The sequence below is a fragment of the Mucilaginibacter sp. Mucisp73 genome (assembly GCF_059491465.1).
In genome coordinates this window covers 3921659-3979196 of record NZ_CP168507.1, presented here as the reverse complement: position 1 = coordinate 3979196, position 57538 = coordinate 3921659, and the positions used below count along the sequence as shown (strand labels likewise).

The following is a 57538-nucleotide window of genomic DNA, read 5'->3' as shown; positions in this document are numbered from 1 at the left end:
CACCAGGCCGTAATTTGCAGTGGCTGGTGTCCGTATTTTGTAATTTCATTGCGCCGAGCGCGAAACTTCATCCCAGGCTTCCCAGGTGGCAATGCGCTCCGTATAGGCAGCTTTCAGGCCGGTGAGGTTATGGCTACCAAGGTTAAAACGTAGCGGCGGGTTTTCAGAGTCCACCACTTTGAACAGCGCCTGCGAGGTAGCGGCCGGGTTGCCTCTCTCCATGCCTTTTAGTCCCTCCATGAATTTCGCTTTAAAATCGTGGTAGACCGGATTTCCTTCGAAAACCTTCGGGATCTGATCGCTACCAAATTCTGTTGCATATGCGCCCGGTTCAATGATGGTGACTTTGATACCGAACTGCGCCACTTCCAGGGCCAGGCTTTCATGGATCGCTTCAAACGCCCATTTAGACGAGCAGTAATAGCCCAGGATCGGCATGGCCAGATGCCCCAGGTTACTGGAAGTACCCAGGATATGTCCGTAACCTTGCCCACGCAGCAGCGGCAAAGCCGCCTGGATAACACTAACAGGGCCTATCACGTTGGTTTCGTAAAGGGCACGGATATCGCCGGCACTGCCGTCCTCGATCGTCCCGATCAGTGGGTACCCCGCGTTATTCAACACGATGTCCAACCGGCCAAAATGCTCATGCGCTTTATTTACGACTTCTTTAACCTGAGCAGGGTTAGTCACGTCGAGTTCCAGTGTCAATATCCGATCGCCATATTGTTCTTTTAATGCAGCGATGCTGCTCAGTTCGCGGGCCGTCGCGGCCACCTGATCCCCGCGCTCCAATGCCGCTTCTGTCCATATACGTCCCAGACCGCGCGAAGCGCCAGTGATGAACCATATTTTATTCGTTTGCTTTGTCATACTATATTTTATTTGATGAAAGCAAAGTTCAGGGAACAAGCCTTTTGCTTTGTAGCCTAATTACGGTTCTTTGTAGGCTGATCTCTGTATTTGTTCAGGTAATCCGGGACGTAGCCAGAGGTATCTCAAAAAAGCGCCGGGACATCTTTATTTTACCCATAAATTATTATTATATAATTTCTATAGAATTAGTAGTATTTATCAAATCTTTTTTTACATTTGCCTCAGAAAATTAATAACAACAAATTAAAATCTTTAAAAGCACCCACCATGCAACCCGAACTTTTACCTAAATACGGCCTTGCTAATTATCAGTTAACCGCTGTTGCTTTTACTTCCTGTTGTTATTCTTGTTGTTGCTGCTAATCAGTACAAGGGGTAATCCCTCCTCCATAATCGTGCGTTGATCGCACGGTACTCAATTTTTCAATTCATTACATTATTTACCAGGCATTGCTGCTTTATGCGGATTGCTATGCAACGCCTGCATTGTTAATCACTTAATATAAGTTCATTATGACCATTAACGACGTTTCCCTGATTGGGAAAAAGGTGTTGGTAGGCGTTATAGTAACCCTCATACCTTTTGTTATCATTTTTGGCGGGCTGTGGCTTGGCCGTAAGCTATTGGAAAAAGGCTCTGCAACTAAAACAGCGCAAATTGTTCAACCTCAAAACAGTACACCCTCATGAAACTGGATCAATCAACCAAAAAGCAGATTATCAAAAACGCTTCATTGAGCCTGCTGCTTTATATCCTGCCTATCGCGCTCATGTTTGGCACTTTCGCCATCACCGGTCAGCGCCCATGGGAAAAGAAGCAACATCAGCATAAACAGGAAAACACCATAAAAACTAAAACATCAAACTCGCCAGACAATGATTGATCAGATAAAGCAAATAATAGAAAACCTTAACGGCTATGGCTTTTCCGTTTTGGTATTGGTACTCGGTGTATTGGAATTTTCGTTCGGCCTTTATAAAAAGCGCTGGAACAAAAATGAAAAATGGGTTGATATTGCCTGCTTTACCATCCCTAAACTGGTGGTAAAACCATTGGTGGCCTATTACGGATTAAAAGTGCTGCCGGCTGTATTACCAGGATTAAAGAACACCTTTGATTGGGTTCCGTTTTTCTGGGGATTTATCATCATCGCGGTAGCCGATGATCTTACCCAATACTGGTATCACCGTTTGCACCACCAGGTGCCATGGCTATGGCGTTTTCACCGCACACACCACTCGGCATCGTACATGGGTATGGCAATGGCCAGCAGGCAAAATATCATTTATACCATCTTTTTTTCACAGACCTATTTAACCACAGCTTTGGTTTACCTTGGTTTGGGGATCCCTGCGGTAGTTGTAAAAGGTATTAAAGGTACCATTACCACACTGGCGCATTCAAGCATTCCATGGGATAAACCATTTTATCAGTATAAAATACTACACCCCCTGGCCTGGATCCTTGAGCGTACCATTTCAACCCCGGCAACGCATCATGCGCACCACGCAGCTACTACCGATGACGGGGTAGGCTATTATAAAGGTAATTTTGGTAATATGTTCTTTTGGTGGGACATTATTTTCGGTACGGCTCATATCTCGCGCCAGTATCCTAAAGCTTATGGTATTTCGCATTATGAAGGCGACCAATGGTACGCACAGCTGGCCTGGCCTTTATTTAAATCAAAGATACCCGGAAGTGAACTTGCAGCCGGTGGCCCGATGATTAGAGAAGATGTGCCTTTGCAGCCTCATCACTTATACCGACCCGATGTTGCAGTGCAGCCCGAAGCTGAACAGGTTGACACAGCATTTCAGTTACAGCCTGTAAAAGCGTAATGAAAAAGATTGTACTTATACTTTTTAGTACCGTATGGTTAGCATCATGTAAACAACCGGCGAAACCAGTGGCGAGTATTGCGGTTGCCACGGTTCCCGGTGCTAAAAAGAAACTTTGCTGCGAATCAAATATCCCCAACAGGTTTAAAGCAGCGGGGTTAAGCGGTGCGGCGCTTGCTCTGCCCGATACGGGTAATACCCAAACCAGCCATGCGGGGATGGTTTGGGTACCGGCCGGAACTTTCAGAATGGGAGCCGATAACCAGCAGGCTGAACCTGATGAATACCCCAAACACGACGTAACTGTCGATGGTTTTTGGATAGATAAAACCGAGGTAACAAATGCCCAGTTTGAAAAGTTTGTAAAAGCTACAGGCTATATCACCACAGCCGAGCGCAAGCCCGACTGGAACGAGCTAAAAAAACAAATGCCGCCAGGCACCGAAAAACCTGCCGATAGTTTGCTGGTTGCGGCATCATTAGTATTTGTACCGGCAAGTAAACCGGTTAATCTGAACGATTACAACCAGTGGTGGGCATGGAAAACCGGTGCTAACTGGAAACACCCGCACGGGCCGGGGAGTGATATCAAGGGTAAAGATAATTATCCGGTAGTACAGGTTTCATGGTACGATGCTGTGGCCTACAGCAAATGGGCAGGCAAACGTTTACCAACCGAAGCAGAATGGGAGCGGGCGGCGAGGGGCGGTCTTGAAGATAAGATCTATCCCTGGGGAAATGAAAAAGTGAACGAAGGGCAGCCCAAGGCAAATACCTGGGAGGGAAGTTTCCCCTATAAAAACACTCAGCGCGATCATTACTATTATTTGGCGCCGGTTAGTTCATTTGCGCCCAATGGTTACGGTTTGTATGATATGGCCGGTAATGTATGGGAGTGGTGTGCCGATTTGTACAATAACAACTACTACAAAACAGTAAGCAGCCCGGCGGGAGTTAAAAACCCCAAAGGCGCTTCAAAATCATATGACCCGGATGAGCCTTATGCCATTAAAAGGGTAGTGCGCGGTGGCTCATTTTTGTGTAACGACAGCTACTGCTCCGGTTACCGCGTATCGCGCCGGATGAAAACTACCGAAGACAGTGGTATGGAGCACCTTGGTTTCCGTTGTGTCAGCAATTAAATATTACCCCTAAAATAAATGATTGATCGGTCTGATTTTAACAGGCATAAGCAGAAAGGAACATGAAAAAGTAAACAATTACATTCTTCAAATAAGGGAAAAGCAAAGCCTTTCCCTCAGTCATTAAAACAACGAAACAGGGATCGATTGGCGTTGAGGCTGTTTCAATGGTGTCATTTTAATATTCAAATCTATGCAAAATATTGCAAATGTAGGGATTGGCTATGCGTTGCCTTTTCCGCTGCACGCAGCTGCTTTTACGCTGCAAATAATTGAGGATGCTTTTCATCCGCAGCAATTATACAGGCCGTTTAATGCGGTTATTGATCAGTCGTCCGGTTTTTCATCTTTTAAAAACCTGTCGACATGAAAAAACTGCTATTAATCCCATTCCTGTTGTTTATTGCTTTTCCGTTGTTAACCATCGCGCAGCAAACCCAGCCTACCATCAATTCGCACCTGATTGGCCGTGTAATTGACAGTACAACCCGCGAACCATTGCCGGGTGCTGTGGTTAAGATTCAGGGTACCACGCACGTGGTGTCAACAGATATTGAAGGCAAATTCAGCTTTATAACCGGCCAGAAATTTCCATACAAACTCATTATCACCTTCACCGGCTACGAAAAGAAAGAGTTTATTGCCGATGGCAGCCCGGTTGAAATTAAACTTAAAGATGCCCAGACACAACTAAACCAGGTGGTTGTAGTGGGTTACGGCTCCCAAAAACGTAAGGATATTACCGGTTCGGTTGCATCCGTGCCCGCGCTTGCTTTAAAACAGCCAGTTCCCTCGCTCGACAGGGCTTTGCAGGGCTCTGTTTCGGGCATCCAGGTTACTCAGGCTACCGGGCAGCCGGGAGCGGGCGTAACTGTACAGGTTCGTGGTGTAAACTCTATCAATGCCGTTGCTGAGCCGCTGTATATCATTGATGGTTTCCCTACTTCAAACAGCAACTCACTTACCGATGCAGGTGTAACCAATGGCCCAAAGATCAATCCGCTGGCATCTATCAATACATCGGACATTGAAAGCATTGAGGTTTTGAAAGATGCTTCGGCCACAGCTATTTACGGTACTCGCGGCGCCAATGGTGTAATTATCATCACCACTAAAAAAGGTAAAGCCGGCGTATCATCTATTAATTATGACGGCAGCTATGGCAAGCAGGAGGTAATTAAAACTTTGTCGTTGCTTAACACCCCTCAATGGGAAGCTTTGCGTAATGATGCTTTGGTAAACACCGGAAAAACCGCCCAAACAGAAGCGCAGCTAAACCCATATAATGCCAATACCGACTGGCAAGGTGCGGCTTTCCGAAAGGGAACTTCGCAAAATCATAGTCTTTCGATATTTTCAGGTACCGAGCGTACAAGACTTGCCTTTTCCGGCAATTACTTTAAACAGGACGGGATCTTGCAAAATACCAACTTTGAGCGTTACGCAGGCAGGGTAAATGTAGAGCACGATTATAACGATAAGTTCAAGATCTCTTCATTCATTACCGGTAGCCGTACCACCGCGCAAATTGCGCCCCAGGGTGTTGTTCCTGCCATTTTGCTAATGACGCCAACCACCCCGGTTTACAATAGCGATGGTTCATTCTTTATCAAAAACGTATTTGAGGGCACCTACGGAAACCCGATCAATACGCTATATAACCAAACCAATACAACTACCACAAGCCGCATTTTAGGCAATATCGCAGGTGATTATAAGATCACCGAAAACCTTACCGCAAGAGTATTGGCTGGTGTGGATATCATCGACAATAAACAAAACCGCTATTTGCCTTCTACCGTTTACGAGGGATCAGGTTATTCGGGGCTTGGCGAGGTGGGTACGCTTAACTCATTTAACTGGCTAAACGAAAATACGCTTACCTACAACAAAAAATTTGGCAAACACTCTTTAAATGTTTTAGCTGGTTTTACCCAACAGCAGTTTAAGGCCGAAGGCGCCATAACCGGTTCATCGGGTTTTGTGAGCGATTATGATACCTTTAATAACCTTGGTTCGGGCAGTGTTACTTCGGTATCGGGCAGTGGTTTTGCAATCGCACCATCATCATCGTCAAATACCTGGGCTTTAAAATCATATCTGGGCAGGATCAATTATGGTTTTAACAGCAAATACCTGTTAACCTTAACCTTGCGTGCCGATGGTTCATCGAAATTTGCGCCTGGCCATCAATGGGCGTCATTCCCTTCTGCTGCTGTAGCATGGAATGCATCCAGTGAAGATTTTCTGAAAAATGTAACAGCCATCAGCCAGTTAAAACTGAGGTTGAGTGCGGGCCAAACCGGTAACAGCGATATCCCGGCTTACCAGTCGTACTCGCAGTTAGGTTACTACCGCTACAATTTTGGTAACTCAACAGTTGCAGGTTTCGCGCCGAATAGTTTATACAATCCCAACCTAACCTGGGAAAAAACCAGCCAGTATGATTTTGGCTTCGACCTGGGCTTGTTTAAAGACAGGGTTACCGTAACCGCCGATGTTTATTATAAGAAAACCACCAACCTGCTGCTTTACCTGCCCTTACCGGCAACAAGCGGTTTAACTATCATTACCAACACAGCTATTACCAATCCGCAGCAGTATGAAAACGTAGGCTCGGTACAGAATAAAGGTTTTGAATTGGGTATTAACTCGCGCAACATTGTTGGCAGTTTTGTATGGAGTACCAACCTGGTATTTGCAGTTAACCGTAATAAAGTGCTGAGCCTTGGCGGTAACGGCGTTAACCAGTTCATCCCAGATTCGTCGCTACCATCCATCATTAAAGTTGGCGAACCTATAGGTTCATTTATCGGTTACAAAACCAATGGCCTTATCCAGGCCGGCGGGCCGGTACTTACCCCGGCGGCTAATACTTCACCGGGCGGTCAAAACTACCAGGATATTAATGGAGATGGTAAAATAACACAAGCTGGTGACAGGGTGATCCTTGGCAATGCGCAACCTAAGTTTACCGGAGGCATTACCAACACATTCGCCTATAAGGGTTTTGATCTGAGTGTGTTTTTACAGGGATCATATGGCAACAAAATCTACAACCAGCAAAGAGGTGTTTTGGAATTAGGAACAGGTTATACCAATGCCACCACAACCTTATTAAACCGCTGGACACCAGCCAACACCAATACTGATGTGCATAGTGCATACCAGGATCCGGCGGCAACTATATCTGATAGGTTTGTTGAAAACGGTTCATACCTGCGCCTTAAAAGCCTTGGCTTTGGTTACACCTTCCCGCAATCGGTACTTTCCAGGTCGCCTATCAAAAAGGTCAGGATCTACCTGAGTGCCCAGAACCTGGCAACCTGGACTAAATACACCGGTTATGATCCTGAAGTGAGCAGCAATGAGCAATCGGCCATTACCTCCGGAGTTGATAATGGTGCTTACCCGAACAATAAATCTGTAATAGTTGGTATAGGGGTAACTCTGTAACGACTAAACCTTGATTTTTTAAGATATGAAGACGAAAAATATTAAATACCTTATTATACTGGTTGCATTTGCTACCGCTTCATGCGCCAAGCTCAATGAAGACCCGCGGTCGTTCATCCCGGCAAGTCAGTTTTATAAAACCCAGGCAGACGCCGTGGCAGCAGTCACAGCTGCTTATTCGTTATTGAACGCCGGGGCAAATAGTGTTCAAACACCTTATAATACCCTTTTTAACACGGGGATGAATTTTATGGGTGATGACGAAGGTCCCGGCCCCGGCGCTACCAATGCCGACGTACGCTCACAGTCTGTATTAGGCCATTCAGCTTCCGGCCTAAGGATCCTGCAGATCTGGCAGCAGCATTATGCGGCTATTAAAAAGGCCAACATCGCTATCGATACTATCCCTGATATCAAATTTGATGCTACGCTAAATAAAAGGCTTGTTGCCGAGGCGAAGTTTTTGAGGGCATTGTATTATTTTAATTTAGTGCGTTTGTATGGCGATGTGCCTCTGGTATTGCACGATCAAACATCAATTAATCTATCTGATCTGCAAATTCCGAGAACAGCTGCGGCTACAGTTTACGCCCAAATAGAAACCGATTTAACTAATGCAGCTGCCGATTTGCCAAATAACTATACCGGTCCGGATGTAGGCAGGGCTACAGCGGGGGCAGCCTACTCCTTACTGGCTAAGGTTTATTTGACCGAACGTAAATGGGATAAGGCTGTGGCGCAGGCCGAAGCTGTAATTAATGGCCCATACGGCTATGACCTGTTTGCCAACTATGCCGATGTGTTTTTGCCTGCAAGTAAAAACGGAAAAGAGCATATTTTTTCGGCACAGTTTAAATCAAACTCACAGGGGCAGGGCAATAACCAGGCGCCGCGATCAATATTGAACGGTATCCCGGGGATGGTGGGCAGCTATGCCGATCAGGTGGTGTTTTATTCGGTGCCCGATGCTACCAAACCCGGTGGTGTGGATAAGTTTTTCAGTATTTATAAGTTGTATCCGGCTAATGACAAGCGTAAACGGGTAAGCTTTGTAACACGCTTTCAAAGCCCTACTACCAACCTTTGGTATGGTAAGCTCAATGATGCTACTATTCCCAACGATTCGATCCCCTTCTTTAATAAATATTACGATCCAAGTGTGGCATCTAACGAAGCGGAGTCAGGCGCTAATGTATCTATCATCCGCTTTTCGGATGTATTGCTGATCCATGCCGAAGCTGAGAATGAATTGAACGGGCCAACAGCCAAAGCATATGCATCCATCAACAGGGTAAGGAAACGTGCCGGGCTGGATGACCTTGCCGGACTTGATCAGGCTTCATTCCGTAACGCGGTTTATTTAGAGCGCAGGTTGGAATTTGTATTTGAATACCAGCGCTGGTTCGATCTGATCCGTGAAAGGGATGCATCGGGTAAAGGCATTCTTGAGGCAAGTCTGCTGAAAGTTGGCAAAACCAATGTAAGCAAGGGTGCGGCTGGCAAATTTTATTTGTTCCCAATACCTCAGCAGGAAATTGACAATAGCAATGGTAAGCTAACGCAAAATCCAGGGTGGCAATAAAACTGATGAACTGAGCGATGCGGGCGATGGCCAACGCGATTCCCCTTTTGAGAGGGGGTGGAGGGGTGTGTTACTCTGTAGGCGACTTATCGCTCATACAACACACCCCTCCCAAGGCTCTGTCCTTCGCGCCCCCTCTCAAGAGGGGAGTAAGAATTTTAAAGCAATACCTATGAAAAAGATAACAATGTTCCTGCTGATCATCGCCGGCCTCACCGGCCGGGTATCGGCACAAAGCCCTGTAATTGAAAGCGGCTTGCATGGCATCGATCCAAGGGTTAGCGCTGCCGTGCTGCAGGTACTTGACGAGTATATGGCCACTTTTAATGTTAAAGACCTGAAAGGATGGGAAGACACCTACCAGTTTCCGCATTACCGGCTGGCCGGCGGTAAAATGTCGGTACTGGAAAAGGCCGGTCTACGCGATTCGGCAAAAGTATTTGGCGAGTTGCAAAAAGCAGGCTGGGACCATAGCCAGTGGGACCACCGTAACATTGTTCAGGCATCAGCAGATAAGGTACATGTAGATACCCGCTTTTCACGCTTCAGGGCAGATGGTAGCCTGATAGGGCATTATGAATCATTATACATATTAACCAAAGAAAACGGCCGCTGGGGCGTAAAGTTTCGCTCCAGCTATGCCGAATAAACTTTTTATCAATGAAAACAAGAAAAATAACATTGTTCCTTTCGCTTGGCTTGCTTGCAGCATTTACAGCCAAAGCACAAAACGGACAAACGCCGGTATTTGGCGGTACGGTGGGCAAAACGCTCGATGAGTCGAAGGAGTGGTGGCCGGAGCCTCATAAAGCGCCCACCGGCGCGCCAAACGTATTGTGGATTATTTTAGATGATGTTGGCTTTGGTGCTACAAGCACCTTTGGCGGCATCATCAAAACTCCCAATTTTGATACGCTTGCCAATAATGGCCTGCGTTATACTAATTTTCATACAGCGGGGATCTGCGCGCCAACGCGATCGGCCTTGTTAACTGGACGTAACCATCATTATGTTCATGAAGGTGGTTTTTCGCATGTAACTTTGTCGGCCGGTTTTCCGGGTTATGATGGGCGGATCCCATCAGATAAAGGGACTATAGCAGAGATCTTGCGCGAGAATGGTTATAACACGTTCGCAGTAGGTAAATATGGCTTAACACCCGACGAGGACGCTACCGATGCCGGCCCGTTTGACCGCTGGCCTACGGGTAAAGGTTTTGATCATTTCTTCGGATTTTTAGGGTCAGCTACAGATCAGTATAAACCCGATTTGGTTGAGGACAATGCCCACGTAACCCCGGATGGTCGCCACCTTACCGATCAGATCACCGATAAGGCCATTTTCTACCTTACACGCCAGCATAAAGTGGCTCCTGATAAGCCATTCTTTTTATATTATGCTCCGGGGGCAACCCATTCGCCGCACCAGGTGGCTACCGAATGGAGCGACTTATATAAAGGCCAGTTTGATAGCGGCTGGGACGATTTTAGGGAGAAAGTTATCGCAAGGCAAAAGCAACTGGGCATTATCCCGGCATATGCCAAACTACCTGAGCGTAACACACGGATCCCGGCCTGGAAATCATTACCTGATGCCGAGAAGAAACTATATGCCCGTTTCATGGAAGTTTATGCCGGATATTTGACCTATACCGATCATGAAGTTGGCAGGCTCATCAATCACCTGAAACAAAGCGGTCAGCTGGATAACACGCTGGTATTTGTGATTATTGGCGATAACGGAGCAAGTAAAGAAGGGACGGTTCACGGTGTTATCAACCCTAAAAAGAACTCAGCCAAATTGGTTGCAGAAGACGCGTACCTAAAAACCAATATTGAAGACATTGACGATATCGGTACACCACAGGCCAGCACTAACTACCCGTTAGGCTGGGCACAGGCGGCCAATACGCCATTTAAATATTGGAAACAGGATGCCAACTCCGAAGGTGGTACCCGTAACCCACTGATAGTTTACTATCCAAAAGGCATTAAAGACAAAGGCACTATCCGCAACCAATACGGGCATGTGATTGATGTATTACCTACTACACTGGAGTATACCGGTATTAAACTGCCCGAATATATCCGCGGCATTAAGCAGGATACCTTGCAAGGCACTTCTTTGGTGTATTCTTTCGATCATCCTGAAGCAAAATCAAAACATGTTTTGCAGCACTATTACATTTTTGGTTCAAGGTCGATTTATAGCGATGGCTGGAAGGCCGAAGCTGCACACCACCCGGATAACGTAGAACTGGGTGACTTTAAAGTTGGACAAAATGTGCCCGATAAGAGCTTTGATGAGGATACCTGGGAGTTATATAACCTGAATGAGGATTTTAACGAGCGGGTTGACCTCGCCAAAAAATATCCCGAAAAACTGAAAGAGTTGAAGGCTGTATTTGAAGCACAAGCTCAAAAAAATAACCTGTATCCGTTTATCGACTGGTATGACGTTTACCACCAGCGCATTCACAAAAACTATAAAAAGTAACTAATAACATGAAAGCTAAAAGCGGAAGGCAGAAAGCCCAAAGCTAATAGCTTGATCGGATTAATTAAAAAACTTATATAACCATTTACAATTATGAAATCCGTTTATCAACGAATTGCCGCCATGGCGGCAATGGCTGTTGTGTTCAGCGCGCCTGTTTTTGCGCAACTGCCGCAGGTAAAGGTAACGCCGGCCAACATAGCCCCAATTGATCCCGCCAATTATAAAGGCGTGGAAGGCAAAACACTTGCCGAATCAAAAGAGTGGTGGAATAAACCACTCAAAGCGCCAAAAGGCGCGCCAAACATCGTTTGGATTTTACTGGATGACGTAGGCTTCGGCGCATCAGGAACCTTTGGTGGTTTAATCAGTACGCCAAATTTTGATACGCTGGCCAACAACGGCTTACGCTATGTTAACTTCCATACGGCAGGTATTTGCGCACCCACACGTTCGTCGCTGCTTACCGGGCGTAACCATCATTATGTGCACATGGGCAATTTCGCTCATGCTTCAACAGCTGCAGGCTTCCCAGGCTATGATGGCCGCATCCCGCCGGATAAAGGCACCATTGCCGAGGCGCTTCGTGCTAATGGCTACAGCACTTTCGCGGTAGGTAAGTGGGGGGTAACGCCTGATGAGGATACCACCGCTGTCGGTCCGTTTGACCGCTGGCCTACCGGTAAAGGTTTTGACCATCACTTCGGTTTCCTGGAATCGGCTACCGACCAGTATAATCCGCCGCATTTGGTGGAGGATAATTTCCACATTAAACCAGATGGCCGTAACCTGAACGAGCAGATCACGGATAAGGCCATAGCTTACATCGATGCCGCTCATAAGGCCGCTCCCGATCAGCCTTTCTTTTTATACTATGCACCGGGAGCTACCCATGCGCCACACCAGGTGAACCATGAATGGAGCGACCTGTATAAAGGTAAGTTTTACGAGGGATGGGATGTTTATCGCCAAAAGGTTTTTGACAATCAGAAAAAGGCCGGCTATATCCCGGTTTATGCTAAACTCCCCGAGCGTAATGAACGGATCCAGGCATGGAACAGCCTGCCTGCAGATCAGAAGAAATTGTACGCCCGGTTCATGGAAGTTTATGCGGGCTATTTAACCTACATCGACCACCAGGTTGGCCGGGTGATCAGCTACCTGAAAGCTTCGGGCCAGTTTGATAATACTTTGGTTTTTGTGATGATAGGGGATAACGGTGCCAGTAAGGAGGGAACTGTACATGGCGTTATCGATCCTAAAAACTCGGCTGCAACCACACCTGAGGCCGATTATATCAAAAAGAATGAAAGCGATTACGAAACCATCGGTACTCCGGAGGCTTCAACCAATTATCCGTTAGGCTGGGCTCAGGCTGCCAATACGCCTTTCAAATACTGGAAATCTGACGCTGACGCTGAAGGTGGTACCCATAACCCGCTGATAGTTTATTATCCAAAACTAATCAACGAAAAAGGCGGCATCCGTACACAATACAGCCATGTATCTGATGTATTCCCGACCACTATTGAAGCTGCCGGTTTAAAACTGCCGGAGTACGTTAAGGGCATTAAGCAGGATACGTTGCAGGGCAAGTCATTTTTTAGCTCGTTTAACAACGCACAGGCAAAAACATTGCATACGCAGCAGTACTATTACATTTTCACTTCCCGCTCTATCTACAAAGATGGCTGGAAGGCCGAAGCTGCACACCGCCCGGATAATGTGGATTTGCTAAACTTTCCGAAAGAGAAAACCATCCCAGAGCGTAATTACGATAAGGATGTTTGGAAGCTTTATAACCTGAACGAAGATTTTAACGAGCGCGTTGATCTCGCCAAAAAATATCCTGAAAAATTAAAGGAGCTGAAAGACCTGTTTGACGCGGAAGCCAAAAAGAACCACATCTATCCATTTATCGATCGGGATGATATCAACAACAAACGGATCCATAAACTCGAAAACAATAATTAATCATGAAAAACCTAAAAATTGCTCTACTGGCCCTGCTGGTAATTTTTACCGGCGAAATAAAAGCCCAATCACCTGCTTTATTATCGCTTGAAGCATTTACGGCCAAACTAAAACAGGCAAAAGAACCGCAGATCTTAGATGCCCGTTCGGCAGAAGAGTTTGCGCAAAATCATATCAAAGGTGCAGTAAATGTTGACGCAAAAGCGGCAGACTATCAGCAAAAATTGGATGGTTTGGATAAAGGAAAACCAACGTTTGTATACTCGATAGCTAATGGCCGTAGCACCGTACTTTCGCGCGAGCTGAGGGCTAAAGGATTTAAGGAGGTAGAGGAATTGCCCGGTGGTTTAGCCAATTGGATAGGTTCGGGTTATCCTATCATTTCTACAACCAAAAAAGGCGTTTCATTATCAAAGGCCCAATTTGATGAGCTGGCGGCTTCATCACAATTAGTGTTGGTTGATTTTGGGTCGAAGTATTGCGGGGCCTGCAAAAAGCTGGTGCCTGTATTGGATTCGCTCAAAGCAAATTCGGCTTTTACGCCTAAAGTGATCAGTATTGAAGTTTACGATAATACCAATCTGGCCAAAGAGCTAAAAGTAAATGTATTGCCAACGCTGGTACTGTATAAAAATGGCAAGGAAGTTTGGAAAAAACAGGGCTTTTCATCAACTGCCCAGGTCATCGCAACAACCGAACTGGCCAAAAACGGATTGGCCGCCAATAATAAATAAAACCGGAACATGATTAAATACATTGGCTACCTACTGGTAGCTATATTTTGCACGGGGCCTGTATTTGGGCAGGCCCCTAAGCAAAAGCCCAATATCGTTGTCATTTTGGCCGACGATATGGGCTTTTCTGATATAGGCTGCTTTGGTTCGGAGATCAGCACACCTAATATTGACAGGCTTGCCCGGGAAGGGCTGAAAATGACCCAGTTTTATAACGCTGGCAGATGTTGCCCATCACGCGCAGCATTGCTTACCGGGTTATATCCGCATCAGGCAGGCGTTGGCGACATGGTGAAATACAAAGGTTCGCCGGCATACCAGGGTTACCTGAATGAGCATAGCGCTACCATTGCTGAGTTGCTGAAAGATGAGGCTGGTTATAATACCATTGTATCCGGTAAATGGCATGTGGGACTGCAAAAATCTGCTTTGGCCTATAACCGCGGGTTTGATCAATCATTTACCATGCTGAACAACGGGAGCAGTTATTTTAACTCGGCACCGCTGTATAATGATGGCAGCAAAATCACCTTTATGCTCAATGATAAAGAGATCTCGCGCAGCGATACTTCAAAATATTTGACACAAGCCATCACTGATTTTGCAATTAAATCATTGGATGAGATCAAAGACCAGCAGAAACCGTTTTTTATGTACGTGGCTTACAACGCCCCGCACTGGCCTATCCAGGCCCTGCCTGAGGATATTGCAAGGCTTAAAGGTCAATACCTTAAAGGCTGGGATGTGTTGCGGAAACAGCGCTATGAAAAACAGCTGGCAACGGGTATCATCAAAAAACAATGGCAGCTATCGGCAAGGGATAAACGTGCCCCTGCATGGGATTCCCTATCTCCCGAAGAAAAAGATAAATGGGATACCCGGATGGCTATTTATGCCGCCATGGTTTACCGCATGGATGCCTGCATAGGTGAGATCATGACCAAATTGAAGCAACTGGGAAAAGACAAAAATACCATCGTCCTTTTTGCATCAGACAATGGCGGCAGTGCTGATGAGGTTAAAAGCCTGGCAACAGTAATACAAAAGAACGGCCCCCCCGGCTCCGTAAATTCGATCGACAGTTATGAGATACCCTGGGCAAACCTGAGCAATACACCATTTAAGTTGTTTAAACGCAACACACATGAAGGTGGTATAGCCACTCCGTTGATTGCCTGGTATCCGGGACATATCAAAGCCGGGACTACCAACAGCAGTACTGGCCACTTGATCGATCTGATGCCTACCTGTTTGGAACTGGCCGGGGTAACTTACCCGGCTCTGTTTAAAAACAGGCGCCTTACAACATTGGCTGGTACCAGTTTGCTTAATGTTTTTAAAGGCAACGCTGCGTCAGGTAATGAAACTTTATTTTGGGAGCATGAAGGTAGCAGGGCCATAAGAAAAGGCCAATGGAAGCTGGTAGCCGAACCGAAGCAACCATGGGAGTTATATGATCTGGAAGCAGACAGATCTGAAACGAAGGACCTGGCTACGAAATATCGCGCAAAGGTTATTAAACTGGAAAAGGAATACCTGGCCTGGGCAAATAAAGTTGGCGTGGTTGACTGGGAAACGATAAAGAAATTGTAACTCAACTGTCAGATTAAACAGTGCCTATCTCACGTTAATTGATATAAGTTTTTTGTTTTACATAATTTTCAAATGATATAGGCATGTTTTCTTTATAATGTCTTTAATAAAGGCTACAAAATGCAAAAAAAAGCCCTTAGCAATACGTGGCCGTTGCGCAACAGGGCTTAAAATGGCTGAATAATTAATTTGCAGAGCAAATGGTTATTCGGCCATTTGCTTTTATCGCCATCCCTAAAGCGTTTAATGAGTGCTCTGTTATTGAGATACAGGCCGAAAAAGTATTAATAAAAGCATCAGAATGGTTCCCGGGTATTTTTCTTATTCTTCTTCTGACCTTTGTTGAAACGCCATTGACAAGTTTTTTAAGGTTATAGGCAACGGCGGCCATGATCATACATTTATTGGCCAATTCGAGCCCTTTTGTGTTTACCTGTTTCATGCCTGTAAAATTGATCAGGGTGCCCAGTACCGGTTCTACCGTACTTTGTCTTACTTTCCTGGCCTTGCTCCCTTGTCGGGTTTGCATGCGTTCATGCATTTCTATATAAAGGTCTTTAGCTACGGAATCCTTAAACACTTTAAAGCCTTGCAGATTAGCGCAGGTGCTTTTAAGCGGACAGTCCCTGCAATCTTTAACACTGGTACGATATATCTTATGGGTATTATCGTTCTCTGCTTTTTTGAAGTTGTGAAAAGTAAGGTATTTGCCTTCAGGACAAACATACCGGTCTTGCTCCCCGTCATAACTGAAGCCCTGCCGGCTTTCCCTGCTTTGACATCCTGACCTGTTAGGTATGAAGCCTTTAATATGATTATCAGCTAAAAACAGAAGCGCCGCTTCACCGCTATAACCTGTATCGGCAAGCACATCTTCTATTTCCATGCCATTATCTTTAAGGTTTCCGGCGACATGGGTAAGGATATCAGGCAGACATGGTGCATCTCCTCTATCTGCATGAAAGGCCTGGATGTGTGTAATAACGTGGTTTTGTGTATCTACGCTTACATGAGCCGAATAGTTCAGCCGCGTTGTTTTTCCGGGTTTCACCGATAACCGGGCATCAGGGTCTGATGGGCTGTAACGCTTGCTGTTCGCTTTCTTATCAACTTTAGCGTTCTTTCTCGGCTTAGGCTTGGTGTTTTCATCCGGTATGTCCCCAGCCGGGGCTTCATCATTATGATCGTCCAATTGCTTGCCATAAGTTGATGCATCATTCATGATCTCGCGTTCGACCAAACTTGACATAGCTGCATTGGCTTTGACAAATGCGCTATCGATAGCCTGTCTTTTACCTGCTACCAAACCTGCATCAATACACTTTTTCAGAACCTGTTTAAACACAGCTGTAAACTCATCTTCTCCATAAAGCTGGCGTGTGCGGCTTAATGTCGAATGCCAGGGAAGTTCTTCATCCAGATCATATCCTATAAAATAGAGGATATCCATGCGCATACGTGAGGTAGCAATAATGCGCCTATCGCTATTCAGGTTCTCTAAATAACCAACAAGCATTAGTTTGAAAAACACAACCGGGTCAATGCTCTTTTGACCCTCTGTACCATAATATTTGGCCGTTGTATCATAAACAAAGTGGAGATCAAGTATGTCTTTCAAACGCCTGTAGAAGTTATCAGCCGGAACATAGTCTGAAAGCTGAAACCTGATGAAGAGCTTTTCCTGATAATCTTTTTTGCCTTGCATGTCCTTAATATACAAAATAAATCTCTGACTACCAAATAGTTAATCAAAGAAAAAGACCCGATCAAAACTTTATTCGATCGAGTCTTTTCTCAGTTGCGCAACGGCCACAATACGCCAAGGGCCTCCAAAACAAGTTTTCCTACAAGGGCTCGAACCTCAATCTTCAGAGCCAGAATCTGACGTGCTACCATTACACCATAGGAAAATAAACAGAACATCTGCCACTTAAAGTGATGGCATTTTGTTTCGTGCAAATATACGAAATATGCAAACCGGTGTAAACCCCGTTTTAAAAAAAGCCACATCCGGATTGTCCCTGATATGGCTTTTTTACAGTAGGATTATGTGCGGGTTAGTCCTCGTTCACGAATGAACGCAGCATCCAGGTGTTTTTTTCGTTGAATTGCATGAAGCGGTTGATCATGTCGTTAGTGCCATCGTCTCTGGCATCGGCGGTGATGGTCAATATCTCGCGTTCCATTTTTATCAGCGCAGCCAAATCGTCAATAATAGTTTTCACCATCAGGGTGTCCTTTAAGCCGATGGTCTGGATCTCTTTGATGCTTGATGTTTCAATATAATCTTTAAACGTGCTGATAGGAGGTTTGCCAAGGCTCAGGATCCTTTCGGCAAGCTCATCAATAGTAACCAGCGCGGCGGTGTACAGCTCTTCAAATTTCAGGTGCAGTGTAAAAAAGCTTGTGCCTTTAACGTTCCAGTGGCAGCCGCGCAGTTTTTGGTAGTGGATATGGTAATTAGCCAACAGATCGTTCAGGTGGTCAACTACCGGTTTTACTTTAACTTCTTCGAGGCTTATTTCTTTAGCATTCATAAATAAAAAGTGATGTTTTAAGTGTAACATGCCTTTGCGGGGCAATGTTTGGCAAAGGTAAACAGTTTTAATTTTAATGAGCATATTTGCATTCTCTATGACTTCGCTTTTACCCTTCATCAGTAAAACTTACCAGTCCCCGGTTTGGCGTATGGAAATTGACGAAAGCAGCCAAACGCTGTTCCTCGAGATCAGGGACCATGCCGATAAGCAGGTTAGTTTTTCGGCCCTGAACCTGCAAAACGGTGAGGTTTATTTTGAAGGCTTAACTACCCCCGAGCGCTGGCTTACCGGTATTGAAGCTGCTTATGGTGGCGTATTACTACTCCATAATTACCAATCGGCCACAGGGCCGGTACATAAGGGCTTGACAGCTATTGAAGCTACAACAGGCAAGGCATTATGGAGCAATTTTACTTTGGCTTTTGATCATCTGTCGGTAAATGGCCCTGTAGTTTACAATGCCCAGCTACAACCAAAGAAATTATTTTTACTTGATGTTAAAACCGGCAATGTGCTAAGAGGATATGAGCCGGTGCCAGATCAACCGCTGAATAATCAGGTCATTAACCCTGAACTGTTGCCCTCAGCGGAAGTAAATAGTTTATATTTACCGCTCAGCGTATATGCAAATGCGGTTCATTATATCAGCTACAATAGATTCAGAATTGTATCTTTGCACACGCTTTTGCAGGAGCATCTTGAACAGCACTTGTTTGTATTTAACGAGGAGGGTACCCTTTTGTATCACGATTTGTTACATAACGCTATACAAAAAATGCAGCCCGAGGCGTTTGTACTACATAATAATCAGCTCATCTATTTAAAAAACAGATCGGGCTTAATAGTGTTGAACTTGTAAATTACTGTATTATAATTTATTATGAAATTTAAGATTTTATTATTGGTCGCTCCCTTACTCACACTCTCCATATCGCTTTTTGCAAACCCTGTTGTTGATTCAATTGGTGTTGAAAACCTGAACGGCAAAAAAGTGATCGTTCACAAGCTTGATCCCAAAGATAATTACTACTCTATAGGCCGTCGCTACAACGTCAGCCCTAAAGCTATTATACAGTTTAATAATAACGCCCCGCTTAAAATTGGCGGCATTGTTAAAGTACCTACCGAATTACCTTTTGCAGGTGAAGCTGCTGCACAGCCTGCCGTAACTGCGCCTGCAAAACAGGTAGCAACTACTCCTGCGCCTGTACAACAAAAGCCGGTTACCCAGGCCCCTGTTCAGCAAAACAAACCACAGGTACAAGCTCCGGTTAGCTCACCTGCGCCTGTAGCCCAAGCTACAGTAAATAAAACACAGCAAGCAGCTACAGATACCGTTAAAAAAGTAAGCATGCTTAACGTGCAGCAATACAAAGTATCGGCGGGCGAAACCTTGTTTTCTATCGCCAAGCGTTTCAATACTTCTGTTGAGGATATCAAAGCACTTAATAAATTAAGCTCTGATTCATTAGCTCCTAACCAGGTTATTAATGTGCGCAGCGGTTTACCTCCCGAAGAGGTTAAACAGCCTGTAATGCAGCGCGATTCAACCTCGGTGGCTGCACAGCAGGACACCACCGGCGATCATGGCAAAGCTAACCGTTTTGGCCTGTACGAGAAAGTTGAAAAAGGTGTAGCTACCTGGATGGATGACGCCGGTTTAGATCCTAAAAAGGAATTGGTACTGCACCGTACAGCACCAATAGGCACCATCATTAAAATTACCAACCCTATGAACAATCATACCACCTTTGCAAAGGTTGTTGGCCGTTTTACCGATAACGAAACAAACAAAAATGTTTTGATCATCATGACCAAGAACACTGCCGATGCTTTAGGTGCTTTAGATAAACGTTTCCAGGTAAATATCAGCTACGGCAGCCCGAATGAATAAACCTTATATTATTGGAATTGCCGGCGGAAGCGGCTCAGGCAAAACCTTTTTTTTAAAATGCTTTTTAGAACATTTTACTGCCGACGAGGTGAGCCTCGTATCGCAGGATGATTATTACATCCCGGTAGCACATAACATGACCAAGGAGGAGAACAAAGAATATAACTTTGATCTTCCTTCAACTATTGATCATGAACATTTTCAGCAGGATATCAGCAAGCTTTTAAATAAGGAAGCTATCCTGAAACAAGAATACACTTTCAATAACCCCGATGCTATCCCCAAAATGATAGAGATCAAGCCTGCACCTATTTTGATAGTGGAGGGCTTGTTTATCCTGCATTTTAAAGATATATCGGAGCTGCTTGATTTGAAAGTGTTTATTGATGCTGATGAAGACATCGCCCTGCAGCGCCGCCTTAAACGCGACCTGATAGAACGCGGCTATTCGCACGATGACGTGATGTACAAATGGATCAACCACGTGGTGCCGGCCTACAAAGAATACCTGCTGCCCTACAAAGATGAATGCGACCGTGTGATCACCAATAACACCCACGTTGCTGAGGACATTATGGTGATAACGGAAGAGATTTCGGCTGATTTGAGGGGACGTTTATTTTAAGACAGATCGCCTAAAATCTCTTTCAGTGCTTTGTCGTAATCGGCTTTGGTAATAACCCCGGCATCAAATTGTTTGTATAGTTCATGCAGCTTCAGCGCTTTTTCGGTGGTATAACCCGGATAACCCGATTTATAATAATCTAAAGGCGCTTTTTCCTTTTCAAACGACCAGATAAGCGCCCAAATCCAGCCGATAATAGTCCAGCCCAGAAACAGGTTTAACAGAAAGATTAATTTAAAGTCGGCTTTTTCGCGGGCAATTATAGCGGGTATAAAATACAGCAGTGCGCCAATTGTCATGCCCATCATTCCAGCAATGCCAAAGATGAAATTCATGTTTTAAAGATAGGAGTTTCTTTGAGGGATGCTATAGCGTTTTACTAAATCGTCATTGCGAGGAACGAAGCAATCGCGAGCTATACAGAGCGGACTTGCTTATTGGGGATTATTAATGATTGTAATTTGATTTTTATAGGTATTAATGAGCTCCCTACGGTCGGTTGTCTTCGTGCCTTATGATGACGTTATCGTAAATAATTGATTATCAAGTTGGTTTTTGGGGCCTGTTTTGTGATATGGGCGTTGCCTGTGGCCCGCGCTATACGCTCATACTGCACGGGCATTAGCCACAAGGCCGGTATCCGCTGCTATCGCTAACGCGCCCGGCGCACCATCGCTAAGATATATTTTATACGTCATCGCGGTGTTTTTCAGGATTTCCTTGATGGTTACTCAATGACGTGACTACAGAATTATTTCCGGCACGTCGCCTTCAATAATAAGCTTCCCTGCCGTAGCCTGTTTAATTTCTTCAACACTTACTCCCGGAGCCCTTTCAATAAGCCTGAAACCACCTTCGGGCAAAACGTCAAATACACCCAGCTCCGTCACGATTTTTTTAACGCAGTGTACACCGGTGAGGGGAAGGGTACATTGGGGCAGCAACTTTGATTCGCCCGCTTTGTTTACGTGCTGCATGGCTACAATGATATTTTCGGCCGATGCTACAAGGTCCATAGCGCCACCCATACCCTTAACCATTTTACCGGGGATTTTCCAGTTGGCAATGTCGCCGTTTTCGGATACTTCCATAGCGCCTAAAATAGTTAGGTTCACTTTCTTAGCCCTGATCATCCCGAAGCTCATCGCCGAATCAAATATGGCCGAGCCGGGTAGCATAGTAATGGTTTGTTTGCCTGCGTTAATGGTATCCGGGTCTTCCTCACCCTCAAAAGGGAAGGGGCCCATCCCTAACAAACCATTTTCGGATTGGAGTACTACATCCATTGTATCCGGAATATAGTTGGCTACCAGCGTGGGGATGCCAATGCCAAGGTTAACATAGTAACCATCTTTTATTTCTTTCGCAATTCGCTTTGCGATGCCTTGTTTATCTAACATTATCTTCTTTGTTGAAATCAAGTCATTGCGAGGAACGAAGCGATCGCATGCTATACAGGGCGGCTATGCCTCTGTGCGATTGCCACGCTACGCTCGCAATGACATGTTGCGTTTTATTAATTATGTCATTGAGGAACGAGGCAATCGCTTGCTATACAGAGAGACTTGTACAGTCGTTCTGCCAATCGGGGATTGCTTCGTGCCTCGCAATGATGTGGTGTTTGATATTTATTGTTTACTTCTCACCGTTGCATGCTCTATGCGCTTTTCATAGTTACTTCCTTTAAAAATCCTGTGCACATAAATACCCGGTGTATGGATATGATCCGGATCAAGTTCGCCGGGTTGTACCAGTTCTTCCACTTCGGCAATGGTTACCTTACCGGCCATAGCCATTACCGGGTTAAAATTGCGGGCGGTTGACCGGTATACCAGGTTGCCCATAGTATCGCCCTTCCAGGCTTTTACAATGGCAAAGTCGGCATTAAAGGCCATTTCCATTAAATAATCTTTGCCGTTAAAGTTGCGCACTTCCTTGCCTTCGGCCACTTCGGTGCCAATACCTGCGGGAGTGAATATGGCGGGCATGCCGTAACCGGCGGCCATACAGCGGGTGGCCAGTGTACCTTGTGGTATCAGTTCCACTTCAAGCTCGCCGCTTAGTAACTGGCGTTCAAATTCGGCGTTTTCGCCCACGTACGATGAGATCATTTTTTTTACCTGGCGCTGCTTCAGCATCAGGCCAATGCCAAAATCGTCAACCCCGGCATTATTGGAGATACAGGTGAGCTGCTTAACCCCCTTTTTTACCAGGGCGGCAATACAATTTTCGGGCAATCCGCATAATCCGAATCCGCCGAGCATAAGGGTCATGCCGTCGGTAATATCGCGGATGGCCTCATCAGCACCACTAACTACTTTATTCATATATTATAATTGGTTGCTATAAATTTAAGTAAAATAAGCTTAATGCTTATTGTTATGTAGATAACTTCCTACCGCACGACTGTGTTTTTATAAATGATGTTTTATAGGTTTTGTAAAACAATTAGAAATTAATTTTATTAATAATTAATACATCAAATATCAAAACCTATGGAATTACGAGATGACGAGTTCAGGAGCGATGAGCTTAAACGCCCCGAACATGAAGGAAATAAACCCAATGCTTACCGGGTAGATGACGACAATAATGAGGATGAAAAAGACCTGAAACGAAGTTATTTGTTTGGCAGCTCAGAAATGAAAAGCCCAAATGACCCGGGTATGGAAGGAAACGGTATGGGAGGCCAAAACTTTGGCCAAAACAATATCACCCCGGCGGGTAATGATAAAGACAACCCCTCGCAAATGGCGGGCAATAATAACGAATACTTTAACCGCACCCAGCCTGCCGAGGAACATCCCGAAAACAGCAATTTTAAAGATCCTAACCAGGCAGGTAACGCCAACTACGGCAATGTGATCAACGTATCACAAAACGGCCGTTCGGATGAAGACAGCGGACAAACGGAAACCAGTAATAGCAAGCCCAACCCGCAGCAGCAATACCAGGAAGGAACTGCCGACGCTGACGGAGATGCCAGCAAAAAGCAACAAATCAATATTCCAGGACCTAATGAGTTGCCTGATCAGCAGAGGGTGGGGGAGTAAGTTTTAATAAATGTCATTGCGAGGAGCGAGTGAGAATGAGCCTTGGAGCGACGTGGCAATCTCGTCGTTTTGCAATCCAAAAAGCATATTTGCCCTGTATTGTTTCTTGCGCTCGTTTGCAACGAGCGCTTAATGTGGTTGGGCGATTGCATCGCCAGTCGCGTTATAAACGCTAACCCAGGTTAAGCGCTCGTTGCAAACGAGCGCAAGTAAAAGATGAACGCCAGGGATGTGCTGCGCTGCTGCTCAATAACATATTTTACCACTTAACCGTCTTCTCCATAAAAGCGATCAAATCATCGGCCATCGCTTGCTGCTCTTTCAGGCTCGGATGCCCCGGCGTATTTTTATAAGGAATAAAGTGCGTGTAAATGCCTTTATCGTTTAAAGCAGCAACGGCCTTTTCGATATAACCAGGCCATGGCGATCCTGCTTTGGTTGCATCCATGCTGCCCAGCGCGCAAATGATCTGTGCTTTAGGATATACCTTGCGGATACTTTTTACAAACTCTTTATAAGCTTTAATGATCTGTTCCGGCTCGGGGGCTTTACTGCCAAAGCGCTCTTTAAACTGTGGATTGTTGGGTTGGTTTACAATCCACGAATCATTTTGAAACAGGTTGATCACTACTACGTCGGGCGTATATTTTTTGAAATTCCAGGTGCTTGTTGGGTCTGTTGGATCAAGGCGGTTATACATTTCAGGCATAATGAGCGGGAACCAGCTCACCGTAATACCGATACCGCTTTTAGAGGTGCAAACATACTGTGCATCAAAGTGACGGGCGGTAAGGGCAGCATAGCTAAGGTAGCCGTTTTCGTAAGGGGCGCTGCCGCGGTCTTGCCCGGTGGTGTCCTCATCGGCATAGCCGCAGGTAATGGAGTTGCCGAAAAATTCGATCTTACGTTTTTGGGCCTCCGGAGGAGGAAGGGCAGTGGCGTCTTTAGCTAAGGTAAACTGATAAAAAAAGGTTTTGCCTTTGTCCCATTCAGTTCGTTTAAACAGCTCGAGGGTGTGCTTGCCCGCAGGCAGATTTTCGGCAAGGGTATAAGCCTGTTTGGTATTATCAAGGTGAATGGTATTTACAACCTTGTCATCAACAATGATGGTAAAATAGTTTTCGCCCCGTTCATCCTGCATCACAGCCGATGCGCCTGTTCCGTCAAAACTAATTTTTAATGATGAGCCCGTCCAGTACAGTTCGGCAGCTTCATCAGTTTGATTGATCCGCCCGGTGTAGCGGATGCGCTGATCTTTGCTCTTTAAAATAATATTTTGAGCAAGACAGCTTGTTATTGAACCGGTAAATGCAATGAAAAGTACAAGAAAATATAATCTGCGCATCTTTATTAGGGTTTGGCCGCCCTAAAAATAGGAAACTTATGCAAAAAGCGGATAAGTCATTGGCCTATCCGCAAATATTTGTTAGGAAACTATCATTCAATCGGCATCCCAAACTGCAGCAGGTAGCCATTATAGTCAAAAACGCCGAACTCGCGCATGCCGTAATTAAAATCTTCAATGGGGTAGCAAATCACCGCCCTGTCTTTCAGTTCGCTCCATAATAGATCAACCTTATCCGTGCGGATATAAAATGAGCCGGTAAATTTAGGTACAGTGAACGATGCATTATCAACAGGCAAAGCTAACATGATCTCGATATCATCACGGCTTACCGTGGCCCAGCCCCAGTCCTCATCATAGCCAATACAGGTAAAACCAAGGTTATTAATGTAAAAATCAACACTTTCCCGTACCTGCCGGGTGTATAACATAGGAGCAATAGATTTTAAAGACATAGTTTATTTGAAATAAGTTAAGGTTGAATCGGTAAATTAATGCTAACAAATCATGAACCGTCATTGCGAGGTACGAAGCAATCCCCGATTGGCAGAGCGAATATGCAAATCCGCTTTGCATAGTTTGGGATTATTAATACTTATAATTTGTTTTTTATAGGTATTAATGAGCTCCCTCCGGTCGGTTGTCTTCGTACCTCGCAATGACGTTCCTTGTTATTTGGTTATTTATTTTAACCTTGCGTTTACTTCAAATATACATAAGTTATTCCATCTCCGCCACGGTCGGCATGTTCATCTTCCATCCGGTCAACCTGCTCATATTTTTTAAGATATTGCCTGATCATTTTACGCAAAATCCCATCGCCTTTGCCATGAATGATCTTGAGGTTGTTAAAGCCCATCATCAGTGCGCGGTCAAACAGTTTTTCAATGGCGTGAAGCGCATCTTCGGTACGCTGGCCACGTACGTCAATCTCCGGACTAAAACTGGCCATATCATTGGTATGCGAACTAAAATTACGCCTGATCTCTTTAGGTACCGATGATTTGGAAACCTTGATCACGCGTTTCTTTTTAGCAACCGTACGCAAATCGCCTATAGCAATCACCACATTTTCTTTAATGATCTCTATCACCTGGCCTGTAGTTTCCGAATCGATGAGTTTCACCCAGTCGCCGGGTTTTAATTCTTCATCGGCAGGGGCAGCAGGTTTTGGCGCCTCAGTTTTAACGGTGTTCTTTTTAAGTTCAACGTTCAGGTTTTCGCGCAGCTGCTTTGTCTTTTCTTTATCGGCATTGCTGCTCTTTATTTCGGAAATGGTGTTTTCAACCAGCTTGTTGGCGTTCAGGATAATGTTCTTGGCCTGATCCTTGGCTTCCTTAATCAGTGTGCGTTTATTTTCTTCGAGATAGCTTTTTAACTTCTCGTTTTCTGCAAGCAGCTCATTAACCTTGCGTTGTTGTTTATCCAGTTTTTGTTTGGTTTCAAAAATAGAACGCTTTTCACGCTCCAAGTCAACCAGCAGGGTATCAACCTTTTTTTGCCCTTCGCTTATTTTGTTTTTGGCGAGGTTAAGCACGTTGGCCGGTAATCCTATTTTTTGGGCAATTTCAAAAGCATATGAGCTGCCGGGCTTGCCAATCTCCAATTGGTACAAAGGCCTCATCTCAATATTATTGAACAGCATAGATGCATTTTCAATGCCCTCGGTATTGCTGGCAAATATTTTAAGGTTGGAGTAGTGCGTAGTTACCATTCCCTTAACTTTTTTTTGATTGAGTGATTCCAACACAGCTTCGGCAATCGGCCCGCCAAATTGCGGATCGGTACCGGTGCCAAACTCGTCTATCAGGATCAGGGTTTTGCCGTTGGCCTGCTCCACAAAGTTTTTCATTTTGGACAGGTGGGCGCTGTACGTACTCAAATCACTTTCTATCGACTGGTCATCGCCTATATCGACAAAAAGCTGCTTGAATACACCTACTATACTGGCTTCATCCGCGGGGATGAGTAAGCCGGCCTGTACCATCATTTGCAATAAACCAACGGTTTTCATACAAACAGATTTACCGCCGGCGTTGGGGCCCGATACCACGATGATGCGGGTACCTTCGTCTATCTGCATATTGAGTGGGACAACCGTTTTTTTCTCTGCCTTAAAATTCAGGAACAATAGCGGGTGACGGGCATTGTATAATTTAACCCTGGCCTCGTTTATCACCTGCGGCATTTCGGCCTCAATATCAATGGCAAACAGAGCTTTGGCGCGCACAAAATCAAGCTTGGTTAGCAAACCATGATAGGAGAGTAGCAAAGGCACGTAAGGCCTTAATTCGGTAGTTAAGGCGGTCAGAATTTTTACTATCTCCCGGCGGCGTTCAAACTCCAGGTCGCGGATGCGGTTGTTGAGTACAAACACCTCTTCGGGCTCAATATAAACTGTTTGGCCCGATGCTGATTCGTCATGCACAAAACCTTTCAGTTTGCGTTTGTTTTCGGCCAGCAGCGGGATCACCAGCCTGCCATCGCGTACGGTTAACGAACCATCGGCAGCCCAGCCGTTTGATGTGGCATTTTTAAAAACCATATCAATTTTTTTGCGGGCTTCCTGCTCGGCTTTGGCAATGCCTGTGGTAATTTCCATCAGCTCGCGCGAAGCATTGGGCCTGATCTTGCCTTTCTGATCAATCACGGCATCTATCTTTTTAAGGATCGCCTTTTCAATAGGCAGATGCTCAAAAAGGGCCTCAAGGTTAGGGTACAGGCCTTCACGCTCGTTAAAATAAGCAATTACGGCAAATACCGTGGTTAACGAAGCCTGAACCTGGTAAAACTCTTCTTCGCTTAAAAAAACGCCCTCTATACGGGCTTTATTGGCAAGGGACTTTATATCGAAAAAATGCTGGATGGGCAGGGCCTCATCATTAACCAGGATATTCTTAAACTCGTTTGCCTGGCTCAGGAATTTATGGATCTGGTCGTAATTGCTCATCACCTGGATCTTGTCAACCATTTGTTGACCCATTTCGCTCAGGCAATGTGCTTTTATCAGTTCTTTTATCTCGGTAAAACCCAGCTTATCTACACTGTTTTGGGGGTAAAGCATCAGGTTATGACTTTAAGTTTTTTAACGAATCGGCTTTGTGGGCTTTCTTGCTTTTGCGGGGATGGAATCTCCTTGCCGAGTCGGTTTTTAGTTTAGTTTTTAAATTTTTCAATGAGTCGGCTTTGCGGGCTTCCGTGTTTTCATGCGGATGCGTTTTCCTTGCCGAATCTATTTTAGTTTTAATATTTAAGTTTTTTAACGAATCGAGCTTACGCGTAGCCTTGCTCTGTTCTGTTTGCACTTTGGCAAGCGAATCGGTTTTACTTTTAATTTTTATATCCACCTGGTCATAAATGGCCAACAGTTTATCGGGCTGCATGGCGTAGTACCGCATGCTGCGGTTAAAATGCGCGGTATCGGTATGCAGGCGCTGAAACATGGCAATGTATTTACCCGCGCCGTATTTATACAAACTATCGGGTATCTGCGTAGTATTATACAGGCTGCCGTCGATGATGTGCATTTCGGTTAACACCGCTGCCATAGCGTCGGGTTTGAGGACGTCGTTGGGAATACTTTTGCCATTGCAGGCACATAAAAAAAGTGCTGCAGAAAAAAACAAGGTTATATATTTATGCATTCAGTAATTTAGCGGCTGATTAATTAAGCAAATTTACGGATAAATGAGCATTGCAGATAACATCAGAAGCTTAAAAAAGGAAACGGAAGCAGATAAGGTAATATTATTGGCCGTATCAAAAACAAAACCTGTTGCAGATGTACAGGAAGCCTATGATGCCGGACAGCGCCTTTTTGGCGAAAATATAGTGCAGGAAATGGTTGAGAAGTACGAGCAACTGCCTAAAGATATCGAATGGCATTTGATTGGTCACCTGCAAACCAATAAGGTAAAGTATATAGCGCCTTTTGTAAGTATGATCCAGTCTGTTGATAGCCTGAAGCTTTTGCACGAGATCAACAAACATGCTGAAAAAGCCGGGAGGGTAATTGATTGTCTTTTGCAAATTTATATAGCCGACGAAGAAACGAAATACGGACTGGGCTTTGATGAAGCAATAGAATTGCTGCGCTCTGAAGAGTTTGCTGCGATGAAAAATATTCGCATCCGCGGATTGATGGGCATTGCTACCAATACCGATAACGAAAAGCAGATTAAAGAAGAATATTACGAACTGAACACCTTTTTCGAGGGCATCAAACAAAGCTATTTCCGGAAGGAAGAGAGTTTTGATATTTTGTCGATGGGTATGTCGTCTGATTATAAACTGGCCATTGAGCAGGGCAGCAATATGGTGCGTTTAGGCAGTACTATATTTGGCGGCAGGGTAATTAAGCATTGGAAAAATAATTGACTGGAATTTGTCTGAACCGGAATTTATCGAATTAAAGAATTGACAGAATGAGACTACCATTCAAATAATTCGTTCTGCCCGTTGTTGGTGTTGTTACCAACAACATGTTTTTGAAATGAAATTTAAGTGTTCAATTTTTTAGAAACGGGTGTTCAACTTATAAAACCGTGTAAAGTTAAGTAATTGACTATCAGTTATTATGTGTTCATTTTGTTTGAATGGGTAATATGCGTTAAAATTAAATAGTTGATTATCAGTTGTTTTTTTGGGAAGGATATCTGTAAGTGTTCACACCTAAAAAAGTTGAACACCTGTTAAAATAAATAGAAAGTTGTTGGTGACAACACCAACAACGGCGAGTGACAATCAACAATGGGTAAAAAAATAAAATGAATAACACAGAAAATAAAATTGAAAGTCAGCACCCCCTTCAGGGGGCGGGGGAGGTTAATATTCGCTACGCAGTTCAATCCGATTGTCCCCGTTTAATGGAGCTGGTACACGAATTGGCGTTATATGAAAAAGCCCCGGAAGAGGTTACAGTAACCCTGCAGCATTTTGAAGAAACCGGGTTTGGCCCTAACCCTGTCTGGAAAGCTTTTGTGGCCGAAGTTGACAGTGTTGTGGTTGGTTTTGCCTTATACTATATCCGCTACTCCACCTGGAAAGGCTCCCGCATGTACCTGGAAGATCTGATTGTAACCGAAGAGATGCGCGGCAAGAAGATCGGCAAACTGCTTTTCGACAGGCTGCTCCGGGAAGCTAAGGAGTGTGGTTTCAGCGGTATGGTTTGGCAGGTGCTCGACTGGAATGAACCGGCTATTAACTTTTACAATAAGTACGGCGCGAATATTGAGGCGGGCTGGTTAAATGCTTCGCTTTCAAAAGAGCAGTTGTTAAACTACTAATACTATACCTATGAAAAATCTGTGCCTTGCGTTTTTTATGGCGATGGGATTATCATCGTGTCAGTGGGGCGTTCCTAATAAAATTCCCGAGAAGTCATTTGATACCCTGCGTTATGCTTATAAAGTCATCAAAGCACGGGCGGCAGATTGTGGTGCTAAGGCCGATAGCGCCTGTACGGTAGTGAAAATTAACTATCCTGTTTTTGACAGCGCCAAAACTTTAAATGATACCATAACCCGTAAGCTTACATTGATGTTTGCTACGGATGGAAGGTCCGACACCAGCCTGGAGCTGATGACCAAAAAGTTCCTGAAATCATATGATGATTTCAGGAAGACTAACGCGCGGTCGGGAATGTTTTTTACGCTGGGTGATTCCGTTAAAGTGATCCACCAGGATTCAAGTTTAACTACGCTCGAAGTGCGGGGTTATTCATATACCGGCGGCGCTCATGGCAGCACATCTGTCGGCTTTATAAACTGGGATACAAAAGCAAGTAAAAACCTCAAACTTGATGATGTTCTGGTTGACGGGTATCATGATAAATTAAATGCCGTTGCCGAGAAAATCTTCAGAAAGAATGAAAAATTAAGTGATACCGCATCTCTCGCCACCAATTATTTTTTTAAGGATAACAAATTCGCGCTCAATGCCAATTTTTCCATTACGCCACTTGGGATTAAATTTTTGTATAATCAGTATGACATTAAACCATACGCGGCCGGTATTACCGAATTGTTTATTCCATACGCACAGATCAAATCATTAGTACAGCCGGGTTCGGTTGTAAGTCAATTCATTAAATAAATGCTTGTTTTTAAATTCGGAGGGGCATCAGTTAAAGATGCCGCGGGTGTTACCAACCTTGCTAATGTTGTAAAACAATATACTGATCAACAATTGCTCATCGTGGTATCGGCCATGGGCAAAACTACTAACGCGCTTGAGAAGCTTACCAAAGCCTACATGGAGCAAACCGATGATATGCACGGGATCTTTAACGAAATTAAAGAATATCATTACAACATCCTGAGCGGATTATTTGAACCGGGCCACCCTGTATTTGATGAAGTTGCCAATACCTTTGTGGAGATTGACTGGGCCATTGAAGATGAACCACACGATAGCTATGATTTTGTTTATGACCAAATCGTATCCATTGGCGAACTGGTATCAACCCGGATAGTTAACGCCTACCTGAACCAGGTTGGGCTCAAAAGTAAATGGCTTGATGTACGCGGATATGTGCATACCGATAATACTTACAGAGAAGGTATAGTAGATTGGGATAAAACTAAAGCAAGTATCAGCAAGGATCTTCCAACCTTACTTGAAAAAAGTATTGTTGTAACCCAGGGCTTTTTGGGCGGCACCTCCGAAAATTTTACCACCACACTTGGTCGCGAAGGGTCTGATTACACAGCATCTATATTTGCAGCTTGCTTGGGTGCCGAATCGGTTACTGCCTGGAAAGATGTTCCGGGCATCCTGAACGCCGATCCGAGATTTTTTGCTGATACGGTTAAATTTGATGAGCTCTCCTATACGGAAGCCATCGAAATGACTTATTACGGGGCCAGTGTCATCCATCCAAAAACCATCAAACCCTTACAAAATGCTAAAATACCACTGCTGGTAAAGTCGTTTACAGACCCATCTGCGCCCGGTACAGTAATTAAAGAAGATGGACATAATCAGTTTACCAAGCCGGTGATCATCCTGAAACAAAACCAGGTATTACTGTCAGTATCAGGTAAGGATTACTCTTTTATAACGGAAGATCACCTGAGCGATGTATTTCGCCTGTTTGCCCAAAACAATGTTAAGGTAAATGTGATGCAAACATCGGCATTGAGTTTTTCGGTTTGCTTTGATTTGAACGAAGAGCGTTTTGAAAAGCTGCTGAACGGCCTAAAACAAGATTTTAAAGTGAAATATAACGATGGGTTAACGCTCATTACTGTACGCCATGACGGGGCGAATACCATTAAGGAATTAACCAAAGGCAAAACTATTTTGCTTGAACAAATTAGCAGGAATACGATACAGGTGGTGGTGAGGTAAAAGTCAAAAATCTCACTTTATCAACATTCGTCAGTGTTCAAATACCTGCTTTTAGCGCCAAAAAGCTATATTTGGGCATGAAGGCAATCAACACGATCAGGGATTCAGCAAATATCGGACTCGGGATTTTATCGGCAGCTTTTGGTCTTAAGGGGTTTTTATTATCGAGCCACTTTATCGACGGAGGTGCTACCGGGGTATCCATGCTGATATCTGATATAACCTCCATCCCCATATCTGTTTTGATCTTTGTTATCAACGTGCCTTTTTTGTGGATCGGTTACCGGAAGCTTGGGCTTTGGTTTGCTATTAAAAGTACCGCCGCCATTGCTTTGCTTTCATTATGCCTTGCTGTTGTTCAGTTTCCGGATGTTACTCATGATAAATTGCTTACCGCGGTATTTGGCGGCGTGTTTATTGGTACCGGCAGCGGCCTGGCCATGCGTGGTGGAGCGGTGCTTGATGGTACTGAAATAGCCGCTGTACTGGTAAGTAAAAAGACTCAACTGCTAAAGGTAAGCGATTTTATTTTGCTGCTTAACGTTTTGATATTTGGGGTAGCGGCGTCGGTATTGGGTGTTGAACCGGCCATGTATTCAATATTAACCTATATGGCTGCCGCCAAAATGATCGATTTTTTGCTGAACGGTATCGAGCAATATTCGGGTATTACCGTGATCTCGACCAAAAGCGATGCAATACGGAGGGCGATAACGGTTACCCTTGGCAGGGGTGTTACAATTTACCAGGGGAAAAGCGGTTACGGAAAAGACGGTCATGTCAATGATCCCCGCGATATTGTGTTCACTGTCGCCACCCGTTTGGAAATTCCATCATTAAAACAAACTATTTTACGGATAGACCCCAAAGCCTTTATTGTACAGCAAAGTATTGACGACACAACAGGTGGGTTGTTGAAGCGCAAGAAACTACATTAAGAAGCTAAAAAAGAGCTTAGAGCATAAGGCTGAAAGCTCAAAGCAGTTTTGTATACGGGAAAATCGGGCTTTAGGCCTTAGGCTTTCCGCTTTAAGCTTACAAAACGCTTACCGGGTGCTTATGATCATCAATGGCAACAAAGGTAAAAGTGCCGGTGATGGCTTTTTCGCGCACAAAGGAGTACATTTCTTCAATATAGATTTCAACCAAGACTTTTAGGCTGGTATTGCCGATATGGGATATACGGCCAACAAGCTCAATAATGGTACCTGCCGGTATAGGACGGTTAAAGTCGATCCTGTCGGATGATACGGTAACCATTTTTTTACGGGTAAAGCGGGTGGCCGTAATGAAAGCTACTTCGTCCATCATGGCCATTGCCGAACCTCCGAAAAGCGTGTCGTAGTGATTGGTGTCGCTCGGGAACACGGTTTTGAATATCCGTGATTCGGCTTCTTTAATTCGTTCTTCAGTAGTCATTGAGTTGAATTTTAACTCCCTCTCTTTTGGAGAGGGTTGGGCTGAGGTTGCTTATCTCAATTTACCCCATTTTAAATAAGTTGCGCCCCATGAAAACCCAGCGCCAAATGCTGTCAGGATTATGTTATCGTTCTCTTTAAAATCTTCTTTATAATCCCATAACGCCAGTGGGATAGTGGCAGCTGTGGTGTTACCATAACGGTCGATGTTAATCTTAACACGGCTTTCAGGCAGGCCCAAAGCATCACCTACGGCGTGGATAATGCGGTAATTGGCTTGGTGGGGGATTAGCCAGTTGATATCATCTATGGTAAGGTTGTTACGCTGCAGCACAGATGTGCAGCTTTCGGTCATGCCTTTAATGGCCGCTTTAAAAACTACGCGACCATCCTGACGTATATAGTGCAGTTTACCATCGAGGGTTTCTTCTGATGCCGGGTTCATAGAACCGCCGCCGGGTACATATAAATGCTCCCTGCCGTGCCCATCAGTTTTAAATACACTGTCAATAACGCCCAGATCTTCAGAAGATGGTTCAAGCAATACCGCACCGGCGCCATCGCCAAAAAGGATACAGGTGTTACGGTCGGCATAGTTTACAATGGCGCTGTTTTGATCAGCACCGATAACTATTACTTTTTTATAACGGTTGCTTTCAACCAGGCTCGAGCCAAGGGTAAAGGCATAAAGGAAACCACTGCAGGCCGCATTAACGTCAGACGCCCAGGCATTGCTTAAACCACATTTATCACAAACGATGCTGGCGGTAGAGATAAGCAGATAATCGGGTGTTGAAGTAGCTACGATAACACAGTCAATTTCAGAAGGATCAACTTTGGCATTTTCAAGTAGATTTTTTACCGCAAAGGCAGCCATATCTGAAGTAGCGAGCGATCTGTCGGCGAGGATCCTTCTTTCTTTGATCCCTGTACGCGAAATTATCCAGTCGCTGTTAGTTTCAACCATTTTTTCTAAATCACTATTAGTTAAAATGTTGTCGGGAACATATCCACCTACACCGGTAATCACCGCACTGCTTTTTAATGCCATAAATATTATATACTCTCAAAAAAACATGCAAAGATAGAGAAATTTGACGGTTTAAAGCTGTCATGCAACTGTATGTTTATACAATCTCATCTTTTCGCACACCGATAATTTGCTGTTTATCGACACAAAAAGGCAGCTAACCGACACATGTTTCAACACTTACTGTACTGCTTTTACTTTTGAATCAACGAATTAGTTTAAACTTAAAAGGAAAATATACAATGGAAAGAAAGAACTTTTTAAAAAGCCTGGTAATTGGCGCAGTGTCATCGTCGGTATTGGTTGAGGCCTGCAAAAAAGATGCTGATACCGCCACAACTACTACCACTTCATCTTCCGGCAGTACCTCGGGTTCAACCGACACAGGCAGTTGCAGTGTTGCACCTACCGAAACCGAAGGCCCCTATCCAACACATTCACCTGCATCTTATGTAAGAAGCGATATTACTGATGGTCGTACCGGGTATAAACTTACCGTGAAAATTACAATCAATAATAGTAATAATAGCTGCAGCGCGCTTTCCGGAGCGTTGGTTGATATCTGGCATTGCGATGCGGAAGGCAATTATTCTGAATATGGCGGCAGTGGTACGCAATCAACAAATTATACATCAGTTCATTTTTTACGCGGCAGGCAAACTACCGATTCAAATGGCCTGGTAACTTTTACCTCTATATTTCCAGGTTGGTATACGGGCAGGGCTACGCATATTCACGTTCATGTGTATAACTCATCGGGTACATCATTAAAAGTAACACAGATTGCTTTTCCGGAAGGTACCGGCACGGCCCTGGCGGCTGTTAACGGTTATGCTAAAGGCATGAGCGGATATACGTATAACGCCAGTGATAATGTGTTTAGCGATGGGTATACGCTTGAAACTGCTACTGTTACCGGTAGCACCACCGCCAGTTTTGTATTGGCTATCAGCTTAAGTGTACCTGCTTAAAAAACCATTTTGTTTTTTGAACCATCATATGCAAAAGCGCGTCATCATTTTATGTTATCGTAAAATCATCGATATCCGGTCGGCCAAGCAATGGGATAAGCTGGTTTTTGAAAGTACCTACCTGGAATTTAAAATGCAGGCCCAGAATTTTAGCTAGGGAACAGCCTATACTTCCTACGCCGAATTGTTAAGGAATGTGCCCAATGCCCAGCGTTTAACCGGTATGGTTACTCCATCGGTTACCGGTTACATTCAGCAGCTTGGCAGCATTATGCCCGATATTTTAAACAATGTTGGCAGGCGGTTCCTTTCATTCAGCAGGTTTCAGCTGGAGATCATCAATTCGGATATTAATGACAAGGATAAACACCAGGTCGCGGTTAATTTTTATTCCGAACCGTTGTTTTGGCATGATACCATAGATAATTACCTGCTCATATCCGCTCAACAGGCCGAAAATCAGTTAAATGTCGAAAATAATTGCATATCTACCAACCTTATGCAACTGCAGCCGTATATAAATATAACTTCACTGCAATATCACAATTAACATGGAAAAGATCTCACCGGGACAAATACATTTGGCCGACCAAAGAGGTTTCACGAAAACCCACACCTTGAGGCGTTACAGCAGTTTTAACTATGGTAACTACTTTAATGAGCATCGTAAACCCTTTGGCCGGTTGGAGGTATGGAATGATGAAATGCTGGCGGGCGGCAGTTCGATTGATGTCGCCGTCGAAAACTCCGGCTGGTTTGTTTTGATGCCGGTTACAGGTGAAGTGCTACTAAAAAGGGTAAACGGAGATATCCGCCTGATTGATGTTGGAGAGCTGTTTGTAGGTTATGCTGTTGCCGGTGAGCGTCTTGAATTAACTAATCTTTATAAAAGCGATTGGATCAATTACATTTATTTTCAGTTAAAAGATGATGAGGTTATAGATCTACCGCAGGACGCCGTTTTTAAATTTGATATTACCAACAGACAAAATGAACTGATCGACCTGGTCCCCACCAGCGGAATGCATCCGTTTCGATTGCATGCGGGGGTATTTGGCGGGAGGGCTGATGCGCTTTATCAACTTCAAAACAATAGATCGTTGTTTTACGCATTTGTGCTTGCCGGGGCTTTTGAGCTGCAGGGCCGCCTGATGCATGAGCGTGACGGATTGGCGTTATGGCAGTTGGAAGAAGCTGACATGGAAGCATTAAGCAATAACGCGGTGATTGCGATATTGGAAATATTAAAATAAATCGCCTGTTGTAGAGACGCATTATTGACACGTTTTGTAATATACAGCCGGCCCCTTACAAAAAGGGTACCTCATTAATTTAACGAGGTACCCGACTAATCAAGATGTTTTCCATTTAAATTGCCATACCACCCGATGCTTCAATACGCTGGCCATTAACCCAACGCGCATCTTCAGTACAAAGGAAAGCTACAACGCCGCCAACGTCCTCCGCAACGCCTGGTCTGCCCAGTGCAGTTATGCTGCTTACCATTTTTTGTGTTTCTTCGCTGTTGCGCAAATGGCCGCCGCCAAAATCGGTCATGATGGCGCCGGGGGCAACCACATTGGCCCTGATACCTCTTCCGCCAAGTTCTTTAGCCAGGTAACGGGTGAAAATTTCTACCGCACCTTTCATAGACGCATAGGCCGAAGAACGCGGAACTGATACCCGCGTCAACCCGGACGATACGTTGACAATACCACCGCCATCTGCCATCAGATGGATCAATCTTTGAGTTAAAAAGTATACGCCTTTAAAGTGCACATTCAATAAATCATCAAAAAATTCCTCGGTAACATCGCTGATGGCGCTGTAACCGCCTTGCCCGGCATTATTAATTAAAAAGTCGATATGATCGGTGCCAAATTTATCCGTCAAAACTTCACGCAGTTTTTCGGTAAATGCATCAAAGCTTTTAATTACTCCGGTATTGAGTTGCAATGCTGCTGCCTTTGCGCCGCTTTGTTCTACAAGGCTAACTACCTTTGCTGCCTCCTCTGCATTGGTATTGTAGGTTATAATAACATCTATTCCTTTTTCGGCAAGCCTTAAGGCCATGTCCCGGCCTAAGCCACGGCTGCCGCCGGTAACCACGGCAATTTTATTTCTGTTTTCCATTTCTTTTTGTTTTGATACAAAAGTAAAACAGATAGGAGAGGAAGGGTTTGGATAAATCAATCCATTATTTACAAAATTCAAATAATGGGTAAGATATCGGCGCTTTTAATAATTGTATAACTGTGGTTTAAATCTTTTAGCCAGGTAGCCGGTAGCTTTTTGCGGGTCAATATCGGCTATAATTACACCGGTTGTTCCATAAGCCTGGTAAACCACACACGTACCATCCGGCGCTATGACCGAACTTGCTGATTCCGGGTAAAGCGAACCATAATTAGAACTGGCAAAATAGATGGTGTTTTCCAGCGCCCGCATCATCATGGCCTTTTCGTAATAAGGGTTGGCCATGCTTCCCCACTCGGTAAGCAGCACGCCTTCGGTATTACTGCCCGAAAAATGCGGGTGGAAAACAATGTGCGCGCCATTACGTGCCGCCCATCTTACCGATTCGGGATAACGGAACCCTTCGTGGCAAATGGTAACGCCAAATTTTAAGCCATTTACTTCAAAAATACTTCGCTGGGTACCCGGAACCCAAATGGCATCTTCCGATGGGTCTAATTGGTTTTTAGTTTGATATCCAAGCACCTTGCCGGTTTTGGATATTACATGTGCAATGTTTAAAAGCCCGTCTTCGCTGTACCAATCCATAGGCATAATTACCGCAATATTATCTTCGTCGGCCATCCTGCATACTTCATCCAGCGCCGATTGCAGTATCTCCGGCGATGTTGGCTCCGGATCGGCTATCATACCCGGATATCCAGGTATATATGATTCAGGGAAGCAGATAACCTCTGCCTGTTGTGATGCTGCGTCTTTAATCAACTTTTCGGCTTGTTGCAGACCATCATTAATTGATTTTGGAAAAGGCGGAGTAGCAATGGCTATTTTCATGCGGTGTTAATCTATATGCTAAATTAAATGATTGCTTTTATCTGTGGTTAATATTTATCCCCTCATGTGTCACTTTTTTATTTCAACCCATACTTGACCGATATTTATAAAATTATCATTGTACATTTGTTATGGAGATCCTCTCCAAACTCAATAAATCATCATTCACACTACTTAACGTTTACTACTATGATTGAAACTAAAGCGTATGCCGCGCAAGATGAAAATACACCGCTTGCCCCCTGGACTTTTGAGAGGCGCGAAGTTGGTGCTCATGACGTGCAGTTTGATATTTTGTACTGTGGCGTTTGCCACTCCGATTTGCACCAGATCAAAAACGACTGGTTCCCCGGCATTTTTCCTATGGTGCCCGGACATGAAATTGTTGGCCGCGTAGTTAAAGTTGGCGAGCATGTAAAAGGTTTTAAAGTTGGCGACCTTGCCGCTACCGGCTGTTTGGTTGACTCATGTCGTACATGCGAAAACTGTAAACGCGACCTTGAGCAATACTGCCTCAATGGCAACTCGCAAACTTATAACGGCCTTGAACAGGATCATAAAACACCTACTTATGGTGGTTACTCAAACACCATTGTTGTTAATGAGGATTTTGTGCTGCACCTTAAGGAAGGAGTTGATCTGGCCGCCGTTGCCCCGTTATTATGCGCCGGCATCACAACCTACTCGCCGCTAAGGCACTGGAAAGTAGGCAAAGGCCATAAGCTTGCCGTGCTTGGCTTAGGCGGCTTAGGCCATATGGCGGTTAAATTTGGTGTTGCCTTTGGTGCCGATGTTACGGTATTAAGTACATCGCCTAAGAAAGAAGAAGACGCTAAAAAATTAGGTGCCCACCACTTTGTGGTAACTACCGATCCAAAACAGGTTGAAGCAGCTAAAAACTCCTTCGATTTTATTTTGGATACCGTATCGGCCGAGCATGACTTTAACATGTACCTGTCGTTATTACGTACCGATGGTGTTCATATTTGTGTGGGCGTTCCGCCTAAACCAGCTCAGATTGCTGCCTTCAGCTTATTGGGCGGCCGTAAAAGCTTAGCGGGTTCAGGAATTGGCGGCATTAAAGAAACCCAGGAGATGCTTGATTTCTGTGCCGAAAATAACATTGTTTCGGATATTGAAATGATTGATATCAAGGATATTCACACTGCTTATGACCGCATGGAAAAAGGCGATGTGCGTTACAGGTTTGTAATTGATATGGCTACGTTGTAAAGTAATTTATAATTGATAACAGAAGGCCGTGCGGGAGCATGGCCTTTTTACTATAGTCATATTTACACCCTTTAAAAGTCGCTTTAGCCCCCTGCATACAATGGAGCACCGGTTTAATTTTGATATAAAAAATATAACCGCTGATAATATGAGAAACTTAGTATTGTTTATGCACATTTCACTTGATGGTATGGTTGCCCGCACTGATGGTGCTATGGACTGGATCAAAGTGAGCAATGAGCTGTTTGAGTATGCCAACGCCCGCACACAGGTAGCTGACACCGCCCTGTATGGTCGTAAAACTTTTGAAATGATGGATGCCTACTGGCCAACAGCAGCCGATGGGCCAAATGCCTCAAAACACGATATTGAACACGCTACATGGTATAATAATACACTTAAGTATGTAGTGTCTGAAAATGCTGCCGGGCAAAATACCGATAAGATTAAATTTATCAGTGATGATGTAAAGGCGCGGATTTCAGACCTCAAAAAACAGGAAGGCGGCGAGATCATCATGTTCGGCAGCCCCGGCCTTGCCCGTTATTTGATGCAGGAAGGATTGATTGATGAATTTTGGCTGTTTATAAACCCGATAGTGCTTGGCGCCGGTGTTCCGTTATTTCCTAATGCGGAAATAAAACTTAAACTGGAAAAAAGCACAACTTTCGCCGATGGTGTTCTCGGGGTGCATTATATAAAAGAGTAGTGTTTTGCAGGTAGATATCTTACCGGTATAAAAAAAACTGCAACCCGAGGCAACGCCTTTGCTAAAATGGTAGTAATCATTATGTACACAAACATATTACTACATGAAATTACTATCAAAGCTAACAGCAGCGACCCTTGTGACAGGAGCACTGTTTTTTTCAAATACGGTAAAAGCGCAAACCACTCCTGCAAATGCGTTCCGTTTAGGTTTAGGAATTGAAACCGGCTTGCCTACAGGTGTAGCAAAAATTGGCACTACTTTTACCTTAGGTGGTACAGCCCGTTTACAATACGGTATAAGCAATAGTTTCGCGCTTACTTATACTATGGGCGGGTATCATTTTTTTCAGAAAGAAAATCCTGCTACGGGTAAACGCTATCCAAGCTATGGCGAAATTCCGATTAAATTTGGTTTCAAAGAGTTTTTTGTACCAAGTGTATATGTTGCCGGCGAAGCTGGTATCGCTTACGAAAAACTGGAGCATGGCTGGGGCCCGCACAGGCTTGATCTTTCGCCTGGTATAGGCTGGGCCAATAAAACCTGGGATGTAAGTGTACGCTATGAAAACTTTTCGGGCGCTAACCAGGATCATTTTGGTATGGTTGGCCTGCGTTTAGCCTACGGATTTGCTTTATAATTTCGCACTTAATGTAACTATTAACTAACAGGCCCCGACTCACCCGGGCACGTTAGGTTGGCTGACCCTCTTTCGGTTATTACCGGAAGAGGGTTTTTGTTTATTTTCGGGTTGACAGCTAATTATTTTATCCTGATTTTAGGAACGAGAAACCTAACCCGTTTTTTTTACTAAATATCACAAGTTTTGCAGCTAACAGAAGATCAGATATACGCTCTCGCACCTGATGAAGCTTCAAAAAAAGCAGGTCGTGATTTAGCTAACCCGACCAAATGGGTAAGCAAAGGGATTAGTGAAGAAGCCCTTTGGGGCGAATGCCAGGGCAGCGGCAGCAAACCTTACCAAACTCAGGTTGATCTTGGCGCTATTGCCTTTAAATGTTCATGTCCCAGTCGTAAATTTCCATGTAAGCATGGCTTAGGCTTAATGCTTTTATGTGCGAGGGACCCAGGCTTATTTGCCAAATCAACAATGCCTGCCTGGGTAAGCGACTGGATAAACAAACGAGCCGAAAAAGAAGAAAAAAAAGTTGAAAAGGCGGCCGAAAAACCTGTAGATGAAAACGCTCAGGCTAAACGTGTACAGGCACGTGAACAAAAAGTAAGCGCAGGGATAGCCGAGCTAATGGTTTGGATCAAGGATATTGTACGCGGCGGAATTTTAACCATCCCCGAAAAAACGCCGGCTTACTGGGATAATATGGCCCGCCGTATGGTTGATGCCCAGGCATCGGGATTGGCTGGTATGGTGAGGAACCTTGGTGCTACCAACTTTTGGAACGACGGCTGGCAAAGTGGCTTTATAGATAAATTAATCCAATTATATTTAGTTGCAGCGGGGTACAATAACATTCAAAATATTGACCCGGATTTGCAGCAGGATTTACGCACTGTCATAGGTTTCACCATCAACCAGGAAGAGCTGCGGGGGCAAACAGGTGTAAGGGATACCTGGCTTGTTATTGGAAAGGAAAGCCGCGATGAGCAGCAACTGACCATTGAGCAAAACTGGCTTTACGGTTTAAAAACCAACAGTTATGCGCTGGTGCTGCAATTTACGGTTAAAGGGCAATTCCCGCCACTTAACTTTTCGCCGGGAATGTACCTGGATGCTACCCTGGTGTATTTCCCGTCGGCCCTGCCGTATCGTGCTATCGTTAAGGATTATAATATCATAAGGCAAATCGATAACGTTAATATAAAAACATTTACAGGCTGGCAGCAAGTTGCCGGTTATGAAACTATACTAAACAGCCGTTTGCCATTTCGCAGTGAAATGCCCCTTGTTATAGCGTCGCTAACACCGGTTTTCTACCAAAAGCAATGGTGGCTACAGGATAGCGAAGGCTGCCTCTGCAAAATATCAGCAAGTTATACCAACATCTGGCAACTGATTGCCATAAGCGGAGGCGACCCGGTAAATATGGCCGTCATCGGTAGAGAAAATGAGTATCGCCCGATTGGCGTTTGGCATCAAAATAATTACAAATGTATCTGATGAAGGCCTGGGAAAGTATCATAAACACCGCAATGCTGGGTACTGATAAACCTACACCTGCTATTGCTGATTTGCCGGAAGAAGTAGCCCTGATCGCTAATGCGATAGAGGCCTCAGCAGGCTTAGATAAAGAAGAACGCTACCTGCAAAAAGCTGCTGTGATCTACAATTACAGGCAATCGGGTTTTATACCATTTCAAAAAAATGATCTGCCGGCTAATAAAGCGCTTGCAGAAACAAAACCGTACTGTTCACCCGAAGCTGCCGGGGTTTTGAACGCCATATTGGGCGAGGAGAACGATCAATTACTACAATTGTGGTTAATGCAATGCTGTAAATCAGGGCAATTACTAATGCCTGATGTGTTGCCTGTCGTATTTGAAAAAGCACAAAAGGAGATGGCATTGCGCAAAGCTGTTATTGAATGCAGTGGTAACAGGGGAGTTTGGCTTAGTAAAATGAACCCTGCGTGGAACTGGTTTCCTACTATAGCCGATGAGGAACTATGGCAAATGGGTACGCCAGCCCAGCGTTCAGAACTATTGAAAAGCTTAAGACTGAATGAGCCCGCCAAAGCTTTAGAATGGCTGCAGCAAACGTGGGAGCAGGAGAATGCAGCCGGTAAATTGGAATTGCTTAAAGCCATGAAGGTGAATAGTAATGCTAATGACCTGCCATGGTTGGAGGGTTTGCTCAACGAAAAAGGGCAAAAGGTTAAAGATGAAGCTTTGGCCCTGCTCAAAAGTATTTCTGGTTCGCCGGTTGTTAAACAGTATCAGCAGTTGCTGCGTGAATCTGTATCGCTAAAAAAAGAAAAGGCCTTATTAGGTTTAACTACTAAAACTTCCATCCAAATAAAACTTCCCGCCGTAGTTGACGAAAGCATCTACAGATCGGGCATCGAAAAATTATCGGGGCCTAAAAGTACGGTAACTGACGGAAACTATGTTATTTATCAGCTCATCAGCAGCGTGCCGCCGGCGTTTTGGGAAGATCAGTTTGAAGCAACGCCCATTCAGATAGTTGAATATTTTGAAAAATATGCACCTGCTATGGTACCGGCTTTGGCCAATGCGGTAGCAAAGTTTAGGCAAAAGAATTGGGTGCCGTTTTTTCTCGGGCAAAGTATGTTCTACCCGGATTTTGTTGAAATGCTAAGCGGCAGGGAACAGGAAAAATACCTGCTGAAAGCCTTGAGCAGTGATCCGCAAAATACAATTGCTCAGGCCATCCGCATTAGTGATGAATGGGGCACCGAGTTTGCGGTTTCGGCCTTGCTAAAAATGGCTAACTGGCCTTACGAATATAATCGTGGATTTTTTACCCGGTATATCAGCCTGATCCCTGTCGGAGCTTTGAAATATATCGAAAACATAACATCACAGCAGGTTAACCTCCAGCCAACCTGGGACAAAACCCGCAATCACTTAATTAATTTACTCAACTTAAAACAGCAAACGCTTAAAGCCTTTAACGCATAAAAACTTTAACATGTCACAGATATTACGTCAGCATGCAGAGCAATTATTTGCACACGAACTGGAAGAATTGAAAAAGCAGGACGGTGATAAGCGTCCGGCCAACTGGGTACTTTCTCCTCAATCGGTAGTAACCTACCTGGTTGGCGGAAAGCTGAAGAATGGCTTTGAGGTTTCGCCAAAATATATTGGCAACCGCCGCTTAATGGAAATAGCGGTAGCTACGCTCACAACAGATCGTGCCCTGCTATTATATGGTTTGCCCGGTACAGCAAAAAGCTGGGTGAGTGAACATTTGGCAGCGGCTGTAAGCGGCGATTCAACCATGATTATCCAGGGAACAGCCGGTACCAGTGAAGAGGCCATTCGCTACGGCTGGAACTATGCCCGCCTGATAGCACAAGGCCCATCGCCGGATGCGCTGGTAGAAACGCCTGTAATGCGCGGGATGAAAGATGGTAAAATAGTTCGTTTAGAAGAGCTTACCCGTATTGGCGCCGACGTGCAGGATACACTGATCACCATTCTTTCTGAAAAAATGCTGCCCGTGCCTGAGCTTAATATCGAAGTGCAGGCTGTTAAAGGTTTTAATATCATAGCCACAGCCAATAATCGTGATAAAGGTGTAAATGAATTATCAAGCGCGTTAAAGCGCCGTTTCAATACCGTTATCCTTCCCTTGCCTGATTCGGTGGAAGAGGAGATAGATATCGTACGCCGCCGGGTTGAAAGCTTTGAAAAAGTAATGGAACTGCCGGCCGAACCGCCGGCATTGCAGGAGATCCGCCGGATAGTGACCATCTTCCGTGAACTTCGTGCAGGCGTTACGCTTGATGGCAAAACCAAGATCAAAGTCCCGTCAGGTACCTTAAGTACTGCCGAAGCTATCTCCGTTGTGAACAGCGGTTTATCAATGGCTGCCTATTTTGGCGATGGGCAATTGAAAGCGGCTGATCTTGCCGCGGGCATCATCGGTTCGGTAATTAAAGACCCGGTGCAGGATAAACTGGTTTGGCAGGAATACCTGGAAACTGTAGTAAAACCACGTACCGATTGGGCCGACATTTACCGCGCCTGCCGCGATCTGTAATCAAAAAACCTTAAGCCAATGGCAGTACATATTTTAGGCATAAGGCACCACGGGCCGGGTTCGGCGCGTAACGTGAAAGCTTTTCTGGAAACGGTTAGGCCCGATATTGTTTTGGTTGAGGGGCCGCCGGAAGCTGATGCCATGCTGCAATGGGTAAACAACGAAGGTTTGAAACCACCCGTAGCGCTGCTTTGCTATCAGCCGGATGACCCCCAACGCTCAGTGTTTTATCCCTTTGCCGATTTCTCGCCCGAATGGCAGGCAATTCTTTATGCCCGCAGGCAAAATATCCATGTGCGTTTTATGGATCTCCCTGCCGGTAACCAGATGCTTGTTGAAAAGGAGCAAAAGGTTGCTGAACAACAACAAGAGCCGGATACAGATCAGATCAATAGCGAGGGACAAAGCCTTGAGCAACTCTATAAAAGTCCGATAAGTTACCTGGCAGATGCTGCCGGCTTTGCCGACGATGAAAAATGGTGGGAGCATACGTTTGAGTACCGCGATAATAACGATGAGGTTTTTGATGCGGTATCTGAAGCTATGCAGGCACTCCGCGAGAGTTTTCCCAAAAAGGACAAAAAGCTTGAACAGATGCGCGAAGCATACATGCGTCGCACTATCCGCCAGGCCGAAAAGGAGATGTTTCATACCATAGCCGTAATTTGTGGAGCATGGCACGCACCAGCTTTACAGGGAAAATCATCGCAAAAAGATGATAACGAAATACTGAAGGGGCTTCCAAAAGTAAAAACAGAGTGCACCTGGATTCCCTGGACTTTTAACCGTTTAAGCTTCCGTAGCGGCTACGGTGCCGGTATCAATTCGCCGGGGTGGTACAACCACATCTGGAACCATCCGCTTGATGATGGTACCTTGTGGATGGCCAAGGTGGCACAACTTTTCCGTAAGCAGCAGATGGATACCTCCGTTGCCCATATTATTGAAGCGGTAAGGTTGGCCGGTGCGCTCGCTTCATTGCGGGGTTTGCCCAAAGTAGGGTTAGAGGAACTGAATGAGGCCACGCTGAGCGTGCTTTGTAACGGCGAGAGCATTTTGCTAAAACTGGTACATGACGAATTAATAGTTGGCCACCAGATAGGCGAGGTGCCGGTTGAGATTCCCAAACCGCCGCTGCAACTCGATATTGAAAAACAACAAAAGAAATTAAGGCTGCCCGCAACAGCTGATTACAAAGATTATACACTCGACCTGAGGAAAGATACCGACCTGGAGCGGAGTATCTTCCTGCACCGCCTGCAATTATTGGGCATTAATTGGGGCAGGCAGCAATACAGCAGCGGTAGGGGTACTTTTAAAGAGCAATGGCGCCTGCAATGGGACCCCGGCTATTCGGTGGAGATTATTGAACGCGGCAATTTGGGCAATACCGTAGCTGAAGCGGCCGCGAATAGCGTCCTCAACCAGGCAAAAGAAGCAAAGGAACTGAAAGTTATAGGCGATCTGCTTGAAAAAACGATTCCGGCAGAATTGCCTGGAGCCATTGAAGCGTTGATTAGTCAGCTTAATAATCTGGCTGCGGCCTCTGCCGATGTTATCGAACTGATGGAAGTAGTGCCTGGCCTGATAACTGTGGCAAGGTATGGCAATGTACGCAAAACAGATGCCGAATTGGTGATCAGCATTATCAATAGCATTATTACCCGCGTTTGTATCAGTTTGCCCAATGCCTGTATCGCTATTGATGAAGATGCCTCTCAAAAGCTGCTGGAACTGTTTTTTAAACTGAACGATGGCATTAACCTATTGCAGGATACGGGCATAATTAACATGTGGCAGCAAACGCTGTTGACTATAGCAGCTAATAAAAACACCTCGGCGGTTATAGGAGGATATAGTACCCGTTTGCTGCATGACGCCCGTAAATTGGAGGGCGACCAACTGATGCAGTATTTCAGTTTTGCTATGTCATCGGCCACGGCCCCGGTCATCGCCGCAGCCTGGCTCGAAGGCTTTTTGAAAGGCAGCGGTACTTTATTGTTGCTTGATCAGGACCTTTGGCAAGTGATCGACAATTGGGTAGCCAGTCTTGCCGGTGAGGTTTTCATGCAAGTGCTGCCTTTACTGCGCCGCACCTTTGCCAATTTTACCAATCCTGAAAGGAGAAAGCTTGGCGAAAAGGCCAGATCCGGCGGTGGGACGGGGCATCAGCATACAAACATCAGCGCTAATTTTGATGCTGAAAGAGCTAAGCAAGGCTTGCCGGTTATTATGCAATTATTGGGTTTAACCATAAACATTAACGACACAAATGGAAATTGAACCGGAGCATTTGCGCAAATGGCGGTTAATACTGGGCGGTAATAAAAATGAAGGCACCGGATTTAGCCTTGATGATGCCGACCTTAAAGTTGACCGCACACTTGAAGCTTTATATGACAGCGACAGAACCGGAGGCCTCGGTGCATCATCACCGAATGTAAGCCGTTGGCTGGGGGATATCCGTACCTTCTTCCCATCAAGTGTAGTACAGGTAATGCAGCAGGATGCATTAAAGCGCCTGAACCTGACCCAAATGCTGTTTGAAAAGGAGATGTTGGAAAATGTAGAGCCAGATGTTCACCTGGTAGCAACTTTGATGACATTGAGCCGCGTTATTCCTGATAAAACAAAAGATACTGCGAGGCAGGTGGTACGTAAGGTTGTTGACCAACTGATAAAAAAGTTAGCCGAGCCCACACGTCAGGCCATAACCGGCAGTTTAAATCGTAGTGCCCGCAATACAAGGCCGCGGCATAATGAAATAAACTGGGGGGCAACTATTCTTAAAAACCTTAAGCATTATCAACCCGAATATCAAACCATTATTCCCGAAACGAGGATTGGTTACGGTCGTAAGCGTTCATCATTAAAAGATGTGATCCTCTGTCTTGACCAAAGCGGATCGATGGGTTCATCAGTGGTTTATTCGGGGATTTTTGGAAGCGTTATGGCTTCTATCCCAGCCATAAAAACTAAAATGGTGGTTTTTGATACGGCTGTAGCCGATTTAACCGAAGAGTTAACCGACCCGGTTGAGTTATTATTCGGCGTGCAATTAGGTGGTGGCACGGATATCAATGCAGCTTTAACCTATTGCCAGCAGATAGCTCCCCGGCCCACGGATACCGTGTTGGTGCTCATTACCGATCTTTACGAAGGAGGTAATGTTGCCGAAATGCGCCGTCGTGCGGTAGAACTGGTTGCGGCAGGTGTGCAATTGGTAGTATTGCTTGCTTTAAGCGATGACGGCTCTCCATCGTACGATCATGGCAATGCGCAGTTCCTGGCCGATATGGGTGTGCCCGTTTTTGCCTGTACACCCGATAAATTTCCTGATCTGATGGCCGCCGCGCTCACTAAACAGGATATTGGTATGTGGGCGGCCAGGGAAGACCTTATTATAAAAAAGTAAAGGATTGGCGATTTTACCGATACCCCACCCACCTATACGCTCGATACTTTATCAAAAGTATTACGGTTAGGCAGGCTGGAACAATTTCATAGTTTGATAGATGAGTTTATCTCACCAGCTAAGCTTTAAAAGAGCCACCCCTTGCCTTGGTAACAATACAGTGGCACCTGCCAGCCCTGATTTAGCCTGCAGCGTAACCTGTTTGCCGAACTGTTGTAATTGCCCTGCTTTTTCAAGTTCCTTAATTTGCGCAGCTGTAGGTTTTTGCGGTGAACCCATCTTTTTCCACACTTCGTAGGCATTGCTATGCTCATCATCTATGCGGTATTGAGTTAGTTTTACAAAGGTGGGAGGTAGGTTTTCTATCCTGATCTTTACGGTTTTCCCTGCATCGTGCAGGTCATCATCATGATAGTTCCACAGCAATACGGTCATTTCTTTTTTATCTGCGGCTGCCAAAGCACCGATATCTGTATTATTTCCCCTGATGCTTGAATCGGCCACGGTTTTAAGCGAATACATCTGGTCGCCGGTTACTTTAAGGCGTTTGCCTTTCATCATGCCCAGCATCCGGAAAAACGTTAAGTACCGGCTTATCAACTCCGTTTGTAGCCAAATCGCGGAAGCCATAAAACCAGGGCTGGTTTTCAAACTCGAACGACCAGGATACCGAGCCCATAAAGTTTACGCCCAATGAGTCGGCCAGTTGATACTCGCGGGCTATGGAAGCCGCAGTATAACTCGAATACATAGTACCATTACGGTACGCATTTGAGGGATTCGTAGCCATACCGCAGGCCGCGCAACCTTCCGGGTCCGATTCGCCTATTACTATCGGGGTGTTTTTAGTTTCGGGATATGATGCTACAATTTTAAAACCTTCCCTGATATCGCGGATCTGGGGCGCCATATTCATGCGTACCCGGCCATTGATCAGCGTAGGCTGCCCTTTTGCATGGAATGAGATTACATCAATAGGCGAACCTATTTTGCCTGTAGCATAGTTGGTGTCGGCAATGCAATGTTTAATAAATGCGTTCAGGAATTTCATTCCGCCAGGGCTCGAGCCGCCTGCAACTTCCGGTCCGCCGACGTGCGCGGTAGGCAGGGCGCGTTTTACACCATGGGCAGCATAATCGTATAGTTTAAAGAACTCTTTCATAGTACCTTTCCAGTAGCCTATGTTTGGTTCGTTCCACACTTCCCAGTACCAGCTTTCAACCTCGGCTTGGCCGTAGCGCTGTACGCAATGCTTTACCCATTGATAAACAAGCTCTTCCCATTTATTATAATCTTTGGGAGGGTAGGCCCATCCTGTGTAAACATCATCATAGTTATCGCCGGGTTTCCAGTAATGGCGATAAGGTTTGGGGTGGGTTGACAAGGCCTCAGGCATAAAACCTATCTGGGCATAAGGTTTCATACCCAGTTTAACGTAAGTGTCAAATATGCTGTCAACCAGGTGCCAGTTATAAATAGGTTTGCCGCTGGCATCCTCAGTATATGCATTGGTTGATCCCCACTTTAACGCGGCTGTACCATCGCCGGTGGTAAGCAGGTTGTGAACCCGCATGCGTACAGGTACAGGGCTCAAAGCTGCCAGTTCGGAAAGTAGTTTCCGGCCATCCTTCATGTAGGTATAGTTAGGCTCGTCGTGCCCAAACCATGCCCAAAAGGGGTACATATCGCCAATTTTATCATTTAGGCTGATGGTGATATTGGCCTGGTTCTGGGCAAAAATACGGCCGCTGATAAATAATAAAAGGAAGGAGATAAGTTTGATGGTCTTCATTCAGGTAGTTTGGTGATTTATAAGGAGTACAGATCAAACATAGGTAATTTTATTTATTGTAAAAAGAACAATTAAAATAAGGGACTGGCCTTTCAATCAATTTTAAATCACATACAACATATTGAATATTATTTACGTTAACAGCGTGTTAATTTATTGTTTACGCGCTTCAGAAATTCTACAGAATTAAATTGTATAATTGTGCTTACCAGCGCTTAATAAGGGGGATTCTTTGCAAAAGTTTAGGTTTTATTTTATTTCGATGCTATTGGCAGCATCATCTTCGCTGCCTGTTTATGCCCAGGTTAAGGATACATTACAAAAAGTTGCCGTAAAGAAGGATTCCCTGCAGAAAGACTCTGCAAGGAATATCCTGACATTGCCTGATACGGTTAAACACCTTCAAAGTAAGTTTCCCTCATACATACCGCCGGCGGCTTTTATTACTTATGGCCTGCTATCCTTAAAAGTAGGATTTATACGTAATATCGACTATCGTGTACGAAATGACATGAACAAGGATCATCCTGATTTTCACACTAAGGTTGATAACTACATGCAATACGCGCCTATCGTGTCTGTTTATGCGCTTAATCTGGCTGGTGTTCATGGTAAAAATACATTTATCGACCGTACTATGCTGCTCGTGCTTTCCGAAGCCATATTTGCCGGCACCACTTTTGGTTTAAAACGCGTAACCCACCGTGAGCGGCCCGATGGCTCTGATAAGTTTTCGTTCCCTTCAGGCCATACCGGTAACGCCTTTGTTTCTGCCGAGTTTATGGCGCAGGAGTACGGCGACCGCTCGCCCATATACGGCGGCGTTGGTTATGGCTTTGCTACCACTACAGCTATTTTGCGTGTATATAACAACAAGCATTGGTTTAGCGACATCATAGCAGGAGCCGGTTTTGGGATCCTGTCAACCAAAGCGGCTTATTACCTGTACCCGCTTATCCGTAATGGCGTATTCCGTGGGGGGAATGAGAAAGGGAAAAACAACAACTCCTTATTGTTGCCAACGTACCAGGACGGTAAGGTTGGATTAACCTTTGCCAAGAGTTTTTAAACGACTGATCTTATATTTATAATGTACAACCACCTTAGTATTAGGGTGGTTGTTTTTGTTTTAGAGGATTTTTTTAATAAAAAATTACTTAGCTATTGCAACGTACGTTTTTAATACATACCTTTGGTTTATGAGTTTGTTTAAAAAGGATATTACTGCTGATTTAACGCCAACCAAAACAGAAATGGACGTTTTGCGGGTGTTGTGGCAGTATGGCCCATCGACAGTGAGGTTTGTGCATGATAAGCTTAACGAGCAAAAGGAAGCGGTAATTTACACCAGCACCCTTAAGCTGATGCAGGTAATGAAAGAGAAGGGGATGCTTAATCGCGATGAAACCAATATGAAGCACATTTACACCGCCGCGGTTGAGGAAAGCAAGGTGAAAGGTAATATGCTTGGCCGTTTTGTTGATTCGATGTATAATGGTTCGCCGAGCGATTTGATGATAGCCCTGTTGGGTAACGACAAAACATCGGCCGAAGAACTCAGAAAAATAAAAGAGCTGCTCAAAAAAATGGACGATCAATAATTAAACTTTACAGATATGTACCTGCTCCTTAACACCAACACTATTTCCCACAGCCTGATACAGGCTTTTAGCTGGATGCTGATCCATTCACTATGGCAGGGGCTGTTGTTGTCGGTTATGAGCGCGGTGGTGATGTTCCTCACCAAAAAAGCAAGCGCGGCAGTAAGGTACAACCTGGTACTTGTACAGTTTTTATTGTTTGTGGGTGCTTGCCTGTTCACTTTTGTTTGGGAATGGAACAGGCAACCTGTAACTCCGGAGCTTGGCAATGCTATAGGTAACCGTGCATCGCAGCTATTAAACCTTAATGCTGACGGGATCCGGGCTTTTGCCAATACCTGTATCGGTTATTTTACAGCCAACGCACCAATGGTTGTGCTGCTGTGGTTTGTTTTTTTCCTGTTCCGGTCTGTACAGATGATGCGCGGGCTTATGTTTATCCATACCGCAAAACACAGGCAGGTATCCGAACCTGTTGGGTATTGGAAAAACAGGGTTGAGCTGCTTTGCGAAAAACTGCAATTGAAGCGGGCTGTTCGGCTGCTTGAATCGGGTTATGTAAAAATACCCATGGTTATCGGGCACCTAAAACCGGTAATCCTGATCCCGGCGGGTTTAGTGGCAGGGCTGCCGCCCGAACAGGTGGAAGCTGTACTGCTGCACGAACTGGCGCACATTCGCAGGCATGATTATTTCGTTAACTTTTTACAAACCATTGCCGAAACCGTATTTTTCTTTAATCCCGGCTTATTGTGGATCTCGTCCCTGCTTAGGGATGAGCGGGAAAACTGCTGTGATGATATCGCCCTCGCCCAAACAAAAAACAAACGCGATTTTATACAGGCATTGATCAGCTTTAAAGAACATTCGCTTTACGGTGCAAATTATGCGGTTGCATTTCCTGGTAAAAAGAACCAGTTGTTGCAAAGGGTAAGCCGTATCCTTGGTAATAAAAACAAAACGGTAACCCAGGGCGATAAAGCGTTTTTGATAAGCGGTGTTGTTATCCTTTCGGCAATAATAGCTACGGCGACTATCGCGCAGATCCGGGAAGTTAATAATCCCGGTAATGATAAAGCTTATGTGTATAAACAGGAACGGCATATCACACCATCTGCAGGTGTACAGCCGGTTGCACCCGTTAAATCTGTCGATAAACCAAAACAGCCAAAGCACAGAAACATTGCAGTAGCTCAGAAGCCTGTTGCTGCAAATGAAAATGTGATTATAGCTAATACTGAGCCGCGTTCTCCGCAGGAGCAGCTTGAAGCTGATGCGAAGCTCGCAAAACAACAGGCCGAAAAAGAAAGCCAGCAAGTTTCGGCCGATAAAACCGAATATAACCGCGGGCAGGAACAGGCCCGCCGGGATCAGGAACATGCCAAAGTAGACCAGGACCAGGCTCGTCGCGACCAGGAGCAGGCAAAACGTGATCAGGAACAAGCCATGCGGGATCAGGCGCAGGCTAAACTTGACCAGGAACAGGCCGAAAGGGACCAGGTACAAGCTAAGCGCGATCAGGAGCAGGCGCGCCGTGACCAGGCACAGGTAAGTAAACCCAAAACAGAACCTATAAAAAGCAAAGTAAGCGTTCAAAATTAAGCAGGTACATTTCTTATTTGGTTCGTAAAGCAGGAGTGCACCCCGTTTTATCGGCCGGACTATGCAGTAATTAGTCATATTAACAATCAATTTTTAACCTGTCCCTGGGCGGAAGGAAAATTTATTGCCCAAATTTTAAACTTTTAAATCGACAGAAAAATGAAAACCAATTATTTAAGAAGCGCGCTGTTGTTGATTGCGGCAACGGCATTAACAACTGCAGCAAATGCACAGAAGCCCGGAAAAAAAACGGCTTTCAACGCCTATAACAATTACGATACCTTTGATGGTAAGGGGCGCGAACGCATCCAAACTAACTGGAAGGGTAAAACCTACCAAATGGAGCTGGCAAACAACAAGCTGGTGGCCCTGGCAGTCGACGGTGAGATTATCCCATCAACCCAATGGAACGAATATAGTACGGTTATAGCAGCTATCCGCGAGCAGATCAGGAAAGACAGGATCCAGGCAAAAAAAGATCAGGCACAAGCTAAACGGGATCCGGAGCAAGCCGGTCATGATCAGCAGCAGGCTAAACGCGATCAGGAACAGGCCGAACGTGATCAGCGACAAGCAAAAGTTGAACAGGAAGAAGCCGAGCGCGACCAGCAACAAGCCAAACGCGACCAGGAGCAGGCATCTAAGGATCAGATACAGGCTAAACGCGACCAGGAGCAGGCTTCCCGCGATCAGGATCAAGCCAAACGTGATCAGGAACAGGCCAGCCGAGATCAGGTACAAGCTAAGCACGATCAGGAACAGGCTCATTTAGATCAGATCCAGGCCAAAAAAGATCAGGAACGCGCCGCCGAAGATCAACGGCTGCTAAAACAGATGACAGGTGATTTGGTAGCTGATCATATTATTCCTAATGAAGATGCCCTGCGTGAACTTTCAATGAATGGCGAAGAAATGATCATAAACGGAGTGAAGCAACCTGAGAGTGTATTTAAGAAATACAGTTCAAAATATCCGCGCTTTGCCCAAGGCAATACCAGTTATGAAAATGGCAAACGGCAGTTTAACGGCTTGCATATTCATAGGAATTAAGTATAATATGCAAATGCTATAACTTTTAAATAGTTAACGGCAAACAAGGCGTCATTGCTGCGACGTACAAAGCAATGACGCCTTTATATTAAATGCGTTAGTTAAGTTATTGAAGAGTAAAGCTAAGGTCAGCTCGCCAGTTACTTCTTCAAATTCCTCGCCCTCAGTTTACTCAAAAACTCGGGCGAGATCCCCAAATACGAAGCTATATAATGCTGTGGCACCCTTTGCGGGATGCTGGGGTAACGATTAATAAACTCCAGGTATTTTTCCATAGCGGTGGTTGCCATGGTTTTAAATAACCGTTTTTGAACTACGGTAAGATGCCTTTGCAGCATGAGCCTGAACATGCGTTCCAGTTTGGGAACTTCGTTAAGCAGCTTTTCTTTTGAGTCGCGGGTAAGGATGAGCAGTTCGCAATCTTCCAATGTTTCAATATTCATGTGGGCAGGGCTTTGATCCTGGAAACTGGCCAGATCGCTCACCCACCAGTCTTCAATGGCAAATTGCAGGGTTACCTGTGCGCCGTTCTCATCAATGATATATTCGCGGATGCAGCCTTTGTTTATGTAGGCTTCAAAATTGCAGATGTTGCCGGCAGTAAGCAGGCGGGTTTTTTTAGGGATTTTCCGATATTCCAATATCTCATTAAAAAGGGCTGTTTCCTCTGCAGTTAAACTAACCGACCGTGCCGCGTAATTATTGATATTTTGAAACATGGCTCAAATATAAGCGCGGTTAGGGTTACAACCGCAAACATCAGACCGCTAAATAATTTCATTTCTTGTCCCAGTTCAATGGATTTTTAAGATAGATAAGTCAATTTTGCCTCATACAATTCTTATTGATCAAATATGACCTATCTACCCAATCAAAACCGTTACCAGGATATGGAGTACCGCCGTTGCGGTAACAGTGGTTTGAAACTGCCGGCAGTATCGCTTGGCTTATGGCATAACTTCGGCGGTATCGACAGCCTGGAGAATGCCCGTAACATTTTACGTTTAGCCTTTGATAAAGGCATTACCCATTTTGACCTGGCAAATAACTACGGCCCCCCGCCGGGCTCGGCCGAGGAAACTTTTGGTCGTATTTTTAAAGATGATTTCAAAAACTATCGCGATGAACTCATTATTTCAAGTAAAGCCGGCTGGGGAATGTGGCCTGGCCCTTATGGCGACTGGGGCTCAAAAAAATATTTGGTAGCCAGTTTGGATCAAAGCCTGAAACGGATGGGTTTGGATTATGTGGACATTTTCTATCATCACCGTCCTGACCCTGAAACTCCTATCGAAGAAACCATGGGCGCGTTGGATCTGATAGTACGTCAGGGCAAAGCTTTATATGTTGGGATCTCAAGCTACAGCGCCTCCGAAACAGAAAAAGCCATCGCGGTGTTGAAAGAACTTGGTACACCATGCCTCATCCATCAGCCTAAATATTCCATGTTCGACAGGTGGGTTGAAGGTGGTTTGCTTGATGTGCTGGAAGATAAAGGTGTTGGCTGTATTCCGTTTTCGCCACTTGCCCAGGGTTTATTAACCAATAAATACCTGAAAGGTATCCCCGAAGGCTCACGGGCTGCTGCCCACCGCGGCAACGGCGCCATTGACGAAGATGCCATAACCGAACAAAACATAGTCAAAGCCGCAAAACTGAATGAAATTGCCCAGCAGCGTGGTCAAAACCTGGCGCAAATGGCACTGTCATGGATCCTGAAAGATAAACGCGTTACCTCGGTATTGATAGGCGCAAGTAAACCTGAGCAGGTTACTGACTCTATCGGTTGTTTAACCAATACTTCATTTAGTGATGAAGAGCTGAAGCTGATTAACCAGATACTGGCATAAGACTACCAACTTCGATATAGCGTAGTCATTTGTTGTCAGCCTTCGGTGTAAACCGGAGGCTTTTTTTTTACCAGTCAGTTTATTACCTTTGCGCCAGTAATAACAAAAACTCTCAAAAATTTGAGCCATGTAATCTCATTAGCATAAACGTTTAATGAGCTTCCCCATCCCAGGGGAGGAGGTGAATTTCTATTTCTTTTAATTAAAAATTTTACAACATGGCTATATCAAAAAAATATGGTCGTACGTATCATTATCCGTTTTCGCCGGGCACAACCAGCGATGACAGGATACAGCACGACTATTGGCAACATATACAAAAAATATCCACACTTATCCATACTGAAAAACTGGATGGAGAGAATAACTGCCTGTCGCGGTACGGCGTTTTCGCGCGTTCGCACGCTGCGCCAACGACCTCTGCCTGGACGGAGAGCATTCGTAGGTTTTGGCAGTTGATCAAAAATGACTTGGGTGATCTGGAGATCTTCCTTGAAAATCTCTACGCAATTCATCCATTGAATACCGGAACCTCGAACATCATTTTTATGTGTTCGGGATCCGCGAGCATGACCGTTGGTTAAGCTGGGAAGAAACTAAATTTTATGCGGCAATGATCGGTCTGCCGAC

Annotated in this window: 55 protein-coding genes and 1 pseudogene (1 of these 56 only partly in view); 39 read left to right on the top strand and 17 right to left on the bottom strand. The window is 44.9% G+C overall.

Annotated features, from left to right (window positions below; all coding sequences use genetic code 11):
* Nucleotides 1-45 precede the first annotated feature (45 nt).
* Nucleotides 46-873 carry an SDR family NAD(P)-dependent oxidoreductase gene (locus ACEN82_RS16555; RefSeq protein WP_413322255.1) on the bottom strand — a complete coding sequence of 276 codons (828 nt, stop codon included), beginning with the start codon at nt 871-873 and terminating at the stop codon, nt 46-48.
* A gap of 516 nt (nt 874-1389) precedes the next feature.
* Between ACEN82_RS16555 and ACEN82_RS16550 the strand changes: the two genes are divergently transcribed.
* The 12 genes from ACEN82_RS16550 to ACEN82_RS16495 all read left to right on the top strand — a co-directional run bounded on the left by ACEN82_RS16550 (nt 1390) and on the right by ACEN82_RS16495 (nt 15695).
* Nucleotides 1390-1566, top strand: coding sequence for a hypothetical protein (locus ACEN82_RS16550; RefSeq protein WP_167516193.1), 177 nt, complete (start codon nt 1390-1392; stop codon nt 1564-1566).
* Nucleotides 1563-1760, top strand: coding sequence for a hypothetical protein (locus ACEN82_RS16545; protein WP_090523922.1), 198 nt, complete (start codon nt 1563-1565; stop codon nt 1758-1760). Before ACEN82_RS16550 ends, ACEN82_RS16545 begins: the two co-directional genes overlap by 4 nt.
* A complete protein-coding gene (locus tag ACEN82_RS16540; protein ID WP_413322254.1) occupies nt 1753-2718 on the top strand; it encodes a sterol desaturase family protein in 966 nt (321 codons plus the stop codon). The genes ACEN82_RS16545 and ACEN82_RS16540 overlap by 8 nt, the downstream gene beginning before the upstream one ends.
* Nucleotides 2718-3860: a formylglycine-generating enzyme family protein gene (locus tag ACEN82_RS16535; protein ID WP_413322253.1), complete on the top strand. Its 1143-nt coding sequence runs from the start codon at nt 2718-2720 to the stop codon at nt 3858-3860. The genes ACEN82_RS16540 and ACEN82_RS16535 overlap by 1 nt, the downstream gene beginning before the upstream one ends.
* Nucleotides 3861-4053: 193 nt before the next feature.
* Nucleotides 4054-4230: a hypothetical protein gene (locus ACEN82_RS16530; RefSeq protein WP_413322252.1), complete on the top strand. Its 177-nt coding sequence runs from the start codon at nt 4054-4056 to the stop codon at nt 4228-4230.
* A complete protein-coding gene (locus tag ACEN82_RS16525) occupies nt 4227-7316 on the top strand; it encodes a SusC/RagA family TonB-linked outer membrane protein (RefSeq protein WP_413322251.1) in 3090 nt (1029 codons plus the stop codon). The genes ACEN82_RS16530 and ACEN82_RS16525 overlap by 4 nt, the downstream gene beginning before the upstream one ends.
* Nucleotides 7317-7341: 25 nt before the next feature.
* Nucleotides 7342-8898 (top strand): RagB/SusD family nutrient uptake outer membrane protein, encoded by a 1557-nt coding sequence (locus ACEN82_RS16520; RefSeq protein WP_413322250.1) that lies wholly within the window; start codon nt 7342-7344, stop codon nt 8896-8898.
* 172 nt (nt 8899-9070) lie between these two features.
* Complete coding sequence (locus ACEN82_RS16515; RefSeq protein ID WP_413322249.1) at nt 9071-9547, top strand: DUF6841 family protein; 477 nt, start codon at nt 9071-9073, stop codon at nt 9545-9547.
* Between the two features lie 11 nt (nt 9548-9558).
* The gene (locus ACEN82_RS16510) at nt 9559-11394 is read left to right on the top strand and encodes an arylsulfatase (RefSeq protein WP_413322248.1); all 1836 of its coding nucleotides are present in this window, start codon (nt 9559-9561) and stop codon (nt 11392-11394) included.
* Nucleotides 11395-11487: 93 nt separating this feature from the next.
* Nucleotides 11488-13368 (top strand): arylsulfatase, encoded by a 1881-nt coding sequence (locus ACEN82_RS16505; RefSeq protein WP_413322247.1) that lies wholly within the window; start codon nt 11488-11490, stop codon nt 13366-13368.
* Between the two features lie 2 nt (nt 13369-13370).
* Nucleotides 13371-14102, top strand: coding sequence for a thioredoxin domain-containing protein (locus ACEN82_RS16500; RefSeq protein WP_413322246.1), 732 nt, complete (start codon nt 13371-13373; stop codon nt 14100-14102).
* 9 nt (nt 14103-14111) lie between these two features.
* Nucleotides 14112-15695 carry an arylsulfatase gene (locus ACEN82_RS16495; RefSeq protein WP_413322245.1) on the top strand — a complete coding sequence of 528 codons (1584 nt, stop codon included), beginning with the start codon at nt 14112-14114 and terminating at the stop codon, nt 15693-15695.
* A gap of 184 nt (nt 15696-15879) precedes the next feature.
* Here ACEN82_RS16495 and ACEN82_RS16490 read toward each other — a convergent pair whose 3' ends face one another.
* Together ACEN82_RS16490 and ACEN82_RS16485 are read right to left on the bottom strand one after the other, a co-directional pair.
* Entirely contained in the window at nt 15880-17400 is a 1521-nt protein-coding gene (locus ACEN82_RS16490; RefSeq protein WP_495643978.1) for an IS1182 family transposase, read from the bottom strand.
* Between the two features lie 352 nt (nt 17401-17752).
* On the bottom strand, nt 17753-18232 hold the full coding sequence (locus tag ACEN82_RS16485) for a Dps family protein (protein WP_413318333.1): 480 nt from the start codon (nt 18230-18232) through the stop codon (nt 17753-17755).
* Between the two features lie 76 nt (nt 18233-18308).
* Between ACEN82_RS16485 and ACEN82_RS16480 the strand changes: the two genes are divergently transcribed.
* Genes ACEN82_RS16480 through ACEN82_RS16470 form a run of 3 tightly spaced genes read left to right on the top strand, consistent with a single transcriptional unit; the run spans nt 18309 to nt 20754 of the window.
* On the top strand, nt 18309-19094 hold the full coding sequence (locus tag ACEN82_RS16480) for a DUF4905 domain-containing protein (protein ID WP_413318335.1): 786 nt from the start codon (nt 18309-18311) through the stop codon (nt 19092-19094).
* Between the two features lie 21 nt (nt 19095-19115).
* Nucleotides 19116-20129, top strand: coding sequence for a DPBB and LysM peptidoglycan-binding domain-containing protein (locus ACEN82_RS16475; protein WP_413318337.1), 1014 nt, complete (start codon nt 19116-19118; stop codon nt 20127-20129).
* The gene (locus tag ACEN82_RS16470; RefSeq protein WP_091163301.1) at nt 20122-20754 is read left to right on the top strand and encodes a uridine kinase family protein; all 633 of its coding nucleotides are present in this window, start codon (nt 20122-20124) and stop codon (nt 20752-20754) included. Before ACEN82_RS16475 ends, ACEN82_RS16470 begins: the two co-directional genes overlap by 8 nt.
* Here ACEN82_RS16470 and ACEN82_RS16465 read toward each other — a convergent pair.
* The 3 genes from ACEN82_RS16465 to ACEN82_RS16455 form a co-directional block, all read right to left on the bottom strand.
* Nucleotides 20751-21089 (bottom strand): superinfection immunity protein, encoded by a 339-nt coding sequence (locus ACEN82_RS16465; RefSeq protein ID WP_413318339.1) that lies wholly within the window; start codon nt 21087-21089, stop codon nt 20751-20753. The two genes, ACEN82_RS16470 and ACEN82_RS16465, sit on opposite strands and share 4 nt — an antisense overlap.
* A 408-nt stretch (nt 21090-21497) precedes the next feature.
* Complete coding sequence (locus ACEN82_RS16460; RefSeq protein ID WP_090523970.1) at nt 21498-22154, bottom strand: 3-oxoacid CoA-transferase subunit B; 657 nt, start codon at nt 22152-22154, stop codon at nt 21498-21500.
* 228 nt (nt 22155-22382) lie between these two features.
* Nucleotides 22383-23081 carry a CoA transferase subunit A gene (locus ACEN82_RS16455; protein ID WP_413318342.1) on the bottom strand — a complete coding sequence of 233 codons (699 nt, stop codon included), beginning with the start codon at nt 23079-23081 and terminating at the stop codon, nt 22383-22385.
* A 168-nt stretch (nt 23082-23249) separates the two neighbouring features.
* Here ACEN82_RS16455 and ACEN82_RS16450 point away from each other — a divergent pair, with 168 nt between their 5' ends.
* Nucleotides 23250-23807: a hypothetical protein gene (locus tag ACEN82_RS16450; RefSeq protein WP_413318344.1), complete on the top strand. Its 558-nt coding sequence runs from the start codon at nt 23250-23252 to the stop codon at nt 23805-23807.
* A 259-nt stretch (nt 23808-24066) separates the two neighbouring features.
* Here ACEN82_RS16450 and ACEN82_RS16445 read toward each other — a convergent pair whose 3' ends face one another.
* The 4 genes from ACEN82_RS16445 to ACEN82_RS16430 all read right to left on the bottom strand — a co-directional run bounded on the left by ACEN82_RS16445 (nt 24067) and on the right by ACEN82_RS16430 (nt 28796).
* A complete protein-coding gene (locus ACEN82_RS16445; RefSeq protein ID WP_413318346.1) occupies nt 24067-25152 on the bottom strand; it encodes an SGNH/GDSL hydrolase family protein in 1086 nt (361 codons plus the stop codon).
* Between the two features lie 92 nt (nt 25153-25244).
* The gene (locus ACEN82_RS16440) at nt 25245-25607 is read right to left on the bottom strand and encodes a VOC family protein (RefSeq protein ID WP_208102442.1); all 363 of its coding nucleotides are present in this window, start codon (nt 25605-25607) and stop codon (nt 25245-25247) included.
* 245 nt (nt 25608-25852) lie between these two features.
* The gene (locus tag ACEN82_RS16435; protein ID WP_413318349.1) at nt 25853-28216 is read right to left on the bottom strand and encodes an endonuclease MutS2; all 2364 of its coding nucleotides are present in this window, start codon (nt 28214-28216) and stop codon (nt 25853-25855) included.
* Nucleotides 28217-28220: 4 nt separating this feature from the next.
* Nucleotides 28221-28796, bottom strand: coding sequence for a DUF4296 domain-containing protein (locus ACEN82_RS16430; RefSeq protein WP_413318351.1), 576 nt, complete (start codon nt 28794-28796; stop codon nt 28221-28223).
* Between the two features lie 43 nt (nt 28797-28839).
* Between ACEN82_RS16430 and ACEN82_RS16425 the strand changes: the two genes are divergently transcribed.
* The 5 genes from ACEN82_RS16425 (at nt 28840) to ACEN82_RS16405 (ending at nt 33440) form a co-directional block, all read left to right on the top strand.
* Nucleotides 28840-29529, top strand: a complete 690-nt coding sequence (locus ACEN82_RS16425; RefSeq protein ID WP_413318353.1) for a YggS family pyridoxal phosphate-dependent enzyme — start codon at nt 28840-28842, stop codon at nt 29527-29529.
* Nucleotides 29530-29918: 389 nt separating this feature from the next.
* Nucleotides 29919-30437, top strand: coding sequence for a GNAT family N-acetyltransferase (locus tag ACEN82_RS16420; protein ID WP_413318355.1), 519 nt, complete (start codon nt 29919-29921; stop codon nt 30435-30437).
* 10 nt (nt 30438-30447) lie between these two features.
* Nucleotides 30448-31245, top strand: a complete 798-nt coding sequence (locus ACEN82_RS16415) for a DUF3298 and DUF4163 domain-containing protein (RefSeq protein ID WP_413318357.1) — start codon at nt 30448-30450, stop codon at nt 31243-31245.
* Nucleotides 31246-32502: an aspartate kinase gene (locus ACEN82_RS16410; RefSeq protein ID WP_413318359.1), complete on the top strand. Its 1257-nt coding sequence runs from the start codon at nt 31246-31248 to the stop codon at nt 32500-32502.
* 77 nt (nt 32503-32579) lie between these two features.
* Complete coding sequence (locus ACEN82_RS16405; protein ID WP_188833151.1) at nt 32580-33440, top strand: YitT family protein; 861 nt, start codon at nt 32580-32582, stop codon at nt 33438-33440.
* Nucleotides 33441-33537: 97 nt separating this feature from the next.
* On the opposite strand, the gene ACEN82_RS16400 is transcribed toward ACEN82_RS16405, so the two are convergent.
* Both ACEN82_RS16400 and ACEN82_RS16395 read right to left on the bottom strand, forming a co-directional pair.
* A complete protein-coding gene (locus tag ACEN82_RS16400; protein ID WP_090524011.1) occupies nt 33538-33921 on the bottom strand; it encodes an acyl-CoA thioesterase in 384 nt (127 codons plus the stop codon).
* Nucleotides 33922-33972: 51 nt separating this feature from the next.
* Complete coding sequence (locus ACEN82_RS16395) at nt 33973-34971, bottom strand: beta-ketoacyl-ACP synthase III (RefSeq protein ID WP_413318361.1); 999 nt, start codon at nt 34969-34971, stop codon at nt 33973-33975.
* A gap of 221 nt (nt 34972-35192) precedes the next feature.
* Here ACEN82_RS16395 and ACEN82_RS16390 point away from each other — a divergent pair, with 221 nt between their 5' ends.
* From ACEN82_RS16390 to ACEN82_RS16375, 4 genes are read left to right on the top strand one after another with little or no spacing between them, the layout of a single operon-like run.
* Nucleotides 35193-35921 (top strand): dioxygenase family protein, encoded by a 729-nt coding sequence (locus tag ACEN82_RS16390; RefSeq protein WP_413318363.1) that lies wholly within the window; start codon nt 35193-35195, stop codon nt 35919-35921.
* Between the two features lie 28 nt (nt 35922-35949).
* Nucleotides 35950-36078, top strand: a complete 129-nt coding sequence (locus tag ACEN82_RS16385; protein ID WP_413318365.1) for a hypothetical protein — start codon at nt 35950-35952, stop codon at nt 36076-36078.
* 27 nt (nt 36079-36105) lie between these two features.
* A complete protein-coding gene (locus tag ACEN82_RS16380; RefSeq protein WP_413318367.1) occupies nt 36106-36471 on the top strand; it encodes a hypothetical protein in 366 nt (121 codons plus the stop codon).
* A 1-nt stretch (nt 36472) separates the two neighbouring features.
* Nucleotides 36473-37174: a pirin family protein gene (locus tag ACEN82_RS16375; protein ID WP_413318369.1), complete on the top strand. Its 702-nt coding sequence runs from the start codon at nt 36473-36475 to the stop codon at nt 37172-37174.
* A gap of 115 nt (nt 37175-37289) precedes the next feature.
* On the opposite strand, the gene ACEN82_RS16370 is transcribed toward ACEN82_RS16375, so the two are convergent.
* Together ACEN82_RS16370 and ACEN82_RS16365 are read right to left on the bottom strand one after the other, a co-directional pair.
* Nucleotides 37290-38054, bottom strand: a complete 765-nt coding sequence (locus ACEN82_RS16370) for an SDR family NAD(P)-dependent oxidoreductase (RefSeq protein WP_413318371.1) — start codon at nt 38052-38054, stop codon at nt 37290-37292.
* A 105-nt stretch (nt 38055-38159) separates the two neighbouring features.
* Nucleotides 38160-38951 (bottom strand): carbon-nitrogen hydrolase family protein, encoded by a 792-nt coding sequence (locus ACEN82_RS16365; RefSeq protein WP_413318373.1) that lies wholly within the window; start codon nt 38949-38951, stop codon nt 38160-38162.
* A 189-nt stretch (nt 38952-39140) separates the two neighbouring features.
* Between ACEN82_RS16365 and ACEN82_RS16360 the strand changes: the two genes are divergently transcribed.
* From ACEN82_RS16360 to ACEN82_RS16325, 8 genes are all read left to right on the top strand, one after another.
* A complete protein-coding gene (locus ACEN82_RS16360; RefSeq protein WP_090524030.1) occupies nt 39141-40184 on the top strand; it encodes an NAD(P)-dependent alcohol dehydrogenase in 1044 nt (347 codons plus the stop codon).
* Between the two features lie 148 nt (nt 40185-40332).
* Nucleotides 40333-40893: a dihydrofolate reductase family protein gene (locus ACEN82_RS16355; RefSeq protein ID WP_413318375.1), complete on the top strand. Its 561-nt coding sequence runs from the start codon at nt 40333-40335 to the stop codon at nt 40891-40893.
* A 103-nt stretch (nt 40894-40996) separates the two neighbouring features.
* Nucleotides 40997-41533, top strand: coding sequence for a hypothetical protein (locus ACEN82_RS16350; RefSeq protein WP_413318377.1), 537 nt, complete (start codon nt 40997-40999; stop codon nt 41531-41533).
* A 186-nt stretch (nt 41534-41719) separates the two neighbouring features.
* On the top strand, nt 41720-43030 hold the full coding sequence (locus tag ACEN82_RS16345; protein ID WP_413318379.1) for an SWIM zinc finger family protein: 1311 nt from the start codon (nt 41720-41722) through the stop codon (nt 43028-43030).
* On the top strand, nt 43021-44511 hold the full coding sequence (locus tag ACEN82_RS16340; RefSeq protein WP_413318381.1) for a DUF5691 domain-containing protein: 1491 nt from the start codon (nt 43021-43023) through the stop codon (nt 44509-44511). The genes ACEN82_RS16345 and ACEN82_RS16340 overlap by 10 nt, the downstream gene beginning before the upstream one ends.
* A gap of 10 nt (nt 44512-44521) precedes the next feature.
* Nucleotides 44522-45598: an ATP-binding protein gene (locus ACEN82_RS16335; protein WP_413318383.1), complete on the top strand. Its 1077-nt coding sequence runs from the start codon at nt 44522-44524 to the stop codon at nt 45596-45598.
* 18 nt (nt 45599-45616) lie between these two features.
* Complete coding sequence (locus ACEN82_RS16330) at nt 45617-47881, top strand: DUF5682 family protein (RefSeq protein ID WP_413318385.1); 2265 nt, start codon at nt 45617-45619, stop codon at nt 47879-47881.
* Entirely contained in the window at nt 47871-49013 is a 1143-nt protein-coding gene (locus ACEN82_RS16325) for a VWA domain-containing protein (protein ID WP_413318387.1), read from the top strand. Before ACEN82_RS16330 ends, ACEN82_RS16325 begins: the two co-directional genes overlap by 11 nt.
* A gap of 111 nt (nt 49014-49124) precedes the next feature.
* Here the strand turns inward: ACEN82_RS16325 and ACEN82_RS16320 are convergent, their stop codons facing one another.
* Together ACEN82_RS16320 and ACEN82_RS16315 are read right to left on the bottom strand one after the other, a co-directional pair.
* Nucleotides 49125-49574 carry a GH39 family glycosyl hydrolase gene (locus ACEN82_RS16320; protein WP_413318389.1) on the bottom strand — a complete coding sequence of 150 codons (450 nt, stop codon included), beginning with the start codon at nt 49572-49574 and terminating at the stop codon, nt 49125-49127.
* Nucleotides 49552-50805 (bottom strand): GH39 family glycosyl hydrolase, encoded by a 1254-nt coding sequence (locus tag ACEN82_RS16315; protein ID WP_413318391.1) that lies wholly within the window; start codon nt 50803-50805, stop codon nt 49552-49554. The genes ACEN82_RS16320 and ACEN82_RS16315 overlap by 23 nt, the downstream gene beginning before the upstream one ends.
* A gap of 262 nt (nt 50806-51067) precedes the next feature.
* On the opposite strand from ACEN82_RS16315, the gene ACEN82_RS16310 reads away from it, so the two are divergent.
* From ACEN82_RS16310 to ACEN82_RS16295, 4 genes are all read left to right on the top strand, one after another.
* Nucleotides 51068-51874 (top strand): phosphatase PAP2 family protein, encoded by an 807-nt coding sequence (locus tag ACEN82_RS16310; RefSeq protein ID WP_495643985.1) that lies wholly within the window; start codon nt 51068-51070, stop codon nt 51872-51874.
* A gap of 130 nt (nt 51875-52004) precedes the next feature.
* A complete protein-coding gene (locus tag ACEN82_RS16305; RefSeq protein ID WP_413318395.1) occupies nt 52005-52406 on the top strand; it encodes a BlaI/MecI/CopY family transcriptional regulator in 402 nt (133 codons plus the stop codon).
* Nucleotides 52407-52421: 15 nt separating this feature from the next.
* Nucleotides 52422-54008, top strand: coding sequence for a M56 family metallopeptidase (locus ACEN82_RS16300; RefSeq protein ID WP_413318397.1), 1587 nt, complete (start codon nt 52422-52424; stop codon nt 54006-54008).
* Between the two features lie 159 nt (nt 54009-54167).
* Entirely contained in the window at nt 54168-55058 is an 891-nt protein-coding gene (locus tag ACEN82_RS16295; RefSeq protein ID WP_413318399.1) for a hypothetical protein, read from the top strand.
* A gap of 140 nt (nt 55059-55198) precedes the next feature.
* On the opposite strand, the gene ACEN82_RS16290 is transcribed toward ACEN82_RS16295, so the two are convergent.
* Entirely contained in the window at nt 55199-55777 is a 579-nt protein-coding gene (locus tag ACEN82_RS16290) for a Crp/Fnr family transcriptional regulator (RefSeq protein WP_413318401.1), read from the bottom strand.
* A 135-nt stretch (nt 55778-55912) separates the two neighbouring features.
* Between ACEN82_RS16290 and mgrA the strand changes: the two genes are divergently transcribed.
* On the top strand, nt 55913-56908 hold the full coding sequence (gene mgrA / locus ACEN82_RS16285) for an L-glyceraldehyde 3-phosphate reductase (RefSeq protein WP_413318403.1): 996 nt from the start codon (nt 55913-55915) through the stop codon (nt 56906-56908).
* Nucleotides 56909-57126: 218 nt separating this feature from the next.
* Nucleotides 57127-57538: pseudogene (locus ACEN82_RS16280) on the top strand (RNA ligase family protein) (it continues 298 nt past the right edge of the window).

What these genes read in the sequence shown, in the direction of transcription:
- ACEN82_RS16555 (WP_413322255.1), bottom strand. Translation starts at nt 873, where the DNA reads ATGACAAAGCAAACGAATAAAATATGGTTCATCACTGGCGCTTCGCGC.
- ACEN82_RS16550 (WP_167516193.1), top strand. Translation starts at nt 1,390, where the DNA reads ATGACCATTAACGACGTTTCCCTGATTGGGAAAAAGGTGTTGGTAGGC.
- ACEN82_RS16545 (WP_090523922.1), top strand. Translation starts at nt 1,563, where the DNA reads ATGAAACTGGATCAATCAACCAAAAAGCAGATTATCAAAAACGCTTCA.
- ACEN82_RS16540 (WP_413322254.1), top strand. Translation starts at nt 1,753, where the DNA reads ATGATTGATCAGATAAAGCAAATAATAGAAAACCTTAACGGCTATGGC.
- ACEN82_RS16535 (WP_413322253.1), top strand. Translation starts at nt 2,718, where the DNA reads ATGAAAAAGATTGTACTTATACTTTTTAGTACCGTATGGTTAGCATCA.
- ACEN82_RS16530 (WP_413322252.1), top strand. Translation starts at nt 4,054, where the DNA reads ATGCAAAATATTGCAAATGTAGGGATTGGCTATGCGTTGCCTTTTCCG.
- ACEN82_RS16525 (WP_413322251.1), top strand. Translation starts at nt 4,227, where the DNA reads ATGAAAAAACTGCTATTAATCCCATTCCTGTTGTTTATTGCTTTTCCG.
- ACEN82_RS16520 (WP_413322250.1), top strand. Translation starts at nt 7,342, where the DNA reads ATGAAGACGAAAAATATTAAATACCTTATTATACTGGTTGCATTTGCT.
- ACEN82_RS16515 (WP_413322249.1), top strand. Translation starts at nt 9,071, where the DNA reads ATGAAAAAGATAACAATGTTCCTGCTGATCATCGCCGGCCTCACCGGC.
- ACEN82_RS16510 (WP_413322248.1), top strand. Translation starts at nt 9,559, where the DNA reads ATGAAAACAAGAAAAATAACATTGTTCCTTTCGCTTGGCTTGCTTGCA.
- ACEN82_RS16505 (WP_413322247.1), top strand. Translation starts at nt 11,488, where the DNA reads ATGAAATCCGTTTATCAACGAATTGCCGCCATGGCGGCAATGGCTGTT.
- ACEN82_RS16500 (WP_413322246.1), top strand. Translation starts at nt 13,371, where the DNA reads ATGAAAAACCTAAAAATTGCTCTACTGGCCCTGCTGGTAATTTTTACC.
- ACEN82_RS16495 (WP_413322245.1), top strand. Translation starts at nt 14,112, where the DNA reads ATGATTAAATACATTGGCTACCTACTGGTAGCTATATTTTGCACGGGG.
- ACEN82_RS16490 (WP_495643978.1), bottom strand. Translation starts at nt 17,400, where the DNA reads ATGCAAGGCAAAAAAGATTATCAGGAAAAGCTCTTCATCAGGTTTCAG.
- ACEN82_RS16485 (WP_413318333.1), bottom strand. Translation starts at nt 18,232, where the DNA reads ATGAATGCTAAAGAAATAAGCCTCGAAGAAGTTAAAGTAAAACCGGTA.
- ACEN82_RS16480 (WP_413318335.1), top strand. Translation starts at nt 18,309, where the DNA reads ATGAGCATATTTGCATTCTCTATGACTTCGCTTTTACCCTTCATCAGT.
- ACEN82_RS16475 (WP_413318337.1), top strand. Translation starts at nt 19,116, where the DNA reads ATGAAATTTAAGATTTTATTATTGGTCGCTCCCTTACTCACACTCTCC.
- ACEN82_RS16470 (WP_091163301.1), top strand. Translation starts at nt 20,122, where the DNA reads ATGAATAAACCTTATATTATTGGAATTGCCGGCGGAAGCGGCTCAGGC.
- ACEN82_RS16465 (WP_413318339.1), bottom strand. Translation starts at nt 21,089, where the DNA reads ATGAATTTCATCTTTGGCATTGCTGGAATGATGGGCATGACAATTGGC.
- ACEN82_RS16460 (WP_090523970.1), bottom strand. Translation starts at nt 22,154, where the DNA reads ATGTTAGATAAACAAGGCATCGCAAAGCGAATTGCGAAAGAAATAAAA.
- ACEN82_RS16455 (WP_413318342.1), bottom strand. Translation starts at nt 23,081, where the DNA reads ATGAATAAAGTAGTTAGTGGTGCTGATGAGGCCATCCGCGATATTACC.
- ACEN82_RS16450 (WP_413318344.1), top strand. Translation starts at nt 23,250, where the DNA reads ATGGAATTACGAGATGACGAGTTCAGGAGCGATGAGCTTAAACGCCCC.
- ACEN82_RS16445 (WP_413318346.1), bottom strand. Translation starts at nt 25,152, where the DNA reads ATGCGCAGATTATATTTTCTTGTACTTTTCATTGCATTTACCGGTTCA.
- ACEN82_RS16440 (WP_208102442.1), bottom strand. Translation starts at nt 25,607, where the DNA reads ATGTCTTTAAAATCTATTGCTCCTATGTTATACACCCGGCAGGTACGG.
- ACEN82_RS16435 (WP_413318349.1), bottom strand. Translation starts at nt 28,216, where the DNA reads ATGCTTTACCCCCAAAACAGTGTAGATAAGCTGGGTTTTACCGAGATA.
- ACEN82_RS16430 (WP_413318351.1), bottom strand. Translation starts at nt 28,796, where the DNA reads ATGCATAAATATATAACCTTGTTTTTTTCTGCAGCACTTTTTTTATGT.
- ACEN82_RS16425 (WP_413318353.1), top strand. Translation starts at nt 28,840, where the DNA reads ATGAGCATTGCAGATAACATCAGAAGCTTAAAAAAGGAAACGGAAGCA.
- ACEN82_RS16420 (WP_413318355.1), top strand. Translation starts at nt 29,919, where the DNA reads ATGAATAACACAGAAAATAAAATTGAAAGTCAGCACCCCCTTCAGGGG.
- ACEN82_RS16415 (WP_413318357.1), top strand. Translation starts at nt 30,448, where the DNA reads ATGAAAAATCTGTGCCTTGCGTTTTTTATGGCGATGGGATTATCATCG.
- ACEN82_RS16410 (WP_413318359.1), top strand. Translation starts at nt 31,246, where the DNA reads ATGCTTGTTTTTAAATTCGGAGGGGCATCAGTTAAAGATGCCGCGGGT.
- ACEN82_RS16405 (WP_188833151.1), top strand. Translation starts at nt 32,580, where the DNA reads ATGAAGGCAATCAACACGATCAGGGATTCAGCAAATATCGGACTCGGG.
- ACEN82_RS16400 (WP_090524011.1), bottom strand. Translation starts at nt 33,921, where the DNA reads ATGACTACTGAAGAACGAATTAAAGAAGCCGAATCACGGATATTCAAA.
- ACEN82_RS16395 (WP_413318361.1), bottom strand. Translation starts at nt 34,971, where the DNA reads ATGGCATTAAAAAGCAGTGCGGTGATTACCGGTGTAGGTGGATATGTT.
- ACEN82_RS16390 (WP_413318363.1), top strand. Translation starts at nt 35,193, where the DNA reads ATGGAAAGAAAGAACTTTTTAAAAAGCCTGGTAATTGGCGCAGTGTCA.
- ACEN82_RS16385 (WP_413318365.1), top strand. Translation starts at nt 35,950, where the DNA reads ATGCAAAAGCGCGTCATCATTTTATGTTATCGTAAAATCATCGATATC.
- ACEN82_RS16375 (WP_413318369.1), top strand. Translation starts at nt 36,473, where the DNA reads ATGGAAAAGATCTCACCGGGACAAATACATTTGGCCGACCAAAGAGGT.
- ACEN82_RS16370 (WP_413318371.1), bottom strand. Translation starts at nt 38,054, where the DNA reads ATGGAAAACAGAAATAAAATTGCCGTGGTTACCGGCGGCAGCCGTGGC.
- ACEN82_RS16365 (WP_413318373.1), bottom strand. Translation starts at nt 38,951, where the DNA reads ATGAAAATAGCCATTGCTACTCCGCCTTTTCCAAAATCAATTAATGAT.
- ACEN82_RS16360 (WP_090524030.1), top strand. Translation starts at nt 39,141, where the DNA reads ATGATTGAAACTAAAGCGTATGCCGCGCAAGATGAAAATACACCGCTT.
- ACEN82_RS16355 (WP_413318375.1), top strand. Translation starts at nt 40,333, where the DNA reads ATGAGAAACTTAGTATTGTTTATGCACATTTCACTTGATGGTATGGTT.
- ACEN82_RS16350 (WP_413318377.1), top strand. Translation starts at nt 40,997, where the DNA reads ATGAAATTACTATCAAAGCTAACAGCAGCGACCCTTGTGACAGGAGCA.
- ACEN82_RS16340 (WP_413318381.1), top strand. Translation starts at nt 43,021, where the DNA reads ATGTATCTGATGAAGGCCTGGGAAAGTATCATAAACACCGCAATGCTG.
- ACEN82_RS16335 (WP_413318383.1), top strand. Translation starts at nt 44,522, where the DNA reads ATGTCACAGATATTACGTCAGCATGCAGAGCAATTATTTGCACACGAA.
- ACEN82_RS16330 (WP_413318385.1), top strand. Translation starts at nt 45,617, where the DNA reads ATGGCAGTACATATTTTAGGCATAAGGCACCACGGGCCGGGTTCGGCG.
- ACEN82_RS16325 (WP_413318387.1), top strand. Translation starts at nt 47,871, where the DNA reads ATGGAAATTGAACCGGAGCATTTGCGCAAATGGCGGTTAATACTGGGC.
- ACEN82_RS16320 (WP_413318389.1), bottom strand. Translation starts at nt 49,574, where the DNA reads ATGATGAAAGGCAAACGCCTTAAAGTAACCGGCGACCAGATGTATTCG.
- ACEN82_RS16315 (WP_413318391.1), bottom strand. Translation starts at nt 50,805, where the DNA reads ATGAAGACCATCAAACTTATCTCCTTCCTTTTATTATTTATCAGCGGC.
- ACEN82_RS16310 (WP_495643985.1), top strand. Translation starts at nt 51,068, where the DNA reads ATGCTATTGGCAGCATCATCTTCGCTGCCTGTTTATGCCCAGGTTAAG.
- ACEN82_RS16305 (WP_413318395.1), top strand. Translation starts at nt 52,005, where the DNA reads ATGAGTTTGTTTAAAAAGGATATTACTGCTGATTTAACGCCAACCAAA.
- ACEN82_RS16300 (WP_413318397.1), top strand. Translation starts at nt 52,422, where the DNA reads ATGTACCTGCTCCTTAACACCAACACTATTTCCCACAGCCTGATACAG.
- ACEN82_RS16295 (WP_413318399.1), top strand. Translation starts at nt 54,168, where the DNA reads ATGAAAACCAATTATTTAAGAAGCGCGCTGTTGTTGATTGCGGCAACG.
- ACEN82_RS16290 (WP_413318401.1), bottom strand. Translation starts at nt 55,777, where the DNA reads ATGTTTCAAAATATCAATAATTACGCGGCACGGTCGGTTAGTTTAACT.
- mgrA (WP_413318403.1), top strand. Translation starts at nt 55,913, where the DNA reads ATGACCTATCTACCCAATCAAAACCGTTACCAGGATATGGAGTACCGC.